This window comes from Fusobacterium varium, assembly GCA_021531615.1.
GTDB lineage: Bacteria > Fusobacteriota > Fusobacteriia > Fusobacteriales > Fusobacteriaceae > Fusobacterium_A > Fusobacterium_A varium_C.
Window position 1 is genome coordinate 1 of the sequence record JADYUE010000002.1, and the last position, 57509, is coordinate 57509.

The 57509-nt window shown below is 31.5% G+C and carries 65 protein-coding genes and 1 riboswitch (1 of these 66 running past the window's edge); of the genes, 13 read left to right on the forward strand and 52 right to left on the reverse strand.

All coding sequences use genetic code 11. From position 1 onward, the window contains the following. From I6E31_02065 to I6E31_02115, 11 genes are all read right to left on the reverse strand, one after another. Window positions 1-552, reverse strand: a 552-nt coding sequence (locus I6E31_02065) for a transposase (GenBank protein MCF2638753.1), incomplete at its 3' end; no start/stop codon positions are given. Window positions 553-1013: 461 nt separating this feature from the next. Continuing rightward, on the reverse strand, window positions 1014-2090 hold the full coding sequence (locus I6E31_02070) for a site-specific integrase (GenBank protein MCF2638754.1): 1077 nt from the start codon (window positions 2088-2090) through the stop codon (window positions 1014-1016). Next, complete coding sequence (locus I6E31_02075) at window positions 2090-2272, reverse strand: transcriptional regulator (GenBank protein MCF2638755.1); 183 nt, start codon at window positions 2270-2272, stop codon at window positions 2090-2092. Before I6E31_02075 ends, I6E31_02070 begins: the two co-directional genes overlap by 1 nt. Before the next feature lie 651 nt (window positions 2273-2923). Beyond that, window positions 2924-3853 carry a hypothetical protein gene (locus I6E31_02080; protein MCF2638756.1) on the reverse strand — a complete coding sequence of 310 codons (930 nt, stop codon included), beginning with the start codon at window positions 3851-3853 and terminating at the stop codon, window positions 2924-2926. Further along, complete coding sequence (locus I6E31_02085) at window positions 3846-4556, reverse strand: ParA family protein (protein ID MCF2638757.1); 711 nt, start codon at window positions 4554-4556, stop codon at window positions 3846-3848. Before I6E31_02085 ends, I6E31_02080 begins: the two co-directional genes overlap by 8 nt. Window positions 4557-4748: 192 nt before the next feature. Next, entirely contained in the window at window positions 4749-5114 is a 366-nt protein-coding gene (locus I6E31_02090) for a hypothetical protein (protein MCF2638758.1), read from the reverse strand. 93 nt (window positions 5115-5207) lie between these two features. Further along, a complete protein-coding gene (locus I6E31_02095) occupies window positions 5208-5471 on the reverse strand; it encodes a hypothetical protein (GenBank protein ID MCF2638759.1) in 264 nt (87 codons plus the stop codon). Between the two features lie 9 nt (window positions 5472-5480). Further along, window positions 5481-6284, reverse strand: coding sequence for an ATP-binding protein (locus I6E31_02100; GenBank protein ID MCF2638760.1), 804 nt, complete (start codon window positions 6282-6284; stop codon window positions 5481-5483). A 12-nt stretch (window positions 6285-6296) separates the two neighbouring features. Continuing rightward, on the reverse strand, window positions 6297-7223 hold the full coding sequence (locus I6E31_02105; GenBank protein MCF2638761.1) for a phage replisome organizer N-terminal domain-containing protein: 927 nt from the start codon (window positions 7221-7223) through the stop codon (window positions 6297-6299). Between the two features lie 331 nt (window positions 7224-7554). Further along, window positions 7555-7995 carry a hypothetical protein gene (locus I6E31_02110; GenBank protein MCF2638762.1) on the reverse strand — a complete coding sequence of 147 codons (441 nt, stop codon included), beginning with the start codon at window positions 7993-7995 and terminating at the stop codon, window positions 7555-7557. Window positions 7996-8110: 115 nt separating this feature from the next. Beyond that, window positions 8111-8317 carry a helix-turn-helix transcriptional regulator gene (locus I6E31_02115; protein ID MCF2638763.1) on the reverse strand — a complete coding sequence of 69 codons (207 nt, stop codon included), beginning with the start codon at window positions 8315-8317 and terminating at the stop codon, window positions 8111-8113. Window positions 8318-8483: 166 nt separating this feature from the next. On the opposite strand from I6E31_02115, the gene I6E31_02120 reads away from it, so the two are divergent. Next, complete coding sequence (locus tag I6E31_02120; protein ID MCF2638764.1) at window positions 8484-8918, forward strand: helix-turn-helix transcriptional regulator; 435 nt, start codon at window positions 8484-8486, stop codon at window positions 8916-8918. Between the two features lie 194 nt (window positions 8919-9112). Next, the gene (locus I6E31_02125) at window positions 9113-9904 is read left to right on the forward strand and encodes a 3'-5' exonuclease (protein ID MCF2638765.1); all 792 of its coding nucleotides are present in this window, start codon (window positions 9113-9115) and stop codon (window positions 9902-9904) included. A gap of 332 nt (window positions 9905-10236) precedes the next feature. Here the strand turns inward: I6E31_02125 and I6E31_02130 are convergent, their stop codons facing one another. The 35 genes from I6E31_02130 to I6E31_02300 all read right to left on the reverse strand — a co-directional run bounded on the left by I6E31_02130 (window position 10237) and on the right by I6E31_02300 (window position 37556). Further along, window positions 10237-10686, reverse strand: coding sequence for a phage holin family protein (locus I6E31_02130; GenBank protein MCF2638766.1), 450 nt, complete (start codon window positions 10684-10686; stop codon window positions 10237-10239). 21 nt (window positions 10687-10707) lie between these two features. After that, on the reverse strand, window positions 10708-10968 hold the full coding sequence (locus I6E31_02135) for a hypothetical protein (protein ID MCF2638767.1): 261 nt from the start codon (window positions 10966-10968) through the stop codon (window positions 10708-10710). A 10-nt stretch (window positions 10969-10978) separates the two neighbouring features. Next, on the reverse strand, window positions 10979-11509 hold the full coding sequence (locus I6E31_02140; GenBank protein MCF2638768.1) for a hypothetical protein: 531 nt from the start codon (window positions 11507-11509) through the stop codon (window positions 10979-10981). A gap of 51 nt (window positions 11510-11560) precedes the next feature. After that, entirely contained in the window at window positions 11561-12112 is a 552-nt protein-coding gene (locus I6E31_02145; protein ID MCF2638769.1) for a hypothetical protein, read from the reverse strand. 18 nt (window positions 12113-12130) lie between these two features. After that, window positions 12131-12433 (reverse strand): hypothetical protein, encoded by a 303-nt coding sequence (locus I6E31_02150; GenBank protein MCF2638770.1) that lies wholly within the window; start codon window positions 12431-12433, stop codon window positions 12131-12133. After that, window positions 12427-13482, reverse strand: coding sequence for an RNA-directed DNA polymerase (locus tag I6E31_02155; protein ID MCF2638771.1), 1056 nt, complete (start codon window positions 13480-13482; stop codon window positions 12427-12429). The genes I6E31_02150 and I6E31_02155 overlap by 7 nt, the downstream gene beginning before the upstream one ends. Before the next feature lie 319 nt (window positions 13483-13801). Continuing rightward, on the reverse strand, window positions 13802-14947 hold the full coding sequence (locus I6E31_02160) for a hypothetical protein (GenBank protein ID MCF2638772.1): 1146 nt from the start codon (window positions 14945-14947) through the stop codon (window positions 13802-13804). Window positions 14948-14961: 14 nt separating this feature from the next. After that, window positions 14962-15939, reverse strand: a complete 978-nt coding sequence (locus I6E31_02165) for a hypothetical protein (protein ID MCF2638773.1) — start codon at window positions 15937-15939, stop codon at window positions 14962-14964. After that, window positions 15939-16484: a DUF2313 domain-containing protein gene (locus I6E31_02170; protein MCF2638774.1), complete on the reverse strand. Its 546-nt coding sequence runs from the start codon at window positions 16482-16484 to the stop codon at window positions 15939-15941. The genes I6E31_02165 and I6E31_02170 overlap by 1 nt, the downstream gene beginning before the upstream one ends. Continuing rightward, window positions 16471-17565 (reverse strand): baseplate J/gp47 family protein, encoded by a 1095-nt coding sequence (locus tag I6E31_02175; GenBank protein ID MCF2638775.1) that lies wholly within the window; start codon window positions 17563-17565, stop codon window positions 16471-16473. Before I6E31_02175 ends, I6E31_02170 begins: the two co-directional genes overlap by 14 nt. Beyond that, window positions 17558-18004 carry a DUF2634 domain-containing protein gene (locus I6E31_02180; GenBank protein MCF2638776.1) on the reverse strand — a complete coding sequence of 149 codons (447 nt, stop codon included), beginning with the start codon at window positions 18002-18004 and terminating at the stop codon, window positions 17558-17560. The genes I6E31_02175 and I6E31_02180 overlap by 8 nt, the downstream gene beginning before the upstream one ends. A 10-nt stretch (window positions 18005-18014) precedes the next feature. Beyond that, window positions 18015-18443, reverse strand: coding sequence for a DUF2577 family protein (locus I6E31_02185; GenBank protein MCF2638777.1), 429 nt, complete (start codon window positions 18441-18443; stop codon window positions 18015-18017). After that, window positions 18433-19389 (reverse strand): hypothetical protein, encoded by a 957-nt coding sequence (locus I6E31_02190; protein ID MCF2638778.1) that lies wholly within the window; start codon window positions 19387-19389, stop codon window positions 18433-18435. The genes I6E31_02185 and I6E31_02190 overlap by 11 nt, the downstream gene beginning before the upstream one ends. After that, entirely contained in the window at window positions 19386-19784 is a 399-nt protein-coding gene (locus tag I6E31_02195; protein MCF2638779.1) for a hypothetical protein, read from the reverse strand. Before I6E31_02195 ends, I6E31_02190 begins: the two co-directional genes overlap by 4 nt. A 12-nt stretch (window positions 19785-19796) precedes the next feature. Continuing rightward, window positions 19797-22112 carry a hypothetical protein gene (locus I6E31_02200; protein MCF2638780.1) on the reverse strand — a complete coding sequence of 772 codons (2316 nt, stop codon included), beginning with the start codon at window positions 22110-22112 and terminating at the stop codon, window positions 19797-19799. Window positions 22113-22310: 198 nt separating this feature from the next. Then, window positions 22311-22760 carry a hypothetical protein gene (locus I6E31_02205; GenBank protein MCF2638781.1) on the reverse strand — a complete coding sequence of 150 codons (450 nt, stop codon included), beginning with the start codon at window positions 22758-22760 and terminating at the stop codon, window positions 22311-22313. 50 nt (window positions 22761-22810) lie between these two features. After that, window positions 22811-23215, reverse strand: a complete 405-nt coding sequence (locus I6E31_02210; GenBank protein MCF2638782.1) for a hypothetical protein — start codon at window positions 23213-23215, stop codon at window positions 22811-22813. 14 nt (window positions 23216-23229) lie between these two features. Beyond that, a complete protein-coding gene (locus tag I6E31_02215; GenBank protein MCF2638783.1) occupies window positions 23230-24324 on the reverse strand; it encodes a phage tail sheath protein in 1095 nt (364 codons plus the stop codon). Between the two features lies 1 nt (window position 24325). Then, window positions 24326-24754: a hypothetical protein gene (locus I6E31_02220; protein ID MCF2638784.1), complete on the reverse strand. Its 429-nt coding sequence runs from the start codon at window positions 24752-24754 to the stop codon at window positions 24326-24328. Window positions 24755-24765: 11 nt separating this feature from the next. Beyond that, the gene (locus I6E31_02225; GenBank protein MCF2638785.1) at window positions 24766-25170 is read right to left on the reverse strand and encodes an HK97 gp10 family phage protein; all 405 of its coding nucleotides are present in this window, start codon (window positions 25168-25170) and stop codon (window positions 24766-24768) included. 4 nt (window positions 25171-25174) lie between these two features. After that, window positions 25175-25495, reverse strand: coding sequence for a head-tail adaptor protein (locus I6E31_02230; GenBank protein MCF2638786.1), 321 nt, complete (start codon window positions 25493-25495; stop codon window positions 25175-25177). Further along, window positions 25479-25766, reverse strand: coding sequence for a phage gp6-like head-tail connector protein (locus I6E31_02235; GenBank protein ID MCF2638787.1), 288 nt, complete (start codon window positions 25764-25766; stop codon window positions 25479-25481). Before I6E31_02235 ends, I6E31_02230 begins: the two co-directional genes overlap by 17 nt. A gap of 35 nt (window positions 25767-25801) precedes the next feature. Continuing rightward, window positions 25802-27115: a phage major capsid protein gene (locus I6E31_02240; GenBank protein MCF2638788.1), complete on the reverse strand. Its 1314-nt coding sequence runs from the start codon at window positions 27113-27115 to the stop codon at window positions 25802-25804. Next, a complete protein-coding gene (locus tag I6E31_02245) occupies window positions 27115-27834 on the reverse strand; it encodes a Clp protease ClpP (protein MCF2638789.1) in 720 nt (239 codons plus the stop codon). Before I6E31_02245 ends, I6E31_02240 begins: the two co-directional genes overlap by 1 nt. Beyond that, entirely contained in the window at window positions 27831-28016 is a 186-nt protein-coding gene (locus I6E31_02250; protein MCF2638790.1) for a hypothetical protein, read from the reverse strand. Before I6E31_02250 ends, I6E31_02245 begins: the two co-directional genes overlap by 4 nt. A gap of 1 nt (window position 28017) precedes the next feature. After that, complete coding sequence (locus I6E31_02255; GenBank protein ID MCF2638791.1) at window positions 28018-29310, reverse strand: phage portal protein; 1293 nt, start codon at window positions 29308-29310, stop codon at window positions 28018-28020. Then, entirely contained in the window at window positions 29307-31031 is a 1725-nt protein-coding gene (locus I6E31_02260; protein ID MCF2638792.1) for a terminase large subunit, read from the reverse strand. The genes I6E31_02255 and I6E31_02260 overlap by 4 nt, the downstream gene beginning before the upstream one ends. After that, complete coding sequence (locus I6E31_02265; protein ID MCF2638793.1) at window positions 31028-31477, reverse strand: P27 family phage terminase small subunit; 450 nt, start codon at window positions 31475-31477, stop codon at window positions 31028-31030. Before I6E31_02265 ends, I6E31_02260 begins: the two co-directional genes overlap by 4 nt. A 177-nt stretch (window positions 31478-31654) precedes the next feature. Next, on the reverse strand, window positions 31655-32080 hold the full coding sequence (locus I6E31_02270; protein ID MCF2638794.1) for a hypothetical protein: 426 nt from the start codon (window positions 32078-32080) through the stop codon (window positions 31655-31657). Then, the gene (locus tag I6E31_02275; GenBank protein MCF2638795.1) at window positions 32077-32529 is read right to left on the reverse strand and encodes a hypothetical protein; all 453 of its coding nucleotides are present in this window, start codon (window positions 32527-32529) and stop codon (window positions 32077-32079) included. Before I6E31_02275 ends, I6E31_02270 begins: the two co-directional genes overlap by 4 nt. 228 nt (window positions 32530-32757) lie before the next feature. Continuing rightward, window positions 32758-33879, reverse strand: coding sequence for a hypothetical protein (locus I6E31_02280; GenBank protein ID MCF2638796.1), 1122 nt, complete (start codon window positions 33877-33879; stop codon window positions 32758-32760). Window positions 33880-34425: 546 nt separating this feature from the next. Beyond that, window positions 34426-34626 (reverse strand): hypothetical protein, encoded by a 201-nt coding sequence (locus I6E31_02285; protein ID MCF2638797.1) that lies wholly within the window; start codon window positions 34624-34626, stop codon window positions 34426-34428. 13 nt (window positions 34627-34639) lie between these two features. Continuing rightward, window positions 34640-34921: a hypothetical protein gene (locus I6E31_02290; GenBank protein MCF2638798.1), complete on the reverse strand. Its 282-nt coding sequence runs from the start codon at window positions 34919-34921 to the stop codon at window positions 34640-34642. Between the two features lie 153 nt (window positions 34922-35074). After that, a complete protein-coding gene (gene guaA, locus I6E31_02295; GenBank protein MCF2638799.1) occupies window positions 35075-36613 on the reverse strand; it encodes a glutamine-hydrolyzing GMP synthase in 1539 nt (512 codons plus the stop codon). A gap of 130 nt (window positions 36614-36743) precedes the next feature. Beyond that, window positions 36744-37556, reverse strand: coding sequence for an HAD family phosphatase (locus I6E31_02300; GenBank protein MCF2638800.1), 813 nt, complete (start codon window positions 37554-37556; stop codon window positions 36744-36746). Window positions 37557-37730: 174 nt separating this feature from the next. Here I6E31_02300 and I6E31_02305 point away from each other — a divergent pair, with 174 nt between their 5' ends. Together I6E31_02305 and I6E31_02310 are read left to right on the forward strand one after the other, a co-directional pair. After that, window positions 37731-38336, forward strand: a complete 606-nt coding sequence (locus I6E31_02305; protein ID MCF2638801.1) for an HAD family phosphatase — start codon at window positions 37731-37733, stop codon at window positions 38334-38336. 213 nt (window positions 38337-38549) lie between these two features. Then, a complete protein-coding gene (locus I6E31_02310; protein ID MCF2638802.1) occupies window positions 38550-39782 on the forward strand; it encodes a hypothetical protein in 1233 nt (410 codons plus the stop codon). Window positions 39783-39819: 37 nt separating this feature from the next. Here the strand turns inward: I6E31_02310 and I6E31_02315 are convergent, their stop codons facing one another. Then, on the reverse strand, window positions 39820-40545 hold the full coding sequence (locus I6E31_02315; GenBank protein ID MCF2638803.1) for a gamma-glutamyl-gamma-aminobutyrate hydrolase family protein: 726 nt from the start codon (window positions 40543-40545) through the stop codon (window positions 39820-39822). A 261-nt stretch (window positions 40546-40806) separates the two neighbouring features. Beyond that, window positions 40807-40906, forward strand: a riboswitch (purine riboswitch). Window positions 40907-41021: 115 nt separating this feature from the next. On the opposite strand from I6E31_02315, the gene I6E31_02320 reads away from it, so the two are divergent. The 5 genes from I6E31_02320 to I6E31_02340 all read left to right on the forward strand — a co-directional run bounded on the left by I6E31_02320 (window position 41022) and on the right by I6E31_02340 (window position 46679). Continuing rightward, entirely contained in the window at window positions 41022-42362 is a 1341-nt protein-coding gene (locus tag I6E31_02320) for a purine permease (GenBank protein ID MCF2638804.1), read from the forward strand. 109 nt (window positions 42363-42471) lie between these two features. Continuing rightward, window positions 42472-43263 carry an FAD binding domain-containing protein gene (locus tag I6E31_02325; GenBank protein MCF2638805.1) on the forward strand — a complete coding sequence of 264 codons (792 nt, stop codon included), beginning with the start codon at window positions 42472-42474 and terminating at the stop codon, window positions 43261-43263. Further along, window positions 43263-43733 carry a 2Fe-2S iron-sulfur cluster binding domain-containing protein gene (locus I6E31_02330; protein MCF2638806.1) on the forward strand — a complete coding sequence of 157 codons (471 nt, stop codon included), beginning with the start codon at window positions 43263-43265 and terminating at the stop codon, window positions 43731-43733. The genes I6E31_02325 and I6E31_02330 overlap by 1 nt, the downstream gene beginning before the upstream one ends. Beyond that, window positions 43717-45969, forward strand: coding sequence for a molybdopterin-dependent oxidoreductase (locus I6E31_02335; GenBank protein ID MCF2638807.1), 2253 nt, complete (start codon window positions 43717-43719; stop codon window positions 45967-45969). The genes I6E31_02330 and I6E31_02335 overlap by 17 nt, the downstream gene beginning before the upstream one ends. 143 nt (window positions 45970-46112) lie before the next feature. After that, window positions 46113-46679, forward strand: coding sequence for a xanthine phosphoribosyltransferase (locus tag I6E31_02340; protein MCF2638808.1), 567 nt, complete (start codon window positions 46113-46115; stop codon window positions 46677-46679). A 153-nt stretch (window positions 46680-46832) separates the two neighbouring features. Here I6E31_02340 and I6E31_02345 read toward each other — a convergent pair whose 3' ends face one another. Next, window positions 46833-47627 (reverse strand): formate/nitrite transporter family protein, encoded by a 795-nt coding sequence (locus I6E31_02345; GenBank protein MCF2638809.1) that lies wholly within the window; start codon window positions 47625-47627, stop codon window positions 46833-46835. A 243-nt stretch (window positions 47628-47870) separates the two neighbouring features. Between I6E31_02345 and I6E31_02350 the strand changes: the two genes are divergently transcribed. Continuing rightward, window positions 47871-48248 carry a hypothetical protein gene (locus I6E31_02350; protein MCF2638810.1) on the forward strand — a complete coding sequence of 126 codons (378 nt, stop codon included), beginning with the start codon at window positions 47871-47873 and terminating at the stop codon, window positions 48246-48248. A gap of 81 nt (window positions 48249-48329) precedes the next feature. Further along, complete coding sequence (locus tag I6E31_02355; protein MCF2638811.1) at window positions 48330-49409, forward strand: Fic family protein; 1080 nt, start codon at window positions 48330-48332, stop codon at window positions 49407-49409. A 300-nt stretch (window positions 49410-49709) separates the two neighbouring features. Here I6E31_02355 and I6E31_02360 read toward each other — a convergent pair whose 3' ends face one another. The 4 genes from I6E31_02360 to I6E31_02375 form a co-directional block, all read right to left on the reverse strand. Beyond that, window positions 49710-50207, reverse strand: coding sequence for a PTS glucose transporter subunit IIA (locus I6E31_02360; protein MCF2638812.1), 498 nt, complete (start codon window positions 50205-50207; stop codon window positions 49710-49712). 14 nt (window positions 50208-50221) lie between these two features. Then, window positions 50222-51661 (reverse strand): 6-phospho-beta-glucosidase, encoded by a 1440-nt coding sequence (locus I6E31_02365; GenBank protein ID MCF2638813.1) that lies wholly within the window; start codon window positions 51659-51661, stop codon window positions 50222-50224. Between the two features lie 38 nt (window positions 51662-51699). Next, window positions 51700-53082 carry a PTS transporter subunit EIIC gene (locus I6E31_02370; protein ID MCF2638814.1) on the reverse strand — a complete coding sequence of 461 codons (1383 nt, stop codon included), beginning with the start codon at window positions 53080-53082 and terminating at the stop codon, window positions 51700-51702. A 204-nt stretch (window positions 53083-53286) separates the two neighbouring features. Further along, a complete protein-coding gene (locus I6E31_02375; GenBank protein MCF2638815.1) occupies window positions 53287-54165 on the reverse strand; it encodes a MurR/RpiR family transcriptional regulator in 879 nt (292 codons plus the stop codon). Window positions 54166-54500: 335 nt separating this feature from the next. On the opposite strand from I6E31_02375, the gene I6E31_02380 reads away from it, so the two are divergent. Continuing rightward, window positions 54501-55661 (forward strand): efflux RND transporter periplasmic adaptor subunit, encoded by a 1161-nt coding sequence (locus tag I6E31_02380; protein MCF2638816.1) that lies wholly within the window; start codon window positions 54501-54503, stop codon window positions 55659-55661. A 21-nt stretch (window positions 55662-55682) separates the two neighbouring features. Further along, on the forward strand, window positions 55683-57509 hold the 5' portion of the coding sequence (locus I6E31_02385; GenBank protein ID MCF2638817.1) for a MacB family efflux pump subunit. Its footprint extends 111 nt past the window's final position; 1827 of the gene's 1938 nt are visible here — the first part of the coding sequence; its start codon is at window positions 55683-55685; the stop codon falls past the right edge of the window.

The window sequence follows — 57509 nt, forward strand, 5'->3', positions numbered from 1 at the left end:
TGCATTGCAAAAAATGAAAGCCATAGCTCCTTCACAGTCATTAGTAGCTTTAAATTCATCAAAGCATAAAGCTTGAGGAAGATAATTTTTATTAGGTAAATGTTCCTTAAAAAAAGAATTAATAATTCTATTAACAGTATTTGGAGAAACATTAAAATCAGAAGCAATGTCTTTTTCAGAAATATTTTTTTGTAATTTAAGAGTAATAGCCAATTTAACATCGTTAGAAATACAACAATTTTTATCAACAATATCAGTTTCAGCGCTGAAAGTTTTGCCACAATCTTTACAACGGAATCTTTGTTTTTGTAATCTTAAAATAGAGTTATATTCTAAAATTTTTAGAAGTCTAATATTTGAAGTTTTAGAACCCCATTTAATGATATTCTTTCCATGACAGTGAGGACATTGATTAGGAGAATAAGAGAGTTTAGCATGAATAATTTTAGAATATACTCCTTTAAAATTTTCCATAGAAATTCCATTTTCAGTAAAAGTAATATTTTTATCTTTAATATTTAGTAAATTTTTGATAGAATAGATTTGAGACAAGTAAACGACCTCCTTATATTTTGTTTGGCGACTTAATTTTATCAGGAAAATTTACTTGTCTCATCTTTTTTTACAAAAAAGTAAAAAAGGTGTTAATACATTTAAGTACCAACACCAAAAATTAAACACCCTAAATAAAAAATGGCTGTGCAAATTGATAATTTTAATTATTAATTTGTTCAGCCTTTTTCTTTTGATTGGAGTTTTATTAAGATTTTTAAGAGAATTTTGTAGAATAAAAAAAGTGGGAAAAATCCCACTTTTTACAGTTAAGCCTATTTTAAGTCCAATAGGCTTAGTTATTAACTGAAATTGAGTATTTATAATCTTGAAAAATTATTCCCACTCAATTTCTATACTTTACTTTCTGCCTTAAAAGTGTTTTATTTTTTTCATTTCCTATTACACCTTATATAATACCCAATACTTTTTTATCTCTTATAAGTCCAATTTAAGCCCATTTACTTTTTAGTGTGCAATTCCTCTAAAAACTCAATCATTCTTTGACTATTCGGGTCGTAAATATGGGCATAAATTTTAAAGGTCGTTTCTATATTCTCGTGTCCTAATCTTTTTGAAATCGTCGCAATATCTAGCCCTTTGTGTAGTAATAAAGATGCGTGGCTATGCCTCAAATCGTGTATTCTTATGATTTTTACCCCTGCTTTAGCCGCAAAGGTTTTTATATCTTTTTCAAAAAGGCTTTTAGTAAATGGAAACAGCCTAGTTTTTTCACTTGGGCAATAAAGGCTATTTATATAATTTCTCAACTCTTCAATTATAGTGCTAGTGACTTCTATTTGCCTACGGCTTTTAGGTGTCTTAGGCTCTGTAATTAAGTCAACGCTTTTAAGTCGTTGATAGCTTTTGTTTATACTGATAATATTTTTACTAAAGTTTATATCTCCAATAGTAAGCGCCAGCATCTCTCCAATACGCATACCCGTCCAAAACAAAAGTTTTAAAGCTAAAAGTGTGACCGGTTTTTCCTTTGCGCTTTCTGCTACTCTTTCAAACTCTTCTATACTCCATATTTTCATTTCTTCCGCGTGTTTACGCCCCATACTTCCCGCCTTATTACAAGGGTTATACTCCAATCCGTAATATTTGACAGCGTAATTCAAAATCGCTGTTAATTGATTATTTAGAGTTTTTAAATAAGTTTGAGAGAAAAGAGCTCCACTTTTTGTTTTCTGGCTCATCATTTCGTTTTGCCACGCCCGTATAGTTACCGGCGTAATATTTTCTACTTTCATTTTTTCAAAATAAGGCAATAGCTTTTTTTCAAATAAATTCTTTTTATTTTCGAAAGTGCTTTCTTTTACCCTCTTTTTTATGTCATTCATATAAAGTTCATAAAAAGATGCAAAAGTCATACTCATTGAGCAAGCCTTTTGTGTTATTTGCTCCGCCTCGTATTGCTTAGCCTCTTTTAGCGTTTTAAAGCCTCTTTTTTTCTTTTGTTTTCTTTTTCCGAAAGCATCAGTTATATAAAATCTAGCTGTATACGTTCCGTTTGGCTCTTTTGTGATAGGCATTACTCGTCCCTCTTTTCAAGTCCTAATTTTTCATATAAAAACTTACGGTTTACTCTACCCCTTATTATCATATAACCTTTTTCTTTCATTTCCTCGTTTACTTCTTTCATAACTTTATACGCCTTTGTCATTTTGACCTTGCATAGTTTTGCTACTTCTTCCGCTGTTAAAAAATCAGACATTTTCATTCCCTCGCTTTTTTCAATAATTGTTTTCAATTTTTCCAATTCGAAAATTTTAATTTTTTTTGGTGTGTCTACCATTTCCAAAAACTCTTTTATTGATGATGTAAAGCATACTATCATCGCCACATCATTAAGCGACAAAAACAAACTTCCTGCCTCATATCTTATAATCGTCAAGCCACTTTTTCCTATAACTTCCCCGAGTTGCTGGGGGGTCATTTTCAATCGTCGCCTTAACATTCTTAATGTTGTCCCTTTTATTTTTTCTTTTTCAATGTCCTTTTCTAGTGGTTTTAATTTAAAAAACCTATCTATTCCCTCGATAAAACTTGATGAGCTACTAACATTTATTATAATTGCGCTTTCACTCATCAAAATATATCGAGGTCTGCCACTTATCTTTTTTTCAAAGATATACTCTATACTATTTATAGTAATTGTATACCTTTTTATTTCCACGTTAGTATTATAGATGTTATTATTTTTGTCTATTCCTATTTTTTTAAGTTTTCTTTCAAATTGGCACTTGATGCCTGTTTTCTTAAAATAATATAAAATATTTTGCACCTTTCCTCATTTCGCAAGCTTGCGAAATTGAACTTTCGGATTTTATCACACACTTTAAAAGCTAATAACCACACACCTTTTTTAATCAATGTCATAATCTACCCAATTGAGCTCTCTTTTAAAAAGTTCGATGTCAGTTTGAGCCTCTTCAAGTGTGCTGTATTCTCCAAATATTTGCCCTCCGACATTATTTTTTAAACAATATCTGTTTGGGAATAGTTTTATAAAAACTTTGCTGTCCTCTTGTTTTAAGGTTACTAGCTCATTGTTTTCAGCGATATATACTTTTGGCTTTTCCTCGACTATTTCAGCATCTATAATATTATTGTCGTATAATGTCAAATTATTTTTTAAAGTGTTTGCCTCTTCTAGTTCTTTTATTTTCGCTTGTATACTCTGTAAATAACGTTGTATTTGTTCAATCTCTTTTTTAGTTTGTGCAAGCTCTTTTATATTCTCTGTTTTGGTCGCTTTTTCAAAATGGCTTATCATTCCCAAAACATACTTAGGCTGTTTTGGTTTTACACTCTTCTTTTTATCATCTTGTTTTTTATCTTTCTCAACAAAAGCTTTTATCTCTTCGGGGTTTGTCAAACCTCTTTCGATAGCGTCTACTTGTGTATTTATTTCCACGTGTTTTCTAGTGAGCTCCTTAACCGCCGGAATAGATAATTTCGTTATAAATTCTATTCTGTCGGGGGCTTGCATATATAATTCATATCTTTTTGTTAGTTCTGATATTTTATCTTTTGTAAACCCATTTGCCGTATACCATTCTACAAAAGTAGTGTCCGTGTCCCTTGCTAGTATCAATTTTATTTCATAGATGCTTTTACAAATCTCAAATAAGCTTTTTGTATGTCGTTTTATATTCTCTAGTATAACCTCTTCTAATTCTAAAACTTGTTTTTTATCTCTTTCGTTTATATTGAACTTGTCAAAATCAAAAAGTGATTGATGCTTGCTTTCCTGTATTGTTTCTTTTAATTCTGCTAAAATTGTATTACTCATATTTTAACACCTCAATTACTCTTTGTATCTCTTTTTGGATAGGGTCTATATATTTATTTTTTGCCTCAAAAATTGTTTTCCCCTCTGCTATTATTCTAGTTACTAACCCGGAATGTTTTATCTGTTCTGTTAAAAGTATAGAGTTATCATCAGTTATTTTCTTTAAAGCCGAATAATATTTTTTCTCTGTTATACTGTTATGTGTTCTGTTTGGTATGATAGCTTTTATCTTTCTCAAACCTACACTTTTTATAAACTTGATGATGCTTTCCGTTGTTACGTCGTCCAAGTAAGTAGGTATCACTATTTTGTCAGCTATTTCAACAAATAAATTATCTAATTCAAGTACAGGGCTAGCATCAATAATGATATAATCAAATCTACTCTCCAACTTTTCAATAAAGTTCGAAAATTTATAAACCTCTTTTTCATCTATCTTGGTCGTCATTAGAGGTATATAAAATAATTGTTCTCTCAATTCCAATACTCCCCCGATGCCCTCTTTTATCCAGCTTTCAAGCCCGGTTTTTAACCTTTTAGCCTCTCCGCTTTTCCCTGCGAATGTAGGTATATTGTTTTGACTATCCGATGTTATTATTAATACTTTTTTATTTTCAAGACTAAGCCCGTGAGCAAGCCACAAGCTTAGAATTGACTTACCCACACCACCTTTGTTATTTTTCACTAATATTTTTACAGCCATTTTGCACCTCTCCTAATTTTTATCTATGTATAAAATTTTATTATCAAGATAAATTGAATAAACGTCATCTGTATCTAGTGATACAAATTTATGTTTTAATAAACTCCACATTTGCACTTCGGCGTCTTGGTCGTATCTCTTTAATACCTCTATCAATTCTTTTACTGTCATTCTTTAACCTCACTATTATAATTACAATTCCACTACCACACTTTTATCTAACCAATAGCACTTATTTGTATCTCCCAAACTTTTTACAAATTCTCTTATTGCATCTTTAACTTTTTTAAAGCCTTCCCCTTGATAATCTATGTTATCATTCATATCAACATAACCGTGTTCATCTGCATAATCTTCAAATTTACTTTGAATTTCTTGTATAAAATTTTCATCAAAAACATTTTCCAAAGTAGTACCATATATTGTATATCCTGCCTCTTTAAATGCCTGTATTTCCTCAACATCGTCAGTTCCTACCAAATATATTTCGTCAACGCTTTCGGCATCTAAAATACAAACATAATCATTTTTATAATCTTTTAATTTTATTTTTTCCATTATGCACCTCTCTTATCTATCTAAAAACCAAAACACAAACGCTATTAATACCAAGCAAAATATCACATCAATTAAATTTTCCACCTTTCCCCCTTACACATTAATTTTATAAGCCGTTTTTTTACCTTTAACTTTGCTAGTAATTTCTTTTTCTAGCTCTGATGCCGTTATTATGCGCCATAAGCACCCTACACGCTTTTTGATGATACATTTATCGGCAAACTTTTTATGATGCCTTAAATAAAGTTTAAGAGCCTCTGACGCCGTTATACTAACATCTTTTAATACTTTAGAGTAAACCTCGTTACCCTTTTTTATCTCTTTCAATTTTGTTGTTATTGTGTAGTTATATATCATTTATCCCCCTCAATACTCGTCCATTGCCTTTTTAAAGCTGTCTAAATCAAATTTTCTCCTACTCTCTCCAGCAACTCTATATTGATAACACATTTCACTAATACGGTCAGCTACACGGCTACCAAACCGGCTTTGTATTGACAGCTTATTTTTTATTTGTTCCGCTGTCAAATTTTGATTATCTAGTTGTAAATTTGTTGTAATGATTAAGCTTTTTTTGCTCCTGTATCTAGCATCTATCAAATTAAATACCTTGTCCTTGAGCCAATCCGGCACCTGTTCGACCCCCATATCATCAACGATTAAGAGGTCGCATTGTTGGACTTTCTCCAACACGTCTTGCTCTGCCTCTCCCCATTCCTTACTAACCTTATTCAAGTACAGCCCGAGATTAATAGACATTACCGTTTTATCATTCGCCATAAGCTCGTTAGCAATGCAAGCCGATGCAAACGTCTTGCCTGTTCCTACCTTGCCATACAAAAACAAACCAAAGGTTTTATTGTCGAGAAAGGCTTTTGTGAATTTTAAAGCCAATCTCATTACCGCCGGGGTCATATCCGCTGTATTAAAAGTGCTTTGTAAAAATTTAGTATCCACAACCGAAATATCTTTAAATCTTTTTACCCTGTTGGCTCTGCACTCTGCCTGTCTTTTTCTTTCTGCCTCTTCCATTTCTTTTGCCTTTAGCTTTTCAAGGCAATCACATTCCGGTACCCACCTCATCAACTCTTTGATGCTTTCCGGAAAGAATGAGGGTATCTCATTGTCTTTTAATTCCCGATAAGGTTTACCACAATAATTACATTTCATAACCACACCCCCTTAAAATTCTATGTGGTCATCACGTTCAGCAAATTCGACATCATTTACATCTAGCTTGCTATTGCTCTTGTTGTCATAAGTTTTATAAAATCCCGATAAAACCTTATCCACTTGCGTATAATTTCTTATGACCGGCAAAGTTGATGATTTACCTTGCAAGTATTCAGATTGATTTATAGCCTCAATGTAATCATCTAGCCTGTCTATTATCTCCATAGGGTTTATTTGTAATGACACTTGATGTACTGTTGTTTTAGTTGCTTGAGCTATCATCAATAAGAGATTTGAAAACTTTTCTTTAATACTTTGAGAATGAGTGAGCGAGTTTTCTTTCTCTTTTTCTCTTATATCTTTCTCTATCTCTATATCTATCTCTTTCTCTATCTCTATCTCTATCTCTTTCTCTATCTCTATCTCTATCTCTTGTAGGACATTGTCTTTTTTTGTCTTCTCTCCAATTTGGACAATATCATCATCTGTCTTTTCTATGTCTTTTTTTGTCCTGTCTTCAATTTGGACAACGTCCTTTTTTGTCCCGCTTTTGTCCTCGATAGCCTCTACTTTTTTCTTTTCTCTATATTCTCTCTTTTTTTTAGCATATTCAGTTTCACAACCTATCATTTTTTGAGTTTCAAGCATAAATAAAGCCCCATCACCTAATTTTTGCATTAAACCCAATTTTAAAAATAATTTTACAGCTGTTCTAACAACATCAACATTTATTCCTGTTACAGTAGCCAGCATATCCTCTGTGTAGGGTATAACATCTTTGAATAATAATTTACCGTCTGAATTAGCACTCTTTAATAAAAGTTTCATATAAAAAATTATGTATTCTTTCCCGTTTGGCATATTTTCTATAAGCTTAACTTCTTCTCTTTCAAAAAAATCTACATTTAGCTTTAACCAAAAATATTTTTTACTCATTACAGCACCCCACTTTTTCTATAATGTCTTTTATCTTAGTGTTACCCCCGTATATTTTTATCAACTCTTTTAATTTTAAATAACTCATCTTTACACCTCTTTTACTTGATTTTTTCAAAAAAGATGGTATAATAAGATATAACTTTATTGCGTACCAAGCAAAGTTATACCGCGTGAGGTTCCCAGCCTCACTTTTTTATTATCCATTCTTTTTCAACAACTTGTGTGATTATCTTTTTATCGCAAATATCACACTTATAATATCTTAATTTTTTAGTAGCCTTGTGTTTAACGCAATACACTTTTAATTCTGCGTTACATTCCGGACATTTCACAAATTAAGCTCTCTTTTAATAATTTCACTTTCAAAATGTGAATTATCATCTTTCAATTTTTCTCTTGTTTCAAGAGTATATTTTATTAAATATTCTCTTGTTTTATCATCAATTTTTTCAAGTTCAATCTCATCTTTTAACACCTTATCTATGCTAATTACAAACCTTTGATTGAACTTTTCTTGTTTCTCAAGAATGAATAATATTTTTTCTTTTAACTCTTTTTCATCTGTTTTTAAAAGTATTTTCAAATCTTTTATAAAAGATACATTAATATCTTTTACCCATTTAATTATCCCGTGCAACTTTTCGCGTCTTGCGTCATCTAGTTTGTCAATTGTTTCTGAATGTCGCAATCCCTCTTCAATAGTCATCACGTGACTTTGTAAGTTCATACTTCGTGCCAGCTCTAAGCTGGGTACACTTGCTTTGCTCATCTTTCACACCTCTTTTTTTATATATTTGGCTTTTTTCAGTTGTTAGCCTCAACCGTACCTATACTTTTTTTAATACAAATTATATTTGTCATGTTATTATAAGTAATTAAATTACTTACAAATAAGGCAAAAATTTTTTATAATCACACCCTATAGCATTACACCACTTTTTTAACAGTGAGATTGTTGGAGTTTTCCCCTTTTTCCAACTACTAAGATGCTTGTTAATAGCTTGCCTATTTTGATTTAATTTTTTGCCTAATTCAACTTGTGTTATTCTTTTTTCTTCAAGTTCTTTCTTTATGGCATCAGCTAAATTCATAATTTACTCCTTTCAAGTTGTAATTTTTTTACTTACAATGATAATATACAACTTTTAGTAAAAGTTGTCAATAAAAAAATTACATTTTTTTTAAAGTAATATTTTTTACACTTACTTTTTTAAAAGAAATATTGTAAGATATAGTTATATTTAACAGGAGGCAACAATGACTATTGGCGAGTTTTTAAAAATAAAAAGGAAAGAAAAAGGGTTGTCATTAAGGCAAGTGGCATATAAAATAAATGTTTCTCATACAAATGTTGCTGATACAGAAAAAGGTATTATAAAAAAAGAAAGTACCATTTTAAAAATAATGTCTGCGCTAAATCTTACGCCTAAGGAAAAAGAAGAGGCTTTAAGACTTTTGATTGAAGAGATAGCCCCAAAAGATTTGCAAAACGAGATGCTAGCTTTGAAAAAAGGACTTGTTATACAAAATAATAGCAATATGGGAAATATCACAGTAGGTAGTAATATTAAAATTTCTCCAAACACTAATAATTTAATTTTAAATTTAGATGGTTTAACAGATGAGCAAATAGAAGAGGTTAAAAAATATATTGAGTTTTTAAAAGTGCAAAATCAAATAAAAGGAAAGTAAAAAATGATAAAAAATAATATTGTCGTACAAAATAATCAGCATATGGGGGACATTAAAGTGTGCGTAAATTATTATTTTCTTAATTACAACTGTTCTCTTTGTGCCAAGTTTTCAGAGCTTGACAACCATCAAAAAGAGTTAGTTTTAAATTTCATTGAAAAGATAGAAAAGAAAAAAATAAAAAAGAGGATTGAATGAGCGTTATAAATAATTTTAAGAATTTATCCAAATTGGATAAGGTTTTTGTTGTGTGGTTTATCTTAGTTTTAATAAGTCTAGTTGATAGTAGTTTTATCGAATTTTTATTTTCTATTTTGGGGCTATTATTTTGGTATATTATTTGTAGAATAATAAAAAATAAATTTTTTATTAAAACAGACGATAAAAATATTATTATGCCTGAACACGTAATTATTCATCTTGACACCACTGGATTGAACAGTGGAAAAGATGAAATTCTTAAAATTACAGCTCTTCGTGTTATCAATGGAGAGATTAAAGATGTTTTTAACGAATATATTAAACCTAAGTGTAAAATTTCTGATGAGATTACAAAAATAAATGGAATTTCTAATGAAATGGTTGAACATTCCAAAACTATTGAAGAGGTATTACCTAATTTTAAAAAATTCTTAAAAGATGATGATTTTCTTGTTGGCTACAATGTTCAATTTTGCATTAATTTTTTAAGAAGTGTTTTTATTCGCATTTCTAAGGCAGAAGATTATTTTAATTATAATTCTATTGATGTATTGACTTTAGTAAAAATTATTATTAACAAAAGATTACCTTCAAGAAAGTTATCAGATGTTGCTAAAGCTTTAAAAATAAAAAATGAGGCATCAACTTTGAATATTGATAAGAATACTTATTTTTGTTTTAAAGTTTTTAATTATTTCAAAAAAAATGTTGTTAACGCTGATGGTAATTGGAATATTAAATTTTTAAAAGATAACTATATTTTAGATGAGAAGATGGAACTTTAAAACATTAATTTGACTTTTTGTCTAAAATACTCTATAATTAAATTATCAATAATACCCGCACCCTGTGGGTTATCAAATTGTGTGTAAAAAATAAAAGGTCAGAATATAAGCCCTAATTTAATTATTGGGGCTTTTATTCTGCTCTTGACCGAGCAGATACACATATTTGATAACAGGGGGTTAAAATGTATTATTTTACCGAATTAGTTGTGCAAATTATGGCGGGTATTATCGTCAAAATAGTTTGCGATTGGCTAGACAAAAAATAATCATACCCCCAGCCCATAGGGCTTTAAAAAAAATACCGGGAAAAACCCGGCTTTTTTTATTTTTTATTCATTTTTTGCCTCTACTTTTACCTCTTCGTTTTTATACTGTTCTAATACCTTTTTTAACTTATTGGGCACAGATACGCCCATTAAAGCTACGTTTTCTAATATCGAAAGTCCCTCATTTCCAATATAAAAACATATAATTATAAACCTACAATTCACGCTCATTGTTGTTGTGTGCATAATAATATCTACAATATTACTCATAGCCACAACTATTAATACAAGAGCCTTTTTAGTGATGCCATATCTCGCCACTTGTGAGTTTAAATTTCCCGCTTTATACGCCTTTATCCAGCCCGTAACATAATCAAACAGCATAAAAGATAGTAACCCTATAAAAGCGTTATCAACGCCCCCTATAAAAAATATCAACGTTCCTGTTGTCGTTGTATAGATAATATCTCCAAAGTTTATTTTAGTTATTTCGCTCAATACTTCACTAACCACTTTATTTAACATAAATACCCCCTATAATTTATTATTAATTACCGTTTCCGCTAAATTAAACCACCATTCACTAATAGCAAGTCCCGGAAAAAAAGATGCTATCATACACATAAAAAGAGCTACACAAACAACTATCACTACAACTTGTTTGTACTCATTTACTTTTTTAATCTCGATGTCCTGCTGTTTTAATTCTATATCTTGTTGTTTTTCAGCATCTCTCGACCTTTTAAACACTATATCTAGTATTTTACCCGCTAAAACTCCTAATATACTTGACATCACACACCTCTTATTTATAATTATTTTCAATATTCGTGTATCTTCTTATCACGTCCGCTGGGCGTTCTTTCCCCCATTTTGTTTGCGATAATTTAAAATTTAGTATATTTTCGCAAGTTGCGATTTTTAAAGTTTTTAAATAGTTGTGCATCTTGCCATTTACACTCAAATTAAATTGATTATGATAATCTACTAGATGTACAAATACCCTTTCGTTTTCCAACTCCGGCATACCACTTAAACTCATCACGTGTTTTATCATTTCTTGCGTGTGTTCTAAGTCGTACGCGTCTATATCTTTCATATGCTCCCTAAGCTTGTTATTTAACTCTATAACCTCGTCGTCTGTACTTAGTAGTATATTTATATCACTATCACTAAAACCACATTTATTTTTTAAAAATTTAATCGCATTGGGGTTGTTTTTTGTATCAAATTGGCTACGCCCAAAGCTCCAGCCACTCGTCCCGCCACTCGCCTTACTAAATTTATAAGCAAACTTTAAGTTTCCCGATATTTCATTTAAAGCGATAACATTCATTATTTTTATAGCTGTATCTTTGCATTTTAGTTTCTCCGCATCTACTCTCAATTACGCATACCTCCTCTTTCTAGTTTTAGGTTGAATATAGTCTAATATGCTAGACGCTTGTTTTTTACTCAATTCACTTATTGTTTTTGCTCCAAATTCTTTTAAACGGCTATTTACATAGTCGCAAACGTCTGGGTCTTCCATTCTATCTTTTAGAAAAGCAACTTGATTTTTAGTTATCGCCTCATCATTTGATGAGATGCTAGAGCTTTTAAAATCTTCAATATTTAATTCTAGCATATTTACTAAAAATAGCATAATAGACTTTTTATACATCTTTACAACATTTGATAAAAAAGCATCATTTGCAATTATTAAAATTGTTTCCTCTTCTTTTTCCTCTTCTCTGTGATGAACTTTTATTTTAAACGCTACTTTTGAGTAATTATCTTTAAAATCTAGTATTTCATACCCTTTATTTTTAATATAAACTTCATTGTCAGCCAATTTTTTTATTATCTTTTCGATAACAACCTCGAAAGTATCATCACTATTAATAAAATATTTGATGTTATCTTTCACATTTTCAATTATACCGCTTATATTTCCCATTTTATTTCTGTATCTCCTTTATATGTTGTATTCCGTTTCTACAAACTCCATCAGCCAGCCTGCGTGGTCTTTTCTTTGTGCAAAAGCTTTCAACTCTTTTTCCCCTGTTTTTTCTTGTGTTTGTGGATTTATTACATCAACCTCTAATAACACAAGCTCACATTCATAAACATCTTGTGTTCCGGGCAAAAATATTCTTTCTAGCGTTTCGCCCTCTCTTATTTCGATGACTTCCTGCTCCTCTGTTGTTTTAGCTCTTCCCTTAGTTTTTGCTGTCCTAGTTATTATGATTTTTCTCTCTTCTGCATCAATCGTTACCATATGTTCACTCTCCTTAATTTTCCGTCTTTGTTAATATATTTTTTATCTTTCAAGGGTATAAAATACTTTTCTTTTAATCTATAACTGTTACAAAAATTCAACCAACCTTTATACGAGTTTATTGTACAATTATCGTGATAGCTTAATACCTCTTTATTTCTTAATTTTATTAGAGCTTTTTTCATATTTTTTAAAACTCTTTTTCTAAGTAAAATGTAATTACCGAAAAATCTATATCCTAAAAAGTCTACCCCTCTTACTCTCGATGGAAATATTTGATAATTCTCTTTTAAACTTAATTTTAATTCACTCTCAATATACTTTTTTATTGCCTCTCTCACTCCGTGCAACCTTTTTTTATTATCTCCAAGTATTACAATGTCATCACAATAACGAAAATAATATTTAATTCCTAATTTTTCTTTGACATAGTGGTCTAAACACGATAAATATAAATTTCCTGCCCATTGCGACCATAATGAACCGATAGGTTGTCCCTTATCGCTCCCCACACTAAAAATAATATTTTTTATCAGTTCTAAAAGTCTAGTATCTTTTATTTTAGTTTTTACTATCTCAAATAAAATTCTATTATCTATGCTTGGATAGTATTTTTTCATATCAATTTTTAAGCAATACTTTGTACCCTCTGGGTCTTTTAACATTGCTTTTTTTACTCTTTTAGCTCCCATATGCAACCCTCTATTTTCTATGCTTGCATAGGTATCGTAAATCATATTTTTTAAAAATCTATCCTCTATTTGTAACATTATCGCCCATTGGACTATCCTATGTGGGTAATACGAAAGTTTTAAGATTTCTCTTTCTTTTCCTTTGTCGTTGATAATTTCCCTTTTATAATCACTCGAATTTATAAAGTATAAATCATTAGCAAGTAAAAATCTTAAATTAGCGATATATCTTTCTGTATTGCTATTTACTTCTTTTACTTCCGTGTAATGTGATTTTCCTTTCCTAGCTCTCAAGTGAGCGTTTAATAGATTTTCATAAGATATTATTTTATCGAATACGTTTCCAATTCTTTTCAACTTTTTTCTCCTAACATTTTTGTCTTATAAAATTTAACGAGTTTTCGCAAGTTACTACTAACACGTTTGTCATCATTTTTTATGTTTTGCCAAGAGGCAGGGTTTTTGATGTTCAATCGAATAAATATTTTATTTACAATAATAAGACTAAGTGAGTGCCGATATTCGAATTCACATTCGACGTGACATTATTGCAATTCAAGTACGTGACCCCGGCATTCGAGGCATTATTCCAATTCGTACCCGACAGTACGTATGTTTTTATACCAGCTATCAAAAACCCATTTTTTTAAATTTTACGCTCCGCTAGCGCTGTGCGCTATTGTTGCGCATAAGACAAGCGAGCGCCGATAGCCGAATCCACATTCGACGCGACATAAGCGCAATTCAAGAACGCGACCCCGGCATTCGAGGCATTATTCCAATCCGCACCCGACAGCACGATATTTTCTTCGCCCGGGTCGTGCGACCAATAGTAATCGCAATAGTATGTGCTAGAGCCTCCACCTGTCGCTTTAGGCATAAAAGTCCACTCTAATCCGACCGGGTATTCCATATCGGTAATATATCCGTTAGTTACTTTTTGTGTCATATCTTTAGAATATAGAGCCATACTGCTTGCCACGTCCATTTTAGAGTGGTCGTTTGTATATCTCCAACCTGTATCAGTTAATAAGACACCGCTTATAAACTCCCATACATTCCCCCAAAGGTCTTCAATTCCTCTGTATCTCATTGAACATTTACCATTCCCATTGCCGTTATCAAGGTATCCACTCCTATCTCCTAGCGCATTTGACTGCCCGGTTAATCTTAATTCCGTATTATTTGTCAAACCGTCTTCCCAAGTCATATCAACTATTCCACGACCGCAAGCCTCTTGGCTGTCTAGTGTTCCAAACTCTGTATAAAACAAAAGTTGTATAGCCCACTTTTCATATATTGATGATATACCATAATTGATGTTACGCCCTTGACGGCTAGCATCTTGAAACGATGCTTTTGTTTCGTTTACAGTAGGCAATACTCCCGCAACACTTCTTAATTGTGTCCCTTGCACATACCCTTTATACGCTCCCCATAAAAAGTATGGTCTTATCTGTCCATTAGGCTTTTTAAATGCCGGGTGTACCATAAACCCGGGTTTACCATTTGAGCCGTATAAATCCGGTATCGTGTCATCAATCTCGAATTTAGGCTTTCCGTTCGACTGTCTTGTCACTTTTATGAAAAAAGCTGGTATTTTTACCATAACGTCCCCGTCTGTCCCTGTCAAATTCGATGGTGTTCCGTCGGCTTTTCTGCTCCAATCCATTTTATCTAATTTATATTTTAATGCTCCCGTCGTTGTGTCTACTACCCAACCACCTATATTGCTAAAAATAGGGTGACTGTCAAATACTGATGAGTAACTTTGTGATTTATGCGGTAAATTTGCTTTTGTATTTTGTCTGTAATCTGCCATTTTCTTATCTCCTTTTAATAATGTATTTTTCTTAATGTCACATCTCTTTTTACATCGTGAGAGTGTAGAGGGTTGTCTATTTGTGTTTTTGCAAGCGCTGGCGATGATACGTCTTGTGATGCCGTCATCACTTTTGTAAGCGCCGGATTTTCAGCCGTTTGTATTGTAAAGCTTACCGTATAATTTTTAACCGGCATTTCAAACACGGTTGTTGAATTAGTACGTATTACCCTCGCGCTATCCTCAATAGCAAAACCGCAAATTTTATGGTCGCTATTATTTACTAAATCAAATAAACACTCCATATCTGCCACAAGTCTATAAAATTGTTTTAATTCGGTTTCGGCTTGTTCTTTGTTTAATTGTGGCGTTGCCATTTCCCCGTTATCTTGTGAAGACATCACTTTTGTAAGCGTCGGACTTGCAACTGTCTGTATTGTAAAACTTACTGTGTTTGTATTTTTATCAGGAATAGTCAAGCTTGTTACTATTGTATTTTCTTTGTAATAAATATCCCCGTTATAATATTCATTATTCGCATCATAGTACCCTTTGTAATTATTCCCTAATAAACTCTCCAAATCCTCGATAGTGAGTTTTTTTAATAGTTCCTCTATTTTAGTATCTATCTCGTTTTTACGGTAGTATAAAGGGTCGTGATTATGCTCGAAATTCTCTAGTTCTTCCACTTTGTGCGTATGTTTAGCAAGACTTATCCGTCCTTGCTCATCAACTTCTATACCTACCCCTATTAATACACGCCCTAGAGTTGTTTTTGATGCTTTTTTAGCAATTTCGTTTGCTAAATCTTGTGCGTTTCCTGTAAATTTTCCTTTTTCCAATTTTTCGTTGGTCAGTTTTTTTGCGTTAGCATCTAACAATAAAAAGTTAGTTATTAAATCATCTATATATACAACTCTATTTTCATCGGGTAAGATAAGGTTTAAAAACTCACTCAATGAATAATTAAGTTCTTCTTCTCTAGTTTGCATTATACCCCCTCTTTTTCTCTCAACTCTTTCCAAGTGTAAGCACCTATTTGCCCCCAAGTACGTGGGGGCAACATTCCCCACGTTCTGTACATAAAACTAAAATTAATTGGTAAATGAGCGGGTTTCGCCTCGTCTATCATAAACTTTAGAGTGTCTAAATCATCAGGTATTCCCACAAGAGAAACAAACTTTATTTCGATAGTTGCATCTACAAACAACACTTTTATTACTCCATTTCTCCAACTGTTAGCAATAGTTTGTAAAAGTTCAACATCACATTTCCCGGACATTTTCCAACGCGCCTCTATTTCTGTTCTTTTTCCCTCTAAAGTCTTCGAGATAGTTTTATAAGCTAATTCTTTCTCTAATTCTTTTATACGCTCATTTGACATTGTAGAAAAGAGATATTCTTGAGATAATAGTTTTAATTTATTTTCCAGCTCGTCAAGAGCGATGCCCCAACTTTCAAAAAGAGCTAAAATATACGGGTCTTTTCTAAATATTTTGTGAATAATATTTATTAATTTTTCATTATTTTTGTTCATATACATTTACCTCTTTTAAAACTGCAACCTCTTCAACTCCTATTGTGACATTACTTGTCCCTTTATTGATGCTTAATTCTGTCCATTCTGCTACGCCGTCCGTATCTAGCAAGGCACTTGCTATCAATGAATAGGATACATAATCTTTTTTAAAAGCTATCTCTTGTAAAAATCCTACAATATTTTTTTCAATCTCTTTTTTTACATTCTCAATATCCTCGCCCGTTTCAAGTATTATCTTAACATCTACAACTATCTCTTTAGCCACTGCCGACTGTATTGTGCAATAAGCTCCGATGGGCGCCGTTCCATATCCCGCCCCCCAAAGCTCATCATCTTCGCCTTTAGGGTCTATATAATTTTGTACTTTTTCCACTAGCTCTGCACTGGCTGGTTGCTTATTACTATCAATTATGATGACCTTTACGGTATTTCTACCATTCCAGAGTGGAAAAACTTTTGAGTTCCCCACGCCCACAACTTCCCTCGACCATTGCATATAGTGATATTTGTTTCCACTTGTTGCTGGTGTTCTAACTGCTATATAATAACGGTCTAATAGTGAGGCGTCATCTTCCGCCTCAAAGCCGTCGTATGTGGCTCGCTCATTAATGCAAGTCTTTATCCCTTGAATTGTTATGGGCATTAATACAACGCTTTTAGCTCCTACATTTCCAACCGTTCCCGCTTGCACTGCTTGAATTTTTATTTTCCCTATATCTGTTATTTTTTTATCTTCTAAAGACATAAATTGTACAGCGTTCGGGGTTTCAAATAAATCTCCAACCTTTACAGCTCCGTTGCCTGTGAGGGTCAATTCCCCTACTGCATACGTTGCCTGTTTTCTTACAATACCTTTTAACTGTTGCACTCTCTTTTCTAGCTCTTCCCCTGTTAAAGAGCTTATATCAAAGTATTTCCACGCTTTTTCTATTTCGCTTTCGTAAGGTTGCATTACTATTGCGAGGGCATTTGATAAATCGTGCGTAAATGTTCCCGGTGTTTTTAAATATTCAGCGGGCATCTCATTCAATATATTTTTTAGTATTTCATCTTTAGTTTTACTTTTGTAATTAGACATTATATATTACCTCGCTTTCGACCGTTTCTGCATCAACTTTCAAGACAATAGTTATTATTAAGCTATTAAAATCTTTTTCTATTTTTATCTCTATTACCTCATCAATGTATTTATGCAACTTTATTTTTTCTATCAATTCATCTTGTATTTGTGCGATGGTAAATCCCGAACTATAATATTCTCGCCCTCGCATTTCATACAAAAAACTTATACCGAACTCTGTATTTTCATATACTTTATACTTTCCAAATTCTGTATTTATAAGCAAGTACAACCATTGCTGTATCTGCTGTTTTTTAGTCGCTATTTGCACTTTTCCGTCTTCTACTACTATTTTTTTTGATTTTACATCGAAAAATATATCTTTATACCCGTTTTTTTGCTCATCTACTACGGTTTTTTGTATTTCTTCTGTCATTCTTACCGGAAAGATGCCCATATTTCCCCCTTTATTTCTTTATTTTCCGTACCTTGAAATCTACTATCCACATTTGCCCGTTTTCAGTAGGGGTTACTCTTACCAAGTCCCCCTTTTTTAGCGTATCGGTATTAATAAAAGTCCCTGTTGCTTTATAATTCCCCTTCCCAGCCAATTCGTTGATTGGGTGTGCCGGGTGGTCGCCCACCGGCTCTGATGATGTTGTATTTTGAAAATTATACTCTGTCATTTCTCCGGTCAACTCATATGTTCTTGTATGATCATCAAATAATCTATCATTCATATACAACATACGAGGATATAAGATATATTTACCGTCCATTATGCTTATAGTTAGCTCGGGCGGTGGTTTTATGACTACACCCACGCAAACTTGAAATTCTTTTCTAGGTATTGCCCCTTTAAAAAATTTTGCTACAAAATCAGCATTACTCTGCATACTCTTCAACCTCTACACTTGTTAAATGTTCGCCACTTCTCCACGTGTGTATACACGATTTTATTAAGTAGTTTCCCACTAAATAAAACTCTGCATTATTTAGTTTTAGCACTCTACCGGCTTTTAAAGCTATATTTCCAAAACCTTGCAAAGATGCTGTTTTAAAGATTTTATTTAATTCTTTCAACTTAGTCTTTGCAATGTTTCTCACTTTTGCCTCGTCTTCGTCGGGGTCTACTGATATAACCTCTTGTAAACTTCCATATTTTTTGATGTTATTATCATCTTGTGCTGTTGCTAATATTTCCGCCTCGTCTTGTTCATTAGAAATGACAATAATTTTATTTTTCATCTCTAAAATACTCTCTGTTACGCTCTCATCTGCTGTTTTTTTAGATGTAAACTCTACTTCAATAACTTTAAAAGGCGAGATATTAAAGACATCATTTTCATACTCTAACACATATTTAATGCCCGTTTCGTTATTTACTTGTTTTAGTATATCCGCTATTATCTCCGCGACGGTATTGCTATTGTACATCTTCGATATTGATGTACTCATATTGCTAATTGTCCCGATAGGCGCTCCAGCCTCTTTCAATACTTGTCTTATTGCATCAGACGCTGAAATCTCCTCAAATTGCTTTAATATCTTATTTTTATTCAGATAAAAACAAAAATCTAAGCATTTGACACTTTTTGAGAACTTTGAAAAGGTCTGTTCTAGTATTACGCCTTTAAAAATAGTTTTCCCCTCGACTTCTAATATAACCACATCGCCTATTTTTATATTTTCGCAACTTGCGAAATCTACATCATTATAATTTCTAGCAATATCAAACGTAAGGCTTGCCCCTACTGTTTCCGTTGCCGTGTTTAACTTGACATTATTTGTCAAGTCGGTCATATCAATCGTTGCATCTTCTGCTGAAATCAATAACTTCATTTACTCTCACACTCCGTCAATGTCAAATTGAACTCTACATCTTTATTTGTTTTCTCATAATAATCAAAGTCTTTGATATATACTCTTTTTGTGATAGTTTGATTAATACTAACTATTGTTAATATCAACTTTGATTTTCTATGAGTTTCAAAATACTTTAAGCATTTAGGGGCTAGTGTAATGTTAAATGGTAGCCACCTGTACAAACGGCTTGGAAAAAAAGAGCTTATCTTTACTTCAAACAGTCCCTTTTCTCCTATCAAAGTAATTTTTTTACCCTGTGAGTTTGTAAACTCTTCACTATGCAAAGGCGAGGTATACGCAACTTTTTCTCTATCTATGTAAGGAAATCTAAAAATATTTTTCCTGTCCAGCGTTGACAAATATATCTCCACTTGTCCCCCTTTCTATGTTACATTTTGCATATTATATTTAATTATATTCTTAAAAACTCCCGCGACTTTCTCCTCGAAATCATTATATCCGTAAACGTCGCCGTTTACGTTTATTGTGATTTGAGGCTCTATATTTTTTACTATTGTTTGAGATTTAACATCTGTAACATTATTGTTTTTTTCAACCTTTGCAACATCATTTTTTAGCATTTCAGCCTTATTTATGTTATCAAAAGGGCTTTTTTTGTTATCAAAGTCATCTATTTTGTTATTAAACACGGATTTTTCAACATCATCATTTGATAATAACTCTTGTTCTGTAACCTCATTTATTTTGACGTTTTTTTCTTCATCTGCCGAAAAAAAGCCTTTTATCCACTTCCAAGCTTTCCCCGCCCCGTCTATTATGAGTTTAAATCCTTTTATAATTGCTAAAATCGGGGCAAGCGGTAACAACAATAACTTTGCCCACTCTGGCATATACTCTCCAAACTCTTTGAACTTATCCCAACATATTTTTACTACACCAACTATAAGTTTGAAACACTTATATAAAATATATCCTACCACTACGACTGCAAGTATAATTCCTGCTATCGTTAGAAAAGCGGGATTTAATAACAATACATTTAAAGTTGCGAAAACAATTTTTACTGCACTTATAACGCTTGATAAAAAAATCATTGCCTTAGCAACCATATATACAACCCCTACAACCTTTAATACAGATGCTATCGTTTCTTTATTATCTTTCAGATAGTTATACACCGCTATAACTGTTTCTATGATTTTATTAAAAGTTTCAGTAAACTTTTGCGCTATCTCATCAAGCGTTCCGTCATTTTGCCACTCGATGAGTTTGTCTGCTACCATTTGCAACTTTTGACGCAACATATCAAGCATTGAGCCTGTTTTTATAAGTCCGTCTTCCATTCCAAATATTTTAGCAAGTGCCATTCCTGTTGCCCCTGTGATAGTACTCCATACCCCTTTAACCGTCTTCGAGAGCTTATCAGAGCCACCCTCAAACTTTTCTCTCATTATAGTTTCGATGACAACTTGCATATCTGCATCTTTACCTTTTCTAAGTTCTCCGGATTTTTTAAAGACTTTGTTTTTTCCAAACATTTGATTTGCCTTAGCCATTATCATTTCTTTATTTATTCCAAACTCTTTTATCCCCTCGAACTCCTGTTTTGACAACATATCTATCAAAGCATCTGTTGCCTGCTCCATTTCTTTATTAGTTGCTCCTGCCATATCAGCAACCATTTTGAGCCACTTTTCACTATCCACGCCCAAAGCCTCCATTTTTGCTGTCGACTGTATAGCCTCTTCGGGCGTGAACGGTGTTGCGATTGATAGCTCTTGCGCCTTTCTTATCAGCTTTGTTGTTTTCTCCGTGTCTTTTGTAGCTGTTTCAAGTTGCGTTCTATACGCCTCAAGGTTAAACGCTGTTTCAAGTCCTGTTTTTAGTGCAAAGCCCCCCGTTGCTGTAACTGCTACGGCTGTAAGTTGCCCCATTTTTTTGACAACATCATCAATAGAGCTTATAGCACTATCACGCCAGCCTTTTACTGTCTTTTTTGCGTCATCAAATTTCTTTTTATTTTTTGCCACTTCCGAGCTTAGCTGGCTTATTTTTTGTCTAGCCTCTTTCGCCTTTTCTCCTGCCTCTTTTTCAGATTGAGTATATCTCGTTATATTTCTTTGTGCTAATTTAACCGCTGTGCTATTATTTAAAAGTGTTTCTTTTAAGCTTTCTAGCGCTTTACTTTGAGTTTTTATAGTTGTTGTATTCGTTCTTTCCTCTTCTTTTAAAGCTTGTATTGACTTCTTAGCGTTGTCATAAGCACTTTTACTGCTGTTATACTCCCTTTCAAGTGATTGTAAAATCCTTTCCTGTTCTTTTACCTCTTGCGAGTTATCGTCATACTGTCTTTTAAGTTCAACAAGAGTATTTTTAGCGTTATCATATGCCCTTTTATTTTCATTGTACGAACTTTGTAACCCGCTTAATTCGCTTTCGTGCCTATTTATAGAGACTTTTATCTCCTCATTTTTAGCTTTTAACCTATCTAGTGATTTTACATTATCTTGATAAGCTTGAGAGCTGTTGAGGACTTCTTTTTTTACCTCTTCCATTTTGTTTTTAGCCTGTTCAAGCATTTGAGAGGCTTTTGTTTGGGCGTCTTCATATCTTTCAAGCTCTTTCTTTGTATTCTCATACTCTCGTTTTAACTTTCTTACCGACATCAAAGGGGCTTGTAATTTTTGTGTCATTTCATCCTTTAGATTAAGTATAGTATTTATTACTCTTGACGACATATTATCCCCCCATTATTCTAGCAAGCACTTTCAACTTTTCAGTATCGTACTCAACTTGCTCTTTTTTATGATTATTCATACTATGAATAAAAAATATTTTTTCCACTTCATTGAGATTTAACAAATAATCTAATTTAAAACCTTTTTCGAGATAGTAACACACCCAATATAGCTCGCCCGGGTCTGTGCTATCTCCAATTAGTTTTTTATATCCTCTTTTATCTCCTTTACTTCCTTTTTACCCTCAAACTTGTTAAAAATGTCAACCGCTATTGTTATGACATCACTTACATTAAATAGCTCAAGCGGTATATCTTCCGGATATATTTTTTTGAACATATCCCTTATTTCTTTTGTTCTCATCATAGAACACGTATTATAAATAAAGGCACTTGAGGCTTTTGCAAACTTCAACATATCAATATCTGATGTACTTGTTTTTTGTGCTTGCTCCTCTTGCTCCTCATCTATACTTATCTCTTTTTTATAACCTGTTGTTAGCTCACTTTGAAATTTTAATAATACACTTGTATTAGGTCTTTGAAATTCAACTTCTCCAAATCCCGCTATATTCATTGTAGTTATTTTTACTTTTTTCTCTTCATTTTCCCTTGCTTTTTGTATAAACTGCTCTAAGGTCATTGACATTTTTCTCACTCCTTTTTTGATTGAGAAAAGGGAATAAATCCCCTTTTCTATTATTCTAATATATCGGCTGTTTCAGCTTGCCCCGCTAGTTCTATCTCTTGCACTTTGTGCTTTTCAAAATCAATCAATACTTGCTCGTCCCAAGTTAACCCATCACATTTAATACGACGTCTAGCCGTATCATTGATGTTAGCATTTGACATTATTAATGATACATCTTCCCCAAGGTTAAACATATCAATGTCAAATTCCTCTCCTGTACTTCTAAAAGTGAAATTTACCTCTATTGTGTGATTTGTAGGTACTCTTATCACACCGTCCCCATTCTCTGCGGGTATCTCTTCGTAATTTTGCTTTTTAACAACCTTACCTTTGCTTACTGTACCTATTTTTGTCCCGTTCAGCCAAACCTCGCCTTTATTCCCGTTGAAAAACGCTGTTCTTCTGCTTGACATATACACACCCCCCTTTACATATAAATTGGAAATGAAAAGTCTTCCATAATTCCACTTATTTTAATTTTTGCCATTAAAAACACTTTTGTGCCTACTGTCATTTGTCTTGCTTTAAGGTCGTCCCAGCCTTTCACGGTTTCCTCTCCGTATTTGCTGTAATTCGCTATTCTTTGCGCCTCTACATCAACCATTGATATATTCTCGAAATTCGGGTCAAGTATATAGTCCCTTGCTAGTGTTTTAAAATACCCATTTATCGCCGATATTAATAGCATTTGATTATCTAGTATGTTAGGATATTTACCTTTATACTTTTTATCCCACGTTTCAAAAATATCACAATATATCAAGTCCATTTTCTCCACTGTGTTTATATGGCACATATCCTCTGATACATCTTGCCCTGTCGTAACAAGGCTATTGACCGCCCTTGCCACTTTGACAATGCCCTCATCATTGAATAAAACAAACTCGCCTTTGTTTATAGCTGTTTCCAACTTTTCCGGCTCTGCAACACTACTGAACTTTGTTAGCTCGAAAGCAATAGCCGACATATTAATTGATATACCAGCTAAAAATCCTAGCAAGTATGGAATAATTAAATTCCCTGTGACCTCTCCTCTTTTTTCATCTGCCCACGTCACTTTTTCATTTGTAAAGTTCACAATGTGCATATCATCAGCGCCAACAGTTTTCCAGCCAATGACTTTATACTTTTTCTTATCATTTTCCACTTTAGCTTTTGCCCAAGTAACTAACGACGTTTGTATCTCTGCGTCCGGTGTTCCTATCCAGCAATTACGTGGTATAGCTCCCCCAACTTTTTTCAATAAATCCTCTGCATTTCCCTCACTTGCTAATTTAAAAACCTGTAATTTTAAAGGTGTACCCTCAAAAGCATCTTTTACAAGTTGAATATTGCTTTCTGTAAATTTCTTTTGCTCCTCTGCTCCAAAGTCCTCTATCGTTTTATAGTATTTTTTAGGCTCTCCCTCTGTGTCATCTCTTAGTATCAAGACAGCATATCCACGCTCGCCCCTTGTTACTGCCGATGCTCCTAGTGCCTTAAATACTATATCAATTTTAGGTAATCCTATTGTTGTCGGCATTTTATTCCCCCTTTACTTCTAAATCTTGCATTAATTCGTGCGGTTGCTCATCATATGCCTCAAATACATACATATTAAAGTCAAAAGTTAAAACTCCATCACGAATATTAGTTCGTACTTCTGATATTTGCCCGCAAACATCGTCACTTAAAGAAAAATTACTATTCGACACAAACATTTGTGTCAATTCCTCTTGAACTTCTAAAAGCTCAAAAGTATTTTTTCTATCATCTGCGGGAAAATATACAGTTGCTACACTTATTTTTCTTTCAATGAATTTCTGCATATAATCATTGCTTTTTATCTCATCAAAATAAATATATAAGGTTTGCTTATCATACCCCTCTTTAACATCTTTACTCATAATAGGACAGTTTAATTCTCTTAGTTTTTCAATTATTTTAGCTGTTATATCTGTTATTGTAAGCATATCAGCTCCCTTTAAAATCCATTTTTTTTGCAAACTTCATCAACGTAATTTTCCAGCGCCTCTATAAATTCATCTTCAAAGGCTTTTTTTGCATCATCAAATACATTTAAGCCCCTTTGATAACCTTTTACCTCTCCACTTTTAGTCACTATCTTATGACCGTACTCAATTAAATGAGCGTGTGGGGCTTTTGAGTACACCCTACAAGCAAAAGCACCATCAAATTTATATACTTTACCAGCTTTTATCCCTCTGATATAGTTTCCTGTCCTCTTTTTTGTCTTTCTTTGTGCCACTTCTAAGGTCTTTTTTTGTAAAGCTTTACCTTGCTTTTTTAAAAACTTTCTCGCCTCTGTATTTGTCAAAGCCTCGTTTAATTTTAATAGACTTTTTTCATAATCATCAAAATCACTCATCAATTTATCTCCTTATAAGTGTTGCATATACTTCAAGGTAGTTATTAGTGTTAAAATTTCTAATAATATGATTTATCTCATATTTCTCGCCCTCAAACATAATATAGTCTGTATGTTCGATATCTGTTTTTCTAATTATTATTTTAAATTTGTTTTCGACCCTTTCGGTTTCTGCCTCCGCTCCCTTTACACCTGCACCCGCTGGCACTATATCTGCCCATACTTTTTTAAGTAAGGTATCTTCAAAAGTATCTCCAAGCTTTCCAGCTACAAGGGTACGTCTATATATTTCAATTCTATTTTTCAACTTACTTGCGAGTGACATTCTTTGCCACCCCCATTTTTATTTTTAATAGCAATTTGTCCAAAACGGTATTTGTTCTTTGTTCTTTCTCTTCGCTTGTCCGCGTCTCAAACCTATCAGCGATTATTAATAATTGTGCCATTTTGTAGGATTTTGACGGGTTTTTCCCGTCATCTCCTGTACTGTTTTCTATCTCTTCCCGGCTAAATTCTATTAAGTGTTGTATTGTGTCATCTTCGTCATCAGTATCAACCCTTAAATACTTTTTAACCTCTTCTAGTTCTAAACTCATTTAGCACCTCTTTTCATTTTCGCAAGCTTGCGAAATTATTTTTTCTTAGTAGTTCCCCCTTTTTGCTCTCCCTCTGCTTCTGTTGATGCCTTGCTTTCTGTTTGTTCCTCTTCTACTTCTTTCTCTTGTTGTAATTTTATCAATTTCTCCTCTACAAGTTGCTCAATTAAAACATCTAAGTCAACACTTTCGCTAAGTTCATTTACTGCCTCTATTGCTGAAAAGTCTAGCTCACAAGCTATCATTGCCCTTTCATCAAATTTTTGAACATCAAATCTTGTGATAGCTCTTAGCCCTGTTGTATTTGTCTTAAAACTATCTCCCCCCGTTTGAGTAGACAATAGCGTCATCGCCTGTCTATCGAATAGCGTTATAAACTCTTCCATATCTCCTATGAAAATTTTTGCTTTTTGCCCCTCTGTTTTCATAACTTCGTTAGGCACTTCCACAACCGGCACACTATCAATCATTTTGCCTGTCGCTCTTTTCGGGTCGCTTTCAAGCAAGTATCTACCTATCGCGTCTTTTTCTTTTGAAAAATGAGTAAACGCATCAGAGTTCATATAAACTTTAAGTGTTGGTTTAAATACAGCGTTTATCTTTGTATTAATAGCCATTTTTAAATCATCAACCGTCTTAACAGGTGTAGGCGACGCAATAGCGTTTAGTATTTTTAATACCTCTCTATTCTCTGTTGTATTTGTTTTTCTCGCTAACCATTTATTGATATATTTTTCTAAATTTACATCACTGTCATTTTTTAAGTTATTAGGAATTGGTAATATTCCCCCATAATCTTTTATTGAATATGGTATATTAACAAACTTAGGCGATGTAACATCTGCTATTTCTCCACCGCTTGTTATATCAGCAAATCCCTCATCTTCCGCATCTTTTTCCATCACTCTTGACCCTGTCATCGTTGTTACAGGCTCAATTGTTATATAATCTCTAAATGCGAAAGTATGCTTTTTTAGCTCATTAATAGCTGTTTGCTGGTCGTTAGGTATTAAGTATCCCCCGTCCTCTCCCGATGATGATGATAGCTTATTTTTAGCTGTTAAAATTTCATCATTAGCAAGTGTATTTTTCCCTCTTACCATATTGAAAAAAGCTTTTTTATATGCCTTTTCTGCATCCTCATCTTGTGGCAAGTCTATTCTTTTTCCTGCCTGTCCTGCTTGTACTTTATCCATCGCCGATAACACTTCTAGTTTTTCGTTTTCCGCCTCAATTTCTCTTCTTATTTGCTTTAACTCTTCCGGTGTCGCTCCCTCTTTGTCCATTAAAACTTTAGCTTGTGCCTTTAATTCTGTTATCCTTTGTTTAATCTCATCTTTTGTTTTCATTAGATGCCCCCTTTTGTAATTAATAATAAGTTTAACTTTTCCTTTTCAACCTCTAGTTGTTTCTCATTTTCTCTTTGTCCATTTGATAACATAGCTTTCACATTGTCCGGCATATTTTTTAACCTGCTAACATCTCCAGCTTTAGCATATACTTGTTTTGCTCCTGAGAGCTTAACATCAAATATTTGTGATGCCTCTATACCTGTAAGCCACGTTTCATCTGTCATCATTCTCAATATATCATATCTTGTCATATCTTTTTTTATAACCTTTGTCATATAGACATCAGCTATAATATCATCAAGCTTATTTAAAAACTCAACCGCTTTTTGCATATCTTGTGAGTTTCCAGCCTGTACACACCACGCCCTGTGTATCATTAGTTGAGCATTATCAGCTATATATATCTCATCGCCTGCCATAGCAATTACTGACGAAATCGAGCCAGCTATCCCATCTATGTATACCCTTTTAGTGTTAGGGTAGTTTTTTAACATATTATATATAGCAATTCCAGCATTGACATCTCCGCCTAGTGAGTTTATATTGATGTCAAGCTCTCTATTGCCTGCATACGCTAAAAAATCTTTTATATATAGCGGTGTTACATCTTCATAGCTCGTTTGCTCGCTCTCGGTTGCGATAATATCTCCGTATATATCTACCTCAACAATATTATTGCCCTTAGCTCTTGCTTTTAATACTTTGAAATCTTTTATTTTTTACGCCTCCTCATCATTTTTACAAACGCAAGTGTTTTTCCATACATTTCCACTTCTAATTTGAGTTCAGTTTTACAACGCCTTTCTATCTCTCGTATTTTTCGCGCCTCTTCTCGTTCCTCTGCACTCATAAACAAACTACGTCTACCGTACATATCAACTTCTGTTTTCATCATCATTTTACACCCCCTTTTCTCCCTCTTTATACTGTACTCCTGCTTTATCAAGCGTGATAGCATTTCCGTTACCTATCAGCTTGTTTCCGCCTTTCTCTTCGCTTATATACGGTAAATCTAGCTCTTCCCGTGCCTCATTTACAGTCATAGCAAAATTATTGAGGTATGTTGTAATAACTTCTGATTGTGTCTTGCTATCCATTTTGAATAGTATTTTTTCATTGATATTTAATCTCATACCTTTTTGCATTTCATCACTACGCAATAATTTGCTTGTCATTTCCTGCTCATAGCTCTTAAAAAGTGGCTGTAATGTATTTACGTAAAAATCTAGTTGCTGGCTCTCACTATTACTATATGATGACTTGCTATAATCGTTGATGACGTTCGGCTTAATTCCAAACGCCCCAGCTATCTGCAACGCTGTCAATTTATTGTTTTCAAAAAATTGTGCATCTGCTAATTTCATATCTAATACGACCGCTTGAAATCCTAAAGGCAAAGGCATTATTTTCCCATTACCTGTTTTTTCTGCAAACTTTTCAATTTCACTTACTAACGCCATTTCTGATGCGTTATCTAATTGACCGGTATAGTGTACAAGTAATTTTGACCCATACATTCCGGATTTGTAAAATTTATTCAAAAACGCCTCTGCGTGCTTATTTGTATTTATTTGAGTTTTTAGTACTTCTCTGACCGGCATACCGACTAAACCGTCAAAAGAAAACGGGGTTTTAAAGTGTATAATTTCATCTTTACAAAATCTATACCTTTTACCTGTTCTCGCATCTGTCCACACATACCAAATCCCCTCATCACTCTCAAATATACCTTTATCATCAACCCAAACTTCCATATTTTTTGACGGCAACTGCCATAAATGCTTAATATATCCTTTTGTATCTGTTTCAATCCACACATAAGCATTTCCAAAATGTAGTTTATTAAGCTCTATTGTTGCCCAAAATTGTGAGGCTGTTAAGTAGGGGTTTGGTTTGACATTCAATAATAAATCTAGTTTATTATCAAATATCTTTTCTCTACCCTGTTCTTTTGTAACCTTTCTTTTCTCCCACGACATTTTACTCATCGTTTCTGATAAATGTTTCAAACATATAAAATAAATCATTTCGGAATAGTCCGGCGAGTTAGCAACGTCTTTTAAATCAATACCCCCGATTGTATAAGTATAATTTTGTAGGTCTTCTAGCCCTATCTCTTTTCGTGTTCCTTTAGGGGCATTTGTTTCTCTTGTCCTGTTGAAAGCTTTTTTTATTCTATCAGTCAATTTCATTCAGTCTTATCTCCCCCCTTGTATAATTTCATTAAATAGTCCGGTGTTCTGTACTTACTTAAATCAAGTATGAACTCGTGGTACTGTGCTAGCTTAAACGCTCCTAAAACCGCAATAAGTGGGTCAATACGCTTATGAGTTATATCTTTATCTATTTTGATAAGTCCGCCATTTGTTCTTATCATTGCGTTATTGACTGCGAAATTTAAAACCGGGTTATATAGGTAAAATACATTACTTGAATATACTTGTTCCCTAAATCCTGCGGTACTTTCATTTAAAGATTTATAACTTTGGTAAACCTCAACACACTCATAACCTTTTTTCTCTAACTCCATCATCATTTTAGAGGCATTTGCGGGGTCAAAACATAGATTTTTTATTTTAAAATTATTTTCTTTGCAAAAATTAAAAACATACTCAATTACTGCGTCTTGGTCTACGATAGGCGTATCAGTAACAGTAATATATCCGCGCTCTACCCAGCTATCATATGGCATTTTGTCAACTGCCATACGTTCTTTTAATTTTTCATAGTTTGGTATAAAAGAATGACTAAATATTGCATATTGAGCCACGCCGTTTACTTGTACCGGTATTACAAAACTTACTGATGTTAAGTCTATTTTTGCCGACATATCAAAACCAACGTATACCTCTTGTCCTTTTATTTCAAAAGGTATTTTCTCCACCTCGCAAGCTTTCCATTTTGCCATATCCATATACCCGTCTGCCTTTTTATTAAGCCACATATTTAAGCATTTAGTTTTAAATGCTGTCATCTTTTCGGGTATCTCTTTTGCAATCTTAAAATCTGAACTTAGTTTTTCCACACCCTCTTGATAATACGCTCTGATAGGATTTGCTTTTCTCCACGTGTCCAGCGATGCAACCTCATCATCAGTATCAGCCTCACAAATATCTATAAAGTACTCTTCATTTACAGTGTCGGTATGAGGGTTGAGAACATCAGAGCAATATGTGTACTCTTGAGTATAGCACGGTACATCTAAATCAACGCCAGCGGTCGTGATAATAAAAAGCAAAGGCTCTTTTGAGTTACTACCCAGCCCCAAATCATAAAACTCGGTCGTGGGGTGTTGGTGGTACTCATCTAAAACCAAAACCGCTGGGTTTGTTCCGTCCCCATTTTTTCCGTCTTGTTTGCTTAATGGTGCTAGAAATGAATTACTTTTAATATGTATTATCTTATCCCTTGTAATCTTGAATTTAGGCGATAAAATACTACCTTTAAGCATATTTTGTGCCTCATTAAACAATAATTTCGACTGTTCTCTTTTAGTTCCAGCGCAAAAGGTTTCGGCAATCTCTCTGTTTTTAGTTGCTACTACTGAAATCTCGTATAAAAGACTACCTGCTTGCATTTGAGTTTTAGCATTTTTTCTCGCTACTTCGGTAAAAGCCTTTTTAAATCTTCTTATTCCGTCCACATCTTCCCAGCCGTAAACTTGACACAATATGAATTTTTGCCAAGTTGTAAGATTTATAGGTTGCCCTGCAAGTATTCCTTTTGAGTGCCTTAAATATGTAAACCATTTGACTATCCGCTGTGCTTTCTCCTCGTTCCAGCGGTACTTATAGTTTTCTCTTTCTAAATCTCTCAAAAACCTCATACAAGCCCATTTGTGCTTTTTACAGCTTACAATCCTATCATTTATACAATCATCAGCATATTTTTTTAACTCTTCTAAGATAGTCATATATCTCCAAACTCGCTTATTACTTCACTCTCTTTACTTTCTGTCTTTATGCCTTTTAATTTAAGTTTTCCCTCTGTGGTCATTCCTAGTAACGTCGCGTACTTCCTCATCTCTTCTGAATATTTTAATTCTAAATTGACATAAGGATTTGACTGTTTACCTATCACTATTTTTAAACCTACTTTTTGAGATGCTTTTACCCACTTGGCAAAAGCGTTGCAATAAGCTCCTAAGTTGTTATAATCTAAATTACATATAAGAGAGTTTTTGCCAAACTCATTTACCAGCCTGTCCCACTCCTCGCGGGCTACTTCATCAACTAGCCAATCCGGCTTATTTTTTAAAGCATCTTTATCAAAGATGATGCTCTCCTCTATCTTTTTCTTTTCTTTTTCCACTTTTGTGAGATGCTTAGTTTGCAACTCCAGCGGTTTTCTAGCTCCCATACTGCTTTACACCTCACTATTTATTTATTATTCCATCCATATACGACAAAACTATCAAGGCTATTGTCATTACTAAAAAATATCCACTTTTCATTTACCACCTCATTTTTTTCTATTGGGAATTTTGCGAAAAGAAAACTAACCGATGCGGTGTCCAGCACTTCGTCAAAAACTTTTTCATACCCCCCTACCCGCTTGGTAAAGTTGCTTATACTGTCTTAACTCCTCTTGTACTTGCTCGATGTTCTCGCTCTTATATCTTCTATGTACTTCTCTATGTGCTGTATCACTTAGCGGTATCAAATTATCTAAGTCATATATCAACTTTTTATTGCTCTCTACTTCAATAATGTGATGCACAAGCGTTGCTGGTACAATACGATTATATTTATACAGAGTATAAAGACATATATTATCACTTGTTGCTAAACTTCTTTGTCTTGTAAGTTCCCACTTTTTATTGTTGTATACCTCTTTATTTTTCCTCTTGTGTTTATCGTAGTATCTATCACTTTCTTTTTTCAGATGTTCAAAACACTTATTCGGACATTCTACTGTGATTGAATGTAACTTCTTACAACGTGGGCATTGTTTCAATATCATTTTGAAAACTCCTTTAACTCCTCAAGCTCTAGCTTTTTTGTTTCTACCTCTATCTTTTTCAACTCATTTTCTAGTTTGATTTTTTTCAGTTCGTACTCTTCCCGAATGGTTGGCATCTCCTCGATGTTACGTCTTAATTGCAACATCTTTTCTATTCTCTCCGCTCTGACCTTAACTGCTTTTTCAACTTTATCATCTAACAGTTTCGCATCGGGCTTTTTATATGTGTTGTCAATAAGCTCTTGCAACACGTCTGCCTCTTCTCTAGCTTTTTCACTTATCATCTGTCTTAATTCTCTTTTACTCTGCTCATCTCTTTCAACAAAAGTTTCATAAGCTATCTTACTTCTGATGCCTTTGACCCAAGCGTCCCCTTTTACTTCCGCAAGTTTCTTTCTTTTTTTTAAAGTTGATAGAGGTACTTTGTACACAAGAGCTAATTTGCTCAAATCTTCGCCTAGTTCATATCGTAATCTTATTTCAAACTCTTTCGACTTTGTCAAAGCTATTTCTATCACTCTCCTATTTTTATTAAAACAAAGATAAAAAAAATATAAAAATAAGTACCACTTTTCACACTTAATAAACCGTAGCAAAAAAAGCTATTTTTTAATTTTGCTTTTTCCTGCTATAAATATTTATTTTTTATGAGTTTATGCCCAATTTCTTTCGACCAACTAAAATGTTTTAGTTGGCAAAAAAAAATCCTCAAAAATCTTTTTTAAAAAAAATATATAGACATCATAATTTTTAACATCTACATATTTTTTAATAATCTGTTTTTCATAAGTCGTGTGATGCTTAGAGGGTATATTTTCTTTTGTAATCTCTAACAAAAATTTAAAATCAAATATCCAACTATTTTGTTCGAGGTATTTAAAAATACCCCTTTCCTCTTTCAAATGTTCCGGTATATCTTTATTGTGTATTTTTAGTTTTTCTCTCAACTCTCTTTTTACTTTTTCATTTCTTTTAAAATTTTTAAATTCGTAAGAAAGATTTTTCTTTATTTTCTCCAGCTCCTTAAAGGGTCTTTCTTTTATTTCGACCCTTAATGCCTCTTGGAATAAATCTTTGATAATATCAACACTTAAAAATGTTTTCAAACTATTATCTATTTGTCTTTTTTCTGTTACATACTTATAATAATCACGCCCAAGTAGTACCTCTACCCTTGTAACCTCTGTATCTATTTCTATACCTTGATTAATCAACATTTCAAAACTCTTGTCATAAATCTTAATGACTTTCCCTCGATTTTCTTTTTTGAAATCGGCATTTTTAGTATTGATGTAGAGGTTTCTATCTCTGCGGATTTTATTTGGTATACTTTCAGCATTAAAACTATATAACCCAAGTGCTTTTTGATAGTTTGCACGTCCTACAAGCATAATTACATCTTGTAAGTCTAAAAATGACATATTTAATGTTGAATTTATCTCTAGTTCTTTGATTTTTGCCTCTTCTAAGTCTAAAAATACACCTTTTATCGCCATTTCTTTTACAATTTTATCAAGTGAAATTTTTACATCTTTCACTGTTGAATTATACAAATTATGCCCCTCTTTAATTTTGTTAGGATTAAACTCAAGCGTGGCGATATTATACTCTCCACTTTCATTTTTTATCATTGAATATGTCAAAGAATAATTATTGTCATTACATTCAAATCTTTCTATCGTTTCGCCCTGTTTGATAATCTTTTTCTTTTCCAGCTCTAAAAAGTTCTCTACTTTAAAGTTGTTTAAAACTATTCTATCGATACCTATTCTTTCGATCCTTGATGTTTCGACTATCAACTTTAAACACCACCTTTTCTATTTTTTTTGTAAAATCGCCTACCCCTTTCCCGAGCCTGCTCTAGTTATATTTATAGCTCAACCAAAAATTTTACAAAAAATAAAGGGAGTTAAGACCTGCATCGCTACAAGCCTCAACTCCCTATTTCGAGTTTTACGGTACATTTAATTGTTATCTTAATTTTACTTTCGTTACTTCTCCACAACTGCATTTTATTTTAAACTCAATACCGTTGCTGGATATGCTCAAGCCCTCTCTAAAGTGCAAATAACCGCTGTCATCGGTTGAAAATAGAAAGTTCCTGCACTTATTGCATCTAGTTTTTTTGTTTTTCATTTTTTCTTTTATTATCTCTATTTGCATTTTAATATTAGCACATACTTTCTAAAAAAGTCAATTCTTTTTTTGTGCTGTCCCCCTTTCCACTTTCTTTGTATAAATAGAATATCATATTTTTACACTAAAAAAAAGAGGGGCATAAAAAAAGTGTACTATGTATAGTACAGTTTTTTATTTTGCTAACTTCATAAAAAAAAGAGCACTATTTATGCTCTTTCTACAATTTTATCTATTATTTCTCTTACTTCTTTTTGTTTTGTAACGTAAAAGATGCTAGTTAGGTTGCCATTTTTATAAGTTGAGGCGTATTTTTCTTTTAACGACAACTTATAATACCCTCTAGTATACACTATATATTCAACTCTTGCATCTAGTGAAATCTCCATTAAAAACTTTTCTTTAATCATTTTATCGCCTCTTTTACTCGTTAAAATTTATTTCAAATTCCACATCGTAAATTTCATTATATTTCGCAATTCCTTTAATATTTTTTGGACTTACACTTGTTATATCTGCGTTATTTTCTGACATTATTCTATTGATTAGTTTAAAATTTAAAATTTTTATTTTTTTGTCACGCAAGTATAAATCTAGCGTATCTTCAATTTTATCTTCTTTTATTTTTTCAAGTTCCTTTTTGTAGTCATTAGTAGCGTTTTTTAATCTTTCTTTTAAGCGTTTTTCAAACTCTTCTCTAGTCACTTTTAACCACCTTTTTTATTTTTGTTTTAAAAAAAGAGTGGAATGTCTTCCACTCATAAAAGCAAGTTAATTTTGATTAAGTCCAATTTAAGCCCAAACGAGCTTTTTTATTTTTTGACGTCTGATTTTTCCAGCGTTTGCGAGATTTTTCTTTTATTCCCACTCTATTGTTGCAGGTGGCTTACTAGAGATGTCATAAGTCAATCTGTTAATTCCTTTAACCTCATTTAAGATTCTATTTGAAACTCTTTCTAAGAATTCAAATGGAAGGTGTGACCAAGTAGCAGTCATAAAGTCAATTGTGTTAGCAGATCTTAAAACTGCAGTGTATTCATATGTTCTTTCATCTCCCATAACTCCAACTGATTTAACAGGTAGAAGCACAACGAAAGCTTGGCTAACTTTATTGTAAAGATCAGCAGCTCTTAACTCTTCGATGAATATATCGTCAGCTTCTCTTAAAATATCAGCTTTCTCTTTATCGACTTCACCAAGAATTCTAATTCCTAGTCCAGGTCCTGGGAATGGATGTCTATCGATCATGTGATCAGGGATTCCTAACTCTCTTCCAACTTTTCTAACTTCATCTTTGAAAAGCTCTCTTAATGGTTCAAGAAGTTTGAACTTCATATCTTCAGGAAGTCCACCAACATTGTGGTGAGATTTAATAGTCATTGAAGGTCCTTTTACTGACATAGATTCAATAACGTCAGGATAGATAGTTCCTTGAGCTAAGAATTCTACATCTGTAAGTTTTCCAGCTTCTTCATCAAATACTTCGATAAATTCTTTTCCAATTATTTTTCTTTTCTTTTCAGGATCAGAAACTCCTGCAAGTTTAGAAAGGAATCTTTCTTCAGCATCTATACATTTGATGTTCATATGGAAATTTTCACCATAAACTTCCATAACTTTTTTAGCTTCATCTTTTCTTAAAAGTCCAGTATCAACGAAGATACAAGTTAATTGATCTCCAATTGCTTTGTGGATAAGAGTAGCAGCAACAGAAGAGTCAACTCCTCCTGAAAGTCCTAGAAGAACTTTTTTATCTCCTACAGTTTCTCTTATACTTTTAATAGTTTCTTCTATGTAGTTACCCATAGACCAGTTTTGTTCACATTTAGCAATATTGAATACAAAGTTTCTTAAAATTTGTGTTCCATATTCAGAGTGAGTAACTTCAGCATGGAATTGGATACAGTAAGAATTGATATCTTTGTTGTAAGTAGCAGCTACACAAGAAGTAGTATGTCCGATTTGAACATATCCAGGAGCCATTTTAGTTACATGGTCATTATGACTCATCCAAACTTTAGAGTTATTAGGTACTCCTTCGAATAGAGGGCTGTCAGGACAGTCGATGATAAGTTCAGCTTTACCAAACTCTTGTTTGTCAGCTCTTGCAACTTCTCCACCCATTAGGTGAGTAGTTAATTGCATTCCGTAACAGATTCCAAGAACTGGGATACCTTTGTAGAATAGATCTTTATCAATAGTAGGAGCTCCTTCAGCATAAACAGAAGCAGGTCCTCCAGAAAGAATTATTCCTTTAGGTTTTCTAGCTAGGATCTTATCTAAAGGTTCGAAGTAAGGAACAACTTCAGCATAAACACCCATTTCTCTGACTCTTCTAGCAATCAATTGATTGTATTGAGAACCAAAGTCCAGTATTATAATACTATTTTCTTTCATAAAAACCTCCAATTTAAAATAAAAGGAGCAAAAATGCTCCTTGTTTTACCAAATTAAAAACAAATATCATTTTCTACAATTATACATCAAATATTAATATTTGCTTTATTATGAAATTTTACCATAAAACCTAATCTCTGTCAAAAAAATATTTTTTTAAAAATTTAGCTACTCCATTGTTATCATTGGTATCAGTAATATAATCTACACTTGCCTTTACTTCTCTTGTGGCATTTCCCATAGCAACCCCATATTTAACAGCTCTAAGCATCTCTATATCATTAGTAGCATCACCAAAGGCTACACACTCTTCAGGAGAGATACCATAAGTTTTTAATACTCTTTTTAAAACTAATCCTTTATTGACTTCTCTGTTTAAAACTTCATATAGGATATCTGTTGATTTAGCAGTATAAACTTTATCACCTAATACTTTTTGTACCTCTCTATGTACTCTTTCTAAAGTTTCAGGTTCTTCATCTGTTCCTAAAAAAACTGATTTTGTCATCTTATAATCATCAAAATCATAGAAATCTTTCTCAATAGGTATCATATCTCTTTCACTACCATATCTGATAACCTCTCTTCTTGAAGAATCCTCAACATACCATTCATTATTTTGATAAAGATTTAAAGGAACTCCCAATCTCTTACTTATTCTTATTAACTCTTTTACATGATCAGCTTCTAAAGGAAGTTCAAAAATTACCCTATCATTTTCATAGTCCACTACCTTTGCTCCATTATAAGCAATAACTACACCACCAGCATCTAAATCTAAAGCATAAGGCTTAGTAGCTAAATATGTTCTTCCTGTAACTAGAAAAATTTTAACACCTCTTCTATTTAACTCTTTTAATACCTCTCTGTTTGTTTCAGATATTTTCTTATCACTTGTCAACAATGTTCCATCTAAATCTAATGCAATAGCTTTTAATTTCATTTTACCACCTCTCGTATCAAATCAAAATAGATGCTTTTTATGTGGATATTATATCACTTTTTATATTGAATTTAAATAATTCTATTGAGGTGGAAAATGCAAAATTATTTTAAATAGTGTTTTAAAGAAAGTGTTGTGCTATAATAAAAATAAAAAATTTATGTGGAGGCAGTTATGATAAAAAATATTATATTTGACTTAGGAAATGTATTAGTTAAATACTCACCTGAAAATTTTTTAAATAAATATGTAAAAAAGGAGAATCAGGAAGATTTTATTATAAATATTTTTAAAAGTAAAGATTGGTTAGAGTTAGATAGAGGAACTTTATCATATGAAGATGCTATTGAAGTTTTTACTAAAAGAGTTCCAGAAGAGAAGGAGAGTATAGAGAAACTATTTAGAGAGAATATCTCTTCTTGTATATCACCAATAGAGGAGAATGTTGAGATTATGAGAAAATTGAAAAATAATGGATACAATGTGTATATTCTTTCAAATTTTCATCAGCCAGCCTTTGAATATATTAGAGAAAATTGGGATTTTATAAGGGAGTTTGATGGAGATGTAGTTTCTTGCTACTATCACTATATTAAGCCAGAGAGAGCTATATATGAAACTATTTTAAATAAATATAACCTAATTCCAAGTGAAACTATTTTTATTGATGATATAGAAGCAAATATCAAGGGAGCAAAGGAAGTTAATATAGATGGGATCCATCTTCCTGATTTTAAAAATTTAAAAGTTCTTTTAAAAGATAAGGGAATAAAAATCTAAAAATAATTGTTTTATAAAAAATACTGATGTTTTTTTATGATTTTGATTTTTTTATTTAATCATTCCTATTTTTAATAACAAGTTGAATTTATATTTCAATATAAAATTAATTTTTTTGATACACAAAAAATATTTTTTATAGTATAATACAGAAAAGTTGTATTTTACGTCTGTAATTGAGAATAATTCATTTGTAATTAAGGGGGAAGAAAAATGTTTTTATCACCAGAAGAAAAACTACTGGCTTTTAGAAAGAAACATAAAATTACTCAAGGGGAGTTAGTAGGGGAAGATATCACAAGAGTTTTTTTAGGAATGATTGAAATAGGAAAGAGATCATTAACTGAGAAAACAGCAAAATTACTATGTAAGAATTTTAATAGAATTTTAAAAGAGAGGGGAATTAAAGATTCTATTAAAGTTGAAGAGTTAATGAAAACTAAGGAGCAACAGGCAATAGAGTTTTTTAAAGATATTCTAAAAAGAGATAATATCTCTTCAAAAGAGATTATTTGGGATATTGAAGAAGCTCTTTATGAGATAAATGATGCAGATAGAGTAAATTATTGTTTACAATTATTTGAAAAATTCTTTAGTTTAAAAGAGTATAGAATAGCAAGAAACTATCTTTTAAAATCTATGCACAGAGTAAAAGATATAGAAAGTATAAAGGAAAGCCTTTTGAAGATTTTTGAATTAAATAAGATACTTTGTGATTATGAGGGAAGTGTTTTTGCATATAGAAGATTTAAAAATAAATTAGAAAAAGAAAAATGGTGTGAAATTTTAGAAAATATACTATTTAACTATTCATATGCTCTTATTAAATGTGGAGAATACAAGGAAGCTTTTGAAAATTTACAACTTCTTATAAAGAAATCTAAAAATGATAAATTCTTATTTGAAACTAGAAAATTATTAGGGAAAGCTTATAAGAAAATGGGAGATTATTCACATGCAACTAGCGAGTTTATATCTCTAGCTAAAGGGAAAACTCCTCAAGATAAAGCTGAAGCATATAGCAATATGATAGAGATAGCTTTAGAAACTGATGATATTTTACTTTTAAAGAAATTCTATGAAAAATGTAAAATAAATTATGAAGCTGATAGAATACAAGATGAAAAACTAAATTTTGAGATTTTAATTTGGTTAGGAAAGGGAGCTAAAAAGCTTCAAAAGAATAAGGATAGTAAGGCTTTCTTTATGGAAGCTTTAATGGTTGGAAAAAGTAATAACTATTCAGTAGAAAAGAGAATGGAAATAATTTCAGAACTATTCCAAATATTTGAAAAAAGTGATTTTTTCTCTGTTCAAAGTATAGAGAATGAATATTTTGGGCTATTACTTGATGAAAAGAACTATAAGCCAGGTATAAGAATTTTAGAATATTACTATAAAACTTTACCATCTGAATTGGAAAATAAATTTAAAATGTTTAAATAGTAAAAGAAAAAGGGGCAATACAGCCCCTTTTATCATATTATCTTTCCTTTGCTCTAGCAACAAAAGCTTTAAAAATCCCTAAAAACTCAGGATATCTATTGATTAAATTTTCAGGATGCCATTGTATACCTAAAATAAATCTATCTTTCATATCAACAGCTTCAAAAGCTTCAACTACTCCTTCACAAGAAAAAGCAGTAGCTTTTAAACCTTTTCCAAGTTTTTTAACTCCTTGATGATGGAAAGAGTTTACATAGATTTTTTCAGTTTCAAATATATCGTGGATTAAAGATTCTTTTTTTATACTTACACTATGAAAAAGTTCATCTCTATTAATAGCTTTAGGGTGATGTCCCATAGCAGATTGTACTTGAGTATCTATATCTTGATAAAGAGTTCCATCAAAAGCTACATTGATTAGTTGATGTCCTCTACAAATTCCTAAAACAGGAATATTTCTTCTACAAGCTTCTTCTAAAAGTTTAAATTCCATCTCATCTCTCTTAGTATCAGTTCCTGCTATTTGTAAAATTGGATCTTCACCATAGTATCTAGGTGCTACATCTTCTCCACCACTAAAAATTACACCATCTAGAACATCACTTTCTAGCATCTCCATAGTTAATTCTTCAGATATTATTGGTATAAATAAAGGTATTCCTCCAGCAGCAATTACAGCTTCAGCATATCCAAAGTTAATTGCATTATATTCTCCTTTTTCTCTTTTTTCCCTAAATGTTGTTATTCCTATTATCGGCTTCAATTAAACTCCTCCCAATCTTTTAATTTTTACTTATACTATTACTATACTCTTATCAACTAATTTTTACAAATACTTTTATATATTTTTATTGATAAATTTTTATTTAAATTTATTAACAAGAATATATATTTATTGTATTTTTTTTAGTTGTATTTTGTTATTTTATAAATAGAGAAGTATCTTTTTATAAAAAATATATTTTTTTGTTATATTTTATAGAAAATCTTTGACATAATTTGAGAAATATAGTAAAATTACTCTGTATGTAAAAAATTAATTACTCATATATCCCTGTAATATGGTCAGGAGTTTCTACGGGTTGCCAAAATAACAAGCCGCTATGAGTGAATTTAATAGTCTTAATTTTGTAATTTTAAGATTATTTTCTTTCACTTTAGTTTTTGAAAGGAGATAATCTTTTTTTATCTCTTAGTTGCAGGAAAGTTGAGTAAAAAAACTTGGAGGTAAAAAAGATAATGAAAAACAGATCCCCTTATGATTTGGACGGAGTACCAGTTTTAAAGGAGGCTATTCCACTAGGATTACAACATATTTTAGCAATGTTTGTAAGTAATATTACACCTTTGATTATTGTTGCAGGTGCTATGAAAGTTCCTAGTGAAACAAAAACATTTTTAATTCAATGTACAATGTTAGTTGCTGGAATTAACACAATGATTCAAGCATATCGTATCGGACCTATCGGAGCTAGATTACCTATCGTTGTGGGTACAAGTTTTGCTTTTGTTCCTGTTGCTTTATCAATTGGAAGTAAATATGGTTATGAAGGTATTTTAGGAGCTGCCCTTGTTGGAGCATTGTTTGAAACTTTTATTGGAGCTATCATTAAAAAAATTAGAAGATATTTCCCACCTGTTGTAACAGGAGTTATAGTTCTTTCAATAGGACTTTCTCTTTTACCAGTAGGAGTTCAAAACTTTGCAGGAGGAGTTGGAGCTGCTGATTTTGGTTCTTTCTCAAACTTATTCCTTGCATTAGTAGTTCTTATTACAGTAATTTTCTTTAAACAATTTACAAAGGGTATTACAAGTACTGGTTCTATATTCATAGGAACTGTTGTTGGATTTATAGTTGCTTTATTTATGGGAAAAGTTGATCTTACTCCTATAAAACAAGCTGGATATATAAATTTCCCTATGCCTTTTACATATGGATTTAAGTTTCATTTAGATGCTTGTTTAGCTATGATTATGATGTTTATTGTATCAGCAGTTGAAACTGTTGGGGATATGTCTGGAGTTACTATGGGTGGAGCTAATAGAGAGGTTACAGATAAAGAGTTATCTGGAGGAATCTTAGCTGACGGTTTTGGAAGTGTACTAGCTTCTATGTTCTCTGTACTACCTACTACTTCATTTAGCCAAAATACAGGTATTGTTGCTATGACAGGTATAATGAGTAGATTTGTAGTTGGAACAGGGGCGGCATTCTTAATAGCAGGAGCATTCATTCCAAGAATTGGAGCTATCTTATCAAGTGTACCTGCAAGTGTTCTTGGTGGAAGTTTAGTAATGATATTTGCAATGATCTCTATCAGTGGAATAAATCTAATTACTAAAGAGCCTTTAAAAGGTAGAAATGCCGTTATTCTTTCAGTTTCTTTAGGACTTGGATATGGACTTGGAAGTGTACCTGCTGCTTTAAAATACTTCCCTACAAGTCTTCAACTTATTTTCGGAGGATCAGGAATAGTTGTTTCTGGAGCGATAGCTGTTATTCTTAATATAATTCTTCCTCTTGATGAACAAACAAAAGAGGAGTTAAAAGAGAAAAAGGAAGCTAGAGAAAGAGCATAAAGTTTATAAAAAAATATTGTACAGCAGAGAGATGGCAATTTTAATGCTACTCTGCTGTATTTTTATGGTATAATATAAGTATAAAAATAAAGATAAACAGGAGGTTAAATTGTTTAGTTTTTCTAAATTTTATTCAGCTTCTACATTGCAAGAAGCTTATGATGAACTTCTAAAAAACAAAAAAAATATTATTCTTGGTGGGACTTCATATTTAAGAATGGAGAACACAAATTATAACACAGCTATTGATCTATCAAATCTATCTCTTTCATATATAAGAGAAGAAGATAATTTTATACATATTGGAGCTATGACATCTTTTAGAGATGTTGAAGTTTCTCCTATTGTAAACAACCTTTTTAGTGGTGTTCTTTCAAGCTCAGTAGAACATATTATAGGGGTACAATTTAGAAATAATGTAACTGTTGGAGCTACTGTATTTTCTAAATATGGTTTTTCAGATCTGATACCAGCTCTTTTAGCAATGGAAACAACAGTTGTTCTATTTAAAGAGGGAGAGATCTCTTTAGAAGATTACTTAGCAAGAGAGGGAAAAACTAGAGATATTCTTGTAGAGATTAAAATAAAAAAAGTTGAAGGAAAAGGTTCTTTCCAAAGTATAAGAAAATCAAAAACTGACTATGCTATTACAAATGCAGCAGTTACAAAATCTCAAGAGGGATTTAGAGTTGCAGTAGGAGTAAGACCTAGCAAAGCTGTTTTAGCTTACAAAGCTATGGAAATTTTAAATTCTGCTGATGAGATTAATGAAGATATAATTAATGAAGCTTGTGAGGCTTTAAATGAGATCAAATATAGTTCAAATATGAGAGGTACTGGAGAGTATAGAGCTGCTGTATCAAAAGTGTTAGTTAAGAAAGCTATTATGGAGGTATTATAATGTTATTAAATTTAACTATAAATGGATTAAAAAAAGAATTACTTATAGCTGATGATGAATACCTTCTTGATGTATTGAGAAAAGCTGGATATTTAAGTGTAAAAAGAGGTTGTGATACAGGTTCTTGCGGACTTTGTACAGTTCTTGTAGATGATAAACCTGTTCTTTCTTGTAGCACTTTAGCAGCAAGAGTTAATAATAAAAAAGTTACAACTATTGAAGGAGTACCTGAAGAAGCTGAAAGATTTGCTCACTTTATGGCAGCTGAGGGAGCAGAGCAATGTGGATTCTGTGCACCAGGATTTACATTGACAGTACTTGCTATGATGAAAGAGTATGATAACCCTACTGATGATGAGATTATGCACTATCTAAATGGAAATCTTTGTAGATGTAGTGGATATGTATCTCAATTAAGAGCTATTAAAAACTTTATGGAGGCTGAAAAATCAAATGAAAATAGTAAATAAATCTACTAAAAAAATTGATAGTATTGGAATAATTACAGGAAGACCTCTATACACAGATGACTTAGTTATCAATAATAACTCTCTTATTGTAAAACTTTTAAGATCACCTCATGCTTATGCAAGAATTGCTGATATTGATACTTCAATAGCTAAAAAAGTTCCTGGAGTTGAAGCAATATTTACATATCATGATGTGCCTAATACAATGTTTACATTAGCTGGACAATCATATCCTGAACCATCTCCATATGATAGAAAAATTCTTGATGAGTATGTGAGATATGTTGGAGATCCAGTAGCAATTATTGCAGCAATAGATGAAAAAACAGCTGAAAAAGCTATGAAACTTATAAAAGTTAAATATGAAGTTCTTGATGCAGTTATAGATTATGAAAAAGCTCTTGACTCAGATATCTTAGTTCATAGAGAAGCTGCTCATACTAATTTTCCCATAGGATATGACAACAAGAGAAACTTAGCTTCATCTTACTTAGAAACTAAGGGAGATGTAGAAAAGGGATTTGCTGAAAGTGATGTTATTATAGAGGAAACTTACTATACACAACCACAAATTCACGCAATGATGGAAACTTATAGAACTGCTTGTTATCTTGATGCTCATGGAAGATTAAATGTTATCTCTTCTACACAGATACCTTTCCATGTGAGAAGGCATTTAGCTAGAGCATTAGAGATGCCAAGTAGCAGAATAAGAGTTATGAAACCAAAACTTGGTGGAGGTTTCGGAGGAAAACAAACTTCAGTTTGTGAAATCTATCCAGCTTTTGTTACTATGAAAACTGGAAAACCATCTAAGATTGTATATACAAGAAAAGAAACTCAAGCTTGCTCAAATACAAGACATGCTATGAGATTAAAAGTTAAAATTGGTTCTGATAGAGAGGGAAATATCAAAGCAATAGATATTAATGTATTATCAAATACAGGAGCTTATGGAGAACATGCACCAACAGTTACAGCTCTTGTTGTTTATAAAACATTCCCACTATATGCTAAAGTGCCTATGAGATGTAAAGCTGATATAGTTTACTCTAACACAACAGTTGGAGGAGCATTTAGAGGTTATGGAGCTACTCAAGGTACATTTGCAGTTGAATCAGCAGTAAATGAACTTGCTCATAAATTAGGGCTAGATCCTACAGAGGTAAGAATGAAAAACTTAGTTGATCAATCTGAAACTGTAAGTGGAGATATAAAAAAATGTATCGAGATAGGAAAAGAGGCATTTGATTGGAAAAATAGATGTGTAAAGGATATGGGAAATGGTAAGGTAAGAGCTAGTGGAATGGCTGTTACAATGCAAGGTTCTGGTATTCAAGGGGTAGATACAGCTTCTGCAACTTTAAAACTTCACGATAGTGGAGATTACACTCTATATATTGGAGTTACAGATATGGGACAAGGTTGTGATACTGTAACTGCTCAAATGGCAGCTGAAATATTAGAAGTTCCTATGGAAAAAATAATAGTAAATAGTGCTGATACTGATGTATCTCCTTATGATCCAGGAGCATATGCTTCAAGTGGAACTTATGTAACAGGAAATGCAGTTATATTAGCAGCTAAAAAGATGAGAGAAGAAGTAATGAAAATGGCATCTTTCCTAATGAAAACTCCTATAGAAGAACTTGAGTATATGGGAGAGTATGTACAAGATAAAAATGGAAATCAACTTTCACTTAAAGAGATTGGAGTTAGATCTGTATCATTTGAGGGAATGAATCAACTTACAACTACTGCAACTTGGGGAGGAAAAACTTCACCACCACCATTTATAGCAAGCTTTGCTGAAGTAGAAGTTGATACATTAACTGGGGAAACTAAAGTAATAGACTTCCTATCTGTTGTAGATTGTGGACTACCTATCAACCCTGCTCTTGCTCAAGTACAAGTTGAGGGAGGAATTGCTCAAGGTATAGGGCTTGCTCTTTATGAAGATATTCAATTTGATGAGAGAGGAAAGATGAAACATGATACTTTAATGCAATATAAGATACCTTCAAGAAAGGATTTAGGAAACAATATTAAAGTTATGTTTAGTTATTCAGATGAGCCTACAGGACCTTTCGGAGCTAAATCAATAGGTGAGGTTGTAATTAACACTGCTTCTCCAGCTATAGCAGATGCAATTTATAATGCTACAAATAGAAGATTAAGATCACTGCCTATGACAAGTGAGAAAATTTTCTGGGCTATTAACTCAAAAAATAATTAAAAAATATATATGATATATATGCAGAGGTTTTGCTTCTGCATATATTTTTAAACAAATTAAAAAAAATCTATTTTTTCTATAAAAAATGTGATATGATGTAACTTATTATACTAGAATTTATATTTGTTGGAGGCAACTATATTATGAAATTATTAAAAGAATATATACAAAAAAATGGAAAGGCTATAGGAACAGGAATTTTAAAAGTAGATAGCTTTTTAAATCATCAAATAGATCCTAATCTTATGATGGCTATGGGAGAAGAATTTAAAAGAAGATTTGAAAAAGATGGAGTAAATAAGATTCTTACTATAGAAGCTTCAGGAATTGCTATTGGACTTGCTGCTGCTTATGCTTTTAATGTACCTCTTGTTTTTGCTAAGAAAAAAGTTCCATCTACAATGGGAGATTTCTATACTGCAAATGTTTTCTCATTTACTAAAAATAAAGATTACACTATCTGTGTTTCAAAAGAGTTTTTACACTCAGATGATAGAATTCTTATTATAGATGACTTCTTAGCTATGGGAAATGCAATTTTAGGTTTAAAATCTTTAGTTGAACAAGCAGGAGCAAAGGTTGTTGGAGCAGGAATTGCAGTGGAAAAGGGATTCCAAAAAGGTGGAGATCTACTTAGAGAAAATGGACTTAAAGTAGAATCACTTGCTATTATTGATTCATTACAAGATGGAGTTGTAAAGTTTAAATAATTATAAGATAAATAATTTTAAAATAACTCTGGTGTTTTTCACTGGAGTTATTTTATTATAATACTATTTTAAAATTACTAAAAGAGTTCAAAAATAAAAAAGCTTTTTATGATTTTTATTTCATAGAAAGCTTTTTTGCTTATTAATAGAAAATTATTTATTAGAATTTTTTTGATAATATGAAAAATATAGAAATAATGGTAAGAAAACACCACCTGATAGAAAATTACCTATTGTAGTAGGGAGAAAATGTTTAACAAATATATCTAATAAAGAAAAATTTTCTGGAGAAAGAATCTTTCCAACAGCTATAATAAACATATTTGCCACAACGTGTTGATATCCACAAAGTACAAAAAGCATAATAGGAAACCAACAACCTAAAATTTTACCAGTGACATCATTTGAACTCATAGCCATAATAATTCCCATAACTACAAGAATATTACAGAAAAATCCACTAGCGACACATTGAGAAAAAGAAAGTCCTATTTTTGAAATTCCAGTATCTAAAAAAATTTTTTGAATAATAGGAGAGTTAAAAACTCCAGCATAGAAAGCTAAATATGCAGTAAAAAAACTTCCTAAAAAGTTTCCTATCCATACTGTAGTAAGATTTTTTATTAAGTTAGAAAATTTAAGTTCTTTTGAAAGAAAAGCAAGAGATAATAAACTATTTCCTGTAAAGAGAGATGAACCTGTAAATATACAAAGCATAAGCCCAATAGGAAATATACAAGCACCAATGAACTTTGAAAAACCAACATCAAAAGTTTGAGCAAGAGTTTGTGAAGCTGTAAAATTTCCAATGGCAGCAAGGGCAATAAACATTCCTGCTACGAAACCAGAAATAAGAGTTTTCATATTATTTTTTTCATTTCCCCGAGATATTCCCATAGAAATAACAGCAGAAGTTACTTCTGTTGGATTTAAAAAAGATTTTGACATCTAAACCTCCTAAAAATAGTAATTAAAAATTTAAACTTCTAAGTTTGCTTTACTTAGATAGCTATATTATAATCTTTACTTTTTTTGTCAACTATAATAATTGAATATTAACATAAAATTTTTTATTTGTCAACGAAGGTAAATAGTTTAAGTTCTAAAATAATAAAAGAGTTATTTAAAAAATTAACTAAAGAGGAGCTTAAGAAAATAGTTGAAGGAAAATAAAAAATAGGAGGAGATTTTATGGATCAAGTAGTAGAAGCAGTAAAATCAATGTTAGGAACAACATATATAGATAGTTATTTAGCTGAATTTGAAAGACAAAAAGGTGAAAAACTAACAGATATAGAGCAATTAGGAGTAAAATTATTTTTCTCTGGAGCAACATATGAATATGAATCTGTAGTTGAATCATTAGATAATATGGATATGAATTTATTAAGAGATATCTTAAATGATAATCAAGGTCCAGAAGAAAAAAATGATGAAATTATAGATAGTATTATCAATCTAATTAAAAATTTTGATATACCTCAAATGAAAGAGGCATTAAACTTCTTTTCTTCAAACTTTGAGAAAATAACTGTTGATAACTATATGGAAAAATTAAATCTGAAATAAAGAATTTATAATGTGATACTACTTTGGTAAGGGAGATAGAGAGATTTTATCTCCCTTTATTATTAAAATAGAGGAGTAATTATGAGAAAAGAGATTTGGGAAATTGCAATAGGCTTAAACAAAGTTGATAACTTAGTCCCCTCTGACTATTTAAGAGAGTTAATCACTAAAAATCTGTTTTGTGATGAGATGGAGAAAGAGATTTTAAAATACTATGAATTTAGAGATTTAACATTAAAAACAGAGAAAAATTTAAAAGAGTGTGATTTAGTCTCTATTAGAACAGTAAAACTTTTAGAAAATAGTGATTTTGAATTTTCTATTGAGTATTTAAAAGAGATTCATAAGAACATATTTAGTGATATTTTAAAAGAAAGTTATGTTGGAGTATTTAGAAACTATAATATCAGCAAAAATGAAAGAATTTTAAATGGCAAATCTGTAATCTATTGTGATTACAGAGAGATTATTGAATGTTTGAACTATGATTTTGAAAGAGAAAAGAAAAATAACTATAAGGTTTTATCATCAGATGAAAAAATAAAGAAATTATCTAAATTTATCTCATTTATATGGCAAGTACACCCATTTATTGAAGGTAATACAAGAACAACTGCTATATTTTTAATTAAATACTTAAAAAGTTTAGGAATTGAAATAAATGAAAATATCTTTATAGAAAATTCACAATATTTTAGAAATGCTCTTGTACTATCTAATTATGCAGATAGAGAATTGAAAATATCTAATGATTATAGGTTTTTAGTATCATTTTTTACAAAATTAATAGTAGATTATGATGAAAAATTACTATTGATAGAATCACCAGAGGTAAATCAAAAAAGAATGTATATTTGTGACTATTTTTATAGAGTTATTGATAAAATGGCACAACTTCAAATCTATTTAAATTCAGAAAAAATTAATATCTCATCTAATAGAAAGATGTTAGAGCAATTTGTGTGCATAGAGGAGTTAGATGATTTTGTAGCACTTTTAAGAGAATTGAACTTGCCAAGATATGAAGATATTAAACTTTTTGTTAAAGCAATAAAGGAAAATCATAGAGTGATGTTAAAACAGGATGAGTGTGCTAAGGTAATGGAGTTAATGATTCATAATAAAAGTCGTAAAGGGAGTATTTTTTTCCAAACTATGTAATCCATGAACTAGAGCTTGTTTTTCCTGAAGATTATAAATTTAGTAGAAAGGTTGATTTAATTAGGAAATTGATTGAGTATTTTCCAAGTTAAAGTAAATAGTAGGCTGAAAGGATTTTAACTCTTGCCAGCCTAAAATTAATAATCAAGAGATGATAAATACACAAAATTATTTACACTCTCTATTTACATTCTCATCTAATATTATATTAATTTTTTTATTTAACTAAAAAATGCTGAAAAGAAAATTACTTTTCAGCATTCTTGTATATAAACCCATATAAACCCATTATTTCTAAATTTATTTTATTTTTATTTTCATAAGAAGTTCCCCAGCTTTTACTTCTTTTCCTTTAGCAATAATATCAATTTGTTCAACTATATCTTTGTTATTAATAATTACTGGTGTTTTAACTGATGGAACTTTATTTTTTATGAATTCAAGATCATATTCTACTAATTTATCTCCTTTTTTTACTTTTTTTCCATCTTCTGCTATTCTTTTAAATCCTTGTCCACATAAGGAAACTGTATCTATTCCAAAATGTACAATTATTTCTAATCCATCGTTTGTTTCAAAACTTGTAGCATGATTTGTTTCAAATATTGTTATTTCTCCATCTACTGGAGCATATATCGCTCCTTCTACAGGGTCAATAGCACATCCATCTCCTATCATTTTCTTTGAAAAAGCTTCATCTGGAACTTCTTCTAGAGCAATAACTTTTCCATTTAAAGGAGAATATACTTCAACCCATTTTTCTTTTTCTCTCCTTTTAAAAAAATTAAATAATCCCATATTATCCTCCAATTTTATAATTTTTTTCCATTTGTTTTTATAACATTTTTATACCATTCAAAAGATTTTTTCTTATATCTCTTTCCTGTTCCTGTTCCATCATCATTTTTATCAACATATACAAATCCGTAACGTTTCTTTAATTCACCTGTTGTAAATGAAACTACATCAATACATCCCCAAGGAGTATATCCCATAACATCTACACCATCAAACTCCATAGCTTTAATCATCTCTTGAATATGAGCTTTTAAATACTCTATTCTATATGTATCATCACACTTTTTATCTTCATCAAGAATATCTATTGCTCCAAATCCATTTTCAATGATAAAAATAGGAAGCTCATATCTTTCATATAAAGTTGCAAGAGAGTATCTAAGTCCAACAGGATCTATTTGCCATCCCCATTCACTTGCTTTTACATATGGATTTTTTATTGATTTTTCTGTTGCTCCATCAAGAGATGTTGATGTATCTTTCTTTATATCAGCTTTTACAGTATTTGACATATAATAACTTATTCCTACATAATCAATTTTTCCTTCAGCTAGAATTTTTTCATCTTCCTCTTCTATTTGAAGAGTAACTCCTTGTTTTTTCCACATTGATTTTGCATAAGCTGGATAGTGTCCTCTAACTAATACATCCATAAAATAATATCTTTCATGCATCTCTTCCACTGCTGTTATAACATCTTCTGGATTACAAGAATATGGATAAATTGGTACCCAACCACACATTCCACCTATTTTAAATTCAGGATTTATCTCATGTCCTTTTTTTACAACTAATGCACTAGCAACAAATTCATGATGTGCTGCTTGGAACATAGCTTCTCTTGGATTTTGATAATCAGAAAATTTTACCCCTGAATTTGTCCAGCCAAATATATCACTAGAAGTATTTGATTGGTTATTTATCTCATTGAAAGTTATCCAATATTTAACCTTATTTTTATAACGTTCCATTACTGTTACTGCATATTTTACAAAGTAATCTATCACTTTTCTATTTATCCATCCACCATAACTTTCTGCTAAATGGTATGGCATTTCAAAATGACTTAAAGTTATTACTGGTTCAATTCCATATTTTAAAAGCTCATCAAATAAATCATCATAAAATTTCAATCCAGCTTCATTTGGAGTTTCTTCATCTCCATTAGGAAAAATTCTTGTCCAAGCTATACTTGTTCTAAAGCATTTAAATCCCATCTCTGCAAGAAGAGCTACATCCTCTTTATAGTGATGATAGAAATCTGTTGCTTCATGATTTGGATAATACTTTCCTTCAACTACACCATCTGTTATTTCACGCATTTTATCCCTTGCTCCTCCTGTCATAACATCAGCAACACTTATTCCTTTACCATCAACATTCCAAGCTCCCTCTATTTGATGAGCTGCAACAGCTCCTCCCCATAAAAAATTGTCTGGTAATTTATATCCCATATCTCTGACCTCTCTTTATTTTATTATTTTATAAAACTTTATTTTTCTTTTGGATCATCAAATCCAACAACCATAACTAGAATAATTGGAACAACAATTGCTAAAATTGATCCTATTACCATTCCTATAAATCCTTTAGTATCAGAAGGATTTATTGCATTTACTATTGTTAAAATTCCAGGAAGTCCAGCATAAGCATAATAAACTGTATTAAAGAAACTCATTACTGCTGCTGATATAGCTCCACCTACACAAGCACAAATAAATGGTTTTTTCAAACGAAGTGTAACTCCATAAAGTGTTGGTTCTGTAATTCCAAATATTCCTGTAACACTTGCTGAAAGTGCAACTTTTTTAAGCTCTCTATTTTTTGATTTAATAAAGCAACCAATTGCTGCTCCTATTTGAGCTATAACTGCTAAAGTTTGGAATGCTTGGAAAGCATCATAACCATACATACTAAAGTTTGCCATAACTATTGGTGTTATTCCCCAGTGAACTCCAAATATTACAAATATCTCCCAAAGTCCTCCTATTAAAATTCCTCCTAAAAGAGGTGCTTTTTCCATCAATAGATTAAATCCAACTGCAACTGCTTCAGCTCCACCATTTGTAAGAGGTCCAATAATTAAAATTGTAAGTGGAACCATAATTACCATACAGATAAATGGAACTAAAAGTGCTTTCATTATCTCTGGAATTCTCTTAGATAGAAAATGCTCTAAATAAGAAAGAACTAATACAAGAAATAATGGTGGAAGAACTGATGAACCATAAGTTACTCCTGAAAGATTAAAGAAAAGAAAGTTTACTACTTCACCTTCTGTAATTCTCTTTGCAATCTCTACCCAAGTTGGATTTATAAGAGCTGCACAACATGTTACAGCTATAAATGTATTACATTTAAAATGTTTTGATGCAGTTATTCCTATTAAGATTGGTAAAAATGCAAATGGTGTCCAAGAGATAAGACTTAAAATTTCATATGTTCCTGTTGTTGCAAATTGCGGCCAAAATATATTTATTAAAATCAATATCCCTTGTAATATTCCTGCTGCTGCAAGTATATAAATAAAAGGTGCAAATACTGCTGACATTGTTGCTATTATTCTATTTAATAGAGGTTGCTTTGTCTCTACTTCTTCTTCTAACATAGCTTCTACATTAAGATTTTTCATAACATTTTCATAAACTTCTCCAACATGAGTTCCTATAACTACTTGAAATTGTCCTGAATTTTCTACAACAGTTATAACTCCTATAAGCTCTTGAACCTTTTCTTTTGCTCCCTCTGGAGTCTCTTTTAAAACTAAACGAAGTCTTGTTGCACAACGAGTAGCATTTAATATATTTTCTTTTCCTCCTACTTCACGAATAATATCTTTTGCAAGTTTTGGATAATCTCTTTTTACTTGAGCCATTTTTTACCTCCATATTTTACTTGAACTGTTTTATTATTTATTAAATCAACTATAGCATAGTTTATTTTATTTTAAAACAGTTGGAGCTGAAATAGGTTCGCCGTTTCAAAAAAACTTAAAATTTTATCTATTTTTTTGTTTCATTGTTTCAAAAAATAAAAAAGAAACAGAAATATTCTAAAATCTCCATTTCTTTTTCTTTTTTTATTTTATACATCCATAATTATCTTTCTTTAAAAGACCCCAAAGAGCTTTTTCCCCTATCTTATCATAAACCTTATTTAGATTTATATTTTTCTCATACTCCATTGAAAACTCTATTCCCCATAAAATATCTAAAATATATTTCACTGAACTATAAAAAGCTGGAAATAAAAACTCTTGAAAAGTTTTAGGAGCTGAAGCAAAGAGATACTCATCTGCTATTTCTGTAAGAGTACTATTCTTATTAGCAGTTATTACTAAAATCTTAGTTTTTCTCTCTTTTAAAATCTTTGCAATTTCAACAAGACGTCCATTTTCTCCTGTATGACTTATAAAAATTGCAAAATGCTTTTCATCACTCATAAGAGCATTTATAGCCTGCATATTTGTAGCTGTATAGGTATTTGTTTTTTTTCTAGCATGAAAGTATTGACTACATCCATATTGTGTAAGATAATAATTTAGATCAAATGCATAAAAATCAACTGTTTCTGCCCTATGAATCTCCTTTGTTATTTTCTTTAATTTTTCAAAACTTAATCCTTCTGAAGTTTCTTCAATAGCTCTTTTTTGAATCTCTGTAACCTTTCTTACAATAGTTACAACATTTTCAGTAGCAACTAATTCTATATTCTCATTATTTTTTTCCATTGAAAATTTCAATTCACTCATAAATTTAAATCTAAATTCAGGATATCCCTTATACCCTAATTTTCTACAAAATCTTGTTACAGATGCTGCACTAGTAAAAGTTGCTTTTCCTAATTCTCTTGCTGACATTCTTTCTATATCTTCAGGGTGTTCTAAAATATAATTTTTTATGTCTATTTCACTTGAAGTTCCATTTATAAAATTATTAAGTTCTTTTAATATTATCATTTTTATCACCTACATAATAATTTTTTTTATTATACCATATAATTTAAATATTCAGAAAAATAAAGTTTTAAACTTCATTTTCTTTATTTTAGCAAAAATTTTTAAAAAGTTTTTATAGTTTGACTTTGAATTGAAAAGCTTTAATGGAATACATCTGATGTTATACAAAACTTATTTGGAAGTACTTATAATATATCTAGAGAGCATACTATTTGAATTCTTATGAAAAAATAAAATAAAGAATAAAATTATTTTTGACATATTCATGTCATAAAAAATTATTAAAATGAAAAAAATTATTAAAATGAAAAAAATTTTAAGGAGATAAGTAAAAGATGAAGAAGAAACACATAACAATTATTATTTGCAGTATTGTAATTTTATTTTTAGTTTTTAAACAAGTTTCAACTAAAAAGGAAAAAACTATATTTTTAACTGATAATATAAAAAGAGGGAACATAGAACAGACTGTTATAGCTACTGGAACTATTAGAAGTAATAATAGGGTAGAAGTAGGAGCTCAAGTAAGTGGAAGAATAACAAAGTTAAATGTAGTTTTAGGACAAGAGGTAAAAAAAGGTGATCTTATAGCCACTATTGATTCTATGACACAGGAAAATGATTTAGAAAAAGCAAAATCTCAGCTATCATCATATGAAAAGCAGTTAGAAAGTAAAAAGGTAAATTTAGAGGTAAAAAAATCAAAATACAATAGAGCAAGTAATCTATACAAAGTAAAATCTATCTCACAAGATGATTATGAAACAGCCAAACAGGAGTATGCAGATGCAAAAAGTGGAGTAAGTGAATTAGAAGAGTTAATAAAACAAGCAAAGATAGAGGTAAAAATGGCTGAAACAGAGCTTTCATATACAATTATTACTTCTCCAATAGATGGAGTTGTAGTTTCAATTCCAATTTCAGAAGGTCAAACAGTAAATAGTAAACAAAATACGCCAACAATAGTACAAGTTGCAGATTTGAAGAAGATGCTGATAAAACCTGAGATATCAGAGGGAGATATAACTAAATTAAAAAAAGGACAAGAGGTAGAATTTACAATACTATCTTTACCAGAAAAAATCTATAAAGCTAAGATAGATTCTATTGATCCAGCAATGACTACTTTAACAGATGATGAGTATGAAGAATCAGTAAGTGATACAGAGGCAGTTTATTACTATGCTAATGTTATAGTAGATAATATAGATAATAATTTGAGAATAGGAATGACAACTACCAATACAATAAAGGTAGCTGAAGCTAAAAATGTAATAGCTATTCCTACAACAGCTCTCTATAAAAAAGGGGATAAATATTATGTAAAAACTTTAGGTGAAAAGGAAGTAGTTGAAGAAAAAGAGGTTAAAATTGGAATAAATGACGATATTAATACAGAGATAAAATCTGGGCTAAAAGAGGGAGAGAAACTGATTTTAAGTGAGATGAAAGCAGGAGAAGGAATAGTTAAATCAACTCGTTCACCAAGATTTTAAGGAGGAAAAAAATTGAATAAGATAATAGAGATAGAAAATGTAAATAAATATTATGGTGAGGGAGAGAATAGAGTTCATATATTAAAAAATATCTCTTTTGAAATAAAAAAAGGGGAGTTTATTGCAATAATAGGACAATCAGGTTCTGGGAAATCTACTTTAATGAATATATTAGGGTGTTTAGATAGAGTTACAGATGGCTCATATAAAATAGCTGGACGAGAGATAAGTAGATTTTCTAAAGATGAGTTGTCAGAGCTAAGACAGCAAAAATTTGGTTTTATTTTTCAAAGATACAATCTTATTTCGACTTTAACAGCTCTTGAAAATGTAGCATTGCCAGCTATCTATGCTGGAGTTAGTGAAAAAGATAGAAATAGTAGAGCTGAAGAGCTTTTAATAAAGTTAGATTTAGGAAAGAGAACTAAAAATAAACCTAATCAATTATCTGGAGGGCAACAACAGAGAGTATCAATAGCTAGAGCTCTTATGAATGGAGGTGAGATAATTCTTGCTGATGAACCTACTGGGGCATTGGATTCTAAAAGTGGTGAAAAAGTAATGGAGATATTAACTAATCTTCATAAAGAGGGGCATACAATTATCTTAGTAACCCACGATAAAAATATAGCAAACTATGCTAATAGGATTATAGAGATTAAAGATGGAGAGATATATAATGATAGTACAAAAAAAGTTGAGAGAGAAGTTGAAATTATTGAAAATTCAATTAAGAAGACAGATAATGTGAAAAAAAATATATTTTACTCTAAAGCTCAATTTTTAGAGTCTTTGAAAATGGCAACTAATGCTATAATTACCCATAAGATGAGATCTATGCTTACAATGTTAGGGATAATAATTGGTATAGTCTCAATAATATGTGTTGTTGCATTGGGAAATGGATCTCAACAAGAGATATTGAATAACATAAACTCTTTAGGAACAAATACCTTAGATATTTATAATGGTAGAGGTAGAGGAGATAGAAATGCAGATAAAAATCTAAATATTAGAGATGCAGATTTTTTAAGAAAACAGGTTTATGCAGAAAGTGTTACTCCTAATATCAATGGAAGTGGAACTCTTACATATGGAAATAAGGCTTATACAGCCTCTTTAAGAGGGGTAGGAGAGGAGTATTTTAATGTAAAGGGATTGAAAGTTGATTTAGGAAAACTATTTAATAGAGATGATGTTATAAATAATAATCAAGTTGTGGTAATAGATGAAAATAGTAAGGATCAACTTTTTAATGGAAAAAATCCTATTGGAGAGATTTTAATATTTAATAAAAGACCATTGAAGATAATAGGAAGTGTAATAACAAAAAATAATATGTCAATGAACAATAGTGATCTTGTTTTGTATACTCCTTATACAACTGCTATGAACAAAATAATAGGAGACAATCATATAAATTCAATCACTATGAAGATAAAAGACAGTGTAGATATGCAAATAGCTGAAAAAGATGTAACAAATATTCTTACAATAAGACATAAGGCAAAGGATTTTTTTATAATGAATGTGGATACATTGAAAAAAACTGTTGAAAGCACTACTAATACAATGAAATTGCTTATATCTTGTATAGCCTGTATCTCACTTGTAGTAGGGGGGATAGGAGTTATGAATATTATGTTAGTATCTGTTACTGAAAGAACAAGAGAGATTGGAATAAGAATGGCAATTGGTGCAAAACAGAGAAATATTTTACAACAATTTTTAATTGAGGCAGTACTTATTTGCTTAATAGGAGGAGTTTTAGGAGTTGGAATTTCAGTAGGGTTTGGAATGATATTTAATACCTTTGTAAAAAATTTCACAATGATCTTTTCTATTTTC

What these genes read in the sequence shown, in the direction of transcription:
- I6E31_02345 (MCF2638809.1), bottom strand. Translation starts at nt 47,627, where the DNA reads ATGTCAAAATCTTTTTTAAATCCAACAGAAGTAACTTCTGCTGTTATT.
- I6E31_02350 (MCF2638810.1), top strand. Translation starts at nt 47,871, where the DNA reads ATGGATCAAGTAGTAGAAGCAGTAAAATCAATGTTAGGAACAACATAT.
- I6E31_02200 (MCF2638780.1), bottom strand. Translation starts at nt 22,112, where the DNA reads ATGTCGTCAAGAGTAATAAATACTATACTTAATCTAAAGGATGAAATG.
- I6E31_02180 (MCF2638776.1), bottom strand. Translation starts at nt 18,004, where the DNA reads ATGGGCATCTTTCCGGTAAGAATGACAGAAGAAATACAAAAAACCGTA.
- I6E31_02150 (MCF2638770.1), bottom strand. Translation starts at nt 12,433, where the DNA reads ATGGTAACGATTGATGCAGAAGAGAGAAAAATCATAATAACTAGGACA.
- I6E31_02300 (MCF2638800.1), bottom strand. Translation starts at nt 37,556, where the DNA reads ATGAAATTAAAAGCTATTGCATTAGATTTAGATGGAACATTGTTGACA.
- I6E31_02215 (MCF2638783.1), bottom strand. Translation starts at nt 24,324, where the DNA reads ATGCCGACAACAATAGGATTACCTAAAATTGATATAGTATTTAAGGCA.
- I6E31_02190 (MCF2638778.1), bottom strand. Translation starts at nt 19,389, where the DNA reads ATGAAGTTATTGATTTCAGCAGAAGATGCAACGATTGATATGACCGAC.
- I6E31_02135 (MCF2638767.1), bottom strand. Translation starts at nt 10,968, where the DNA reads ATGTCAAGTATATTAGGAGTTTTAGCGGGTAAAATACTAGATATAGTG.
- I6E31_02330 (MCF2638806.1), top strand. Translation starts at nt 43,263, where the DNA reads ATGTTATTAAATTTAACTATAAATGGATTAAAAAAAGAATTACTTATA.
- I6E31_02380 (MCF2638816.1), top strand. Translation starts at nt 54,501, where the DNA reads ATGAAGAAGAAACACATAACAATTATTATTTGCAGTATTGTAATTTTA.
- I6E31_02185 (MCF2638777.1), bottom strand. Translation starts at nt 18,443, where the DNA reads ATGCAGAGTAATGCTGATTTTGTAGCAAAATTTTTTAAAGGGGCAATA.
- I6E31_02110 (MCF2638762.1), bottom strand. Translation starts at nt 7,995, where the DNA reads ATGAGCAAAGCAAGTGTACCCAGCTTAGAGCTGGCACGAAGTATGAAC.
- I6E31_02340 (MCF2638808.1), top strand. Translation starts at nt 46,113, where the DNA reads ATGAAATTATTAAAAGAATATATACAAAAAAATGGAAAGGCTATAGGA.
- I6E31_02335 (MCF2638807.1), top strand. Translation starts at nt 43,717, where the DNA reads ATGAAAATAGTAAATAAATCTACTAAAAAAATTGATAGTATTGGAATA.
- I6E31_02205 (MCF2638781.1), bottom strand. Translation starts at nt 22,760, where the DNA reads ATGTCAATGACCTTAGAGCAGTTTATACAAAAAGCAAGGGAAAATGAA.
- I6E31_02260 (MCF2638792.1), bottom strand. Translation starts at nt 31,031, where the DNA reads ATGACTATCTTAGAAGAGTTAAAAAAATATGCTGATGATTGTATAAAT.
- I6E31_02375 (MCF2638815.1), bottom strand. Translation starts at nt 54,165, where the DNA reads ATGATAATATTAAAAGAACTTAATAATTTTATAAATGGAACTTCAAGT.
- I6E31_02160 (MCF2638772.1), bottom strand. Translation starts at nt 14,947, where the DNA reads ATGGCAGATTACAGACAAAATACAAAAGCAAATTTACCGCATAAATCA.
- I6E31_02145 (MCF2638769.1), bottom strand. Translation starts at nt 12,112, where the DNA reads ATGGGAAATATAAGCGGTATAATTGAAAATGTGAAAGATAACATCAAA.
- I6E31_02240 (MCF2638788.1), bottom strand. Translation starts at nt 27,115, where the DNA reads ATGAAAACAAAAGATGAGATTAAACAAAGGATAACAGAATTAAAGGCA.
- I6E31_02165 (MCF2638773.1), bottom strand. Translation starts at nt 15,939, where the DNA reads ATGCAAACTAGAGAAGAAGAACTTAATTATTCATTGAGTGAGTTTTTA.
- I6E31_02225 (MCF2638785.1), bottom strand. Translation starts at nt 25,170, where the DNA reads ATGAGTGATTTTGATGATTATGAAAAAAGTCTATTAAAATTAAACGAG.
- I6E31_02365 (MCF2638813.1), bottom strand. Translation starts at nt 51,661, where the DNA reads ATGGGATATAAATTACCAGACAATTTTTTATGGGGAGGAGCTGTTGCA.
- I6E31_02170 (MCF2638774.1), bottom strand. Translation starts at nt 16,484, where the DNA reads ATGAACAAAAATAATGAAAAATTAATAAATATTATTCACAAAATATTT.
- I6E31_02230 (MCF2638786.1), bottom strand. Translation starts at nt 25,495, where the DNA reads ATGTCACTCGCAAGTAAGTTGAAAAATAGAATTGAAATATATAGACGT.
- I6E31_02285 (MCF2638797.1), bottom strand. Translation starts at nt 34,626, where the DNA reads ATGATTAAAGAAAAGTTTTTAATGGAGATTTCACTAGATGCAAGAGTT.
- I6E31_02235 (MCF2638787.1), bottom strand. Translation starts at nt 25,766, where the DNA reads ATGAGTTTAGAACTAGAAGAGGTTAAAAAGTATTTAAGGGTTGATACT.
- I6E31_02255 (MCF2638791.1), bottom strand. Translation starts at nt 29,310, where the DNA reads ATGAAATTGACTGATAGAATAAAAAAAGCTTTCAACAGGACAAGAGAA.
- I6E31_02210 (MCF2638782.1), bottom strand. Translation starts at nt 23,215, where the DNA reads ATGTCAAGCAGAAGAACAGCGTTTTTCAACGGGAATAAAGGCGAGGTT.
- I6E31_02250 (MCF2638790.1), bottom strand. Translation starts at nt 28,016, where the DNA reads ATGATGATGAAAACAGAAGTTGATATGTACGGTAGACGTAGTTTGTTT.
- I6E31_02370 (MCF2638814.1), bottom strand. Translation starts at nt 53,082, where the DNA reads ATGGCTCAAGTAAAAAGAGATTATCCAAAACTTGCAAAAGATATTATT.
- I6E31_02270 (MCF2638794.1), bottom strand. Translation starts at nt 32,080, where the DNA reads ATGATATTGAAACAATGCCCACGTTGTAAGAAGTTACATTCAATCACA.
- I6E31_02100 (MCF2638760.1), bottom strand. Translation starts at nt 6,284, where the DNA reads ATGAAATGTAATTATTGTGGTAAACCTTATCGGGAATTAAAAGACAAT.
- I6E31_02140 (MCF2638768.1), bottom strand. Translation starts at nt 11,509, where the DNA reads ATGAATGTTATCGCTTTAAATGAAATATCGGGAAACTTAAAGTTTGCT.
- I6E31_02090 (MCF2638758.1), bottom strand. Translation starts at nt 5,114, where the DNA reads ATGGAAAAAATAAAATTAAAAGATTATAAAAATGATTATGTTTGTATT.
- I6E31_02360 (MCF2638812.1), bottom strand. Translation starts at nt 50,207, where the DNA reads ATGGGATTATTTAATTTTTTTAAAAGGAGAGAAAAAGAAAAATGGGTT.
- I6E31_02115 (MCF2638763.1), bottom strand. Translation starts at nt 8,317, where the DNA reads ATGAATTTAGCTGATGCCATAAAGAAAGAACTTGAAGAAAAAAGAATA.
- I6E31_02310 (MCF2638802.1), top strand. Translation starts at nt 38,550, where the DNA reads ATGTTTTTATCACCAGAAGAAAAACTACTGGCTTTTAGAAAGAAACAT.
- I6E31_02070 (MCF2638754.1), bottom strand. Translation starts at nt 2,090, where the DNA reads ATGCCTATCACAAAAGAGCCAAACGGAACGTATACAGCTAGATTTTAT.
- I6E31_02355 (MCF2638811.1), top strand. Translation starts at nt 48,330, where the DNA reads ATGAGAAAAGAGATTTGGGAAATTGCAATAGGCTTAAACAAAGTTGAT.
- I6E31_02220 (MCF2638784.1), bottom strand. Translation starts at nt 24,754, where the DNA reads ATGCTTACAATAACAGATATAACAGCTAAAATAATTGAAAAACTAAGA.
- I6E31_02175 (MCF2638775.1), bottom strand. Translation starts at nt 17,565, where the DNA reads ATGTCTAATTACAAAAGTAAAACTAAAGATGAAATACTAAAAAATATA.
- I6E31_02105 (MCF2638761.1), bottom strand. Translation starts at nt 7,223, where the DNA reads ATGAGTAAAAAATATTTTTGGTTAAAGCTAAATGTAGATTTTTTTGAA.
- I6E31_02075 (MCF2638755.1), bottom strand. Translation starts at nt 2,272, where the DNA reads ATGTCTGATTTTTTAACAGCGGAAGAAGTAGCAAAACTATGCAAGGTC.
- I6E31_02305 (MCF2638801.1), top strand. Translation starts at nt 37,731, where the DNA reads ATGATAAAAAATATTATATTTGACTTAGGAAATGTATTAGTTAAATAC.
- I6E31_02095 (MCF2638759.1), bottom strand. Translation starts at nt 5,471, where the DNA reads ATGATATATAACTACACAATAACAACAAAATTGAAAGAGATAAAAAAG.
- I6E31_02125 (MCF2638765.1), top strand. Translation starts at nt 9,113, where the DNA reads ATGAGCGTTATAAATAATTTTAAGAATTTATCCAAATTGGATAAGGTT.
- I6E31_02265 (MCF2638793.1), bottom strand. Translation starts at nt 31,477, where the DNA reads ATGGGAGCTAGAAAACCGCTGGAGTTGCAAACTAAGCATCTCACAAAA.
- I6E31_02320 (MCF2638804.1), top strand. Translation starts at nt 41,022, where the DNA reads ATGAAAAACAGATCCCCTTATGATTTGGACGGAGTACCAGTTTTAAAG.
- I6E31_02120 (MCF2638764.1), top strand. Translation starts at nt 8,484, where the DNA reads ATGACTATTGGCGAGTTTTTAAAAATAAAAAGGAAAGAAAAAGGGTTG.
- guaA (MCF2638799.1), bottom strand. Translation starts at nt 36,613, where the DNA reads ATGAAAGAAAATAGTATTATAATACTGGACTTTGGTTCTCAATACAAT.
- I6E31_02085 (MCF2638757.1), bottom strand. Translation starts at nt 4,556, where the DNA reads ATGGCTGTAAAAATATTAGTGAAAAATAACAAAGGTGGTGTGGGTAAG.
- I6E31_02080 (MCF2638756.1), bottom strand. Translation starts at nt 3,853, where the DNA reads ATGAGTAATACAATTTTAGCAGAATTAAAAGAAACAATACAGGAAAGC.